Here is a 55,386-nt window from a genome sequence, read left to right on the forward strand (position 1 = left end):
CGGTCTGACGGTCAAGAACTATCGACGAACGGAATCTGCCGCATGAACGACACCGTCTCAACCGCACCGGCTGTCTCGGTCGTCGCGCTCGACAAGACCTTCTCGACCCGCCGCACCGAGGTGGTCGCCCTGACGGGCATCGACCTGACGGTGAAACCCGGTGAGTTCGTCTCGCTCATCGGCCCCTCAGGGTGCGGCAAGAGCACGCTGCTGCGTCTCATCGCCGACCTCGAGACCCCCTCGAGCGGCACGGTCGAAGTGTTCGGCAAACCGGCCCACGACGCCAGGGTCGACCAGAGCTACGGCATCGCCTTTCAGCAGGCGGGGCTGCTGCCGTGGCGCACTGTGGCGGCGAACATCGCGCTGCCGCTCGAACTGCACGGCTCCGATCGAGCGGCGGTGCGGTCTCGCGTCGCCGAACTGATCGAGATGGTCGGCTTGGGCGACTTCGCCGACCGATACCCCGACCAGCTCTCGGGCGGCATGCAGCAGCGCGTCGCGATCGCGCGGGCACTGGCGAAGAAGCCTGCGCTGCTGCTCATGGACGAGCCGTTCGGCGCCCTCGATGAGATGACGCGCGAATACATGCAGACAGAGCTCCTGCGCATATGCGCCGAGACCGGGGCGGCGGTCGTCTTCGTGACCCACTCGATTCCTGAAGCCGTCTACGTGAGCGATCGTGTCGTCGTGATGTCTCCGCGCCCGGGCCGCATCTCAGACATCGTGTCGATGGCGCTCGGCAGCACCGCGAGCCGTGCCGACGACCTACGCGAAGACGGGGCGTTCTTCGAGATGATCACGGCCGTGCGCGAGGCACTTCACGGCGCCCCGGTGGCCGACGTGCGAGGGGTTGAGACTCGATGACGACTGCGGGCGTTCTGGGCCGAGCCGAGGCGAGCAGTCTCACTCGCGTCGTCGCGCCCGTCATGCTCGGCGTCATCGTTCTGGCCGGCTGGCAGGCTCTCGCCGGCAGCGGAGTCGTCGACTCGTATCTCTTGCCGAGCCCCGCAGCCATCGGTGCCGAGATCGTGGCGTTCGCCCCGTCGATGGTGAGCGCGGGCGCGGCTACTGGCCTCAACGCGCTTGTCGGGCTCATCGCCGGAACCCTCATGGCAATCATCGCGGCACTTCTCGCGTCGACGACGCGTGTGGTAGACGGCATGCTCGCGCCCGTCGTTGCCGCCCTCGCCGTCATCCCGATCGTCGCGCTCGCACCCGTGCTCAACACCATGTTCGGTGCTGACTCGCAGACCGGCCGACAACTCATCGCCGCCCTTGCCGCTTTCGTGCCCGTCTTCATCACGACGAGCAGGGGGCTGCGTCAAACCCAGCCCGTGCACCGTGACCTCATGAAGAGCTATGCGGCAACGCCTTGGCAGTCGATGCGCGCGATCACACTGCGGGTCGCGGTGCCGTACACCTTCACCGGAATCCGACTCGCGTCGTCGCTCGCCGTGATCTCTGCCCTGGTCGCCGAGTACTTCGGCGGGCCGCGCGGTGGCCTCGGGGGGCTCATCTCTACGTCGGCGGCGTCGAGCGCCTACCCGCGCGCCTGGGCCTACGTGGTGGCAGCAATCGTGCTGGGGCTGGCGTTCTTCGTCATCACCTCGGCTCTTGAACGATGGGTCTCTCGTCGACGGTGACGAGACCTGACAGCGCCCCCGGTGCGAACCGGGGTCGACTAGCACCACCTCTGCACCGTCGAGAACACCGAAAGGACACAGCACATGATGAACCGCAATCGTCGCCTCGCGACGTTCAGCGCGCTCGGCCTGACCGCCGCGCTCGCTCTCACAGCCTGCGCCGCCGACAGCCCTGAGGCTGTCGAACCGGGCGAAGAGCTGACGCCCATCAAGCTTCAGCTGCAGTGGCTTCCGCAAGGGCAGTTCGCCGGATACTTCGCTGCCATCGATCAGGGCTACTTCGAAGAAGCCGGGCTCGACGTCGAGATCATCCCCTCGGGTGGCGACATCGTGCCGCAAGACGCCCTCGCCAACGGAGACGTCGACTATGCGATCGCCTGGGTGCCCAAGGTGCTCGGCTCGATCGAGGCCGGTGCAGGCGTGACCAACATCGCCCAGATCTTCCAGCGGTCGGGAACCCTGCAGGTCGCCTGGGCAGACTCTGGAATCACCTCGGTCGCCGACTTCGAAGGCAAGAAGATCGGTTCGTGGGGCTTCGGCAATGAGTGGGAGATCTTCGCGGCGATGGCCGCAGAGGGCCTCGACTCGACGACCGTCGAGATCATCACGCAAGACTTCAACATGAACGCCTTCTTGTCTGGCGACATCGATGCTGCGCAGGCGATGACCTACAACGAGTACGCCCAGCTGCTCGAATCGGTCGACCCTGAGACGGGCGAGCTGTATTCGCCCGACGACTTCACGGTCATCTCGTATGAAGATACGGTCGGCGCCATGCTGCAAGACGCCATCTGGGCCGACACTGCTCGTCTCGACAGCGATGAGGCGTACCAAGAGACGACGGTCGCCTTCTTGACCGCCGTCATCAAGGGCTGGATCTTCGCAGCCGAGAACCCTGAAGAAGCCGCGCAGATCACGATCAACGCGGGTTCGGGCTGGGGCCCGAGCCACGAGCTGTGGATGGTCAACGAGACAAACAAGCTCATCTGGCCCGCGCCGAACGGCATCGGCTTCATCGACTCAGCCGCGTTCGACAACACCGTCGCCGCAGCGCTCAGCGCCGTGAACGAGTCGGGAGCGAGCCTCATCACGGCCCCGCCGCCAGCAAGCGCATGGACGAACGAGTACATCGAACGGGCTCTCGCCGCGCTCGAAGCGGAAGGCTTCGACATCACGGGCGACAGCTTCTCGCCGATTCAGGTCGAGCTGCTCGAGGGCGGCAACTGACCCGACGCGGTCTTGTGGCCGGGTCTGCGCACGTGCGCGGGCCCGGCCACGGGCATCCGGGGCGATAATGAATGCGCCACCGTCACCCTTCTTCGATCACAAGGAACCGATAGCCATGGCCGATGACCGGTCACACTCTTCCGCCCCCGCTCACGATCCCGCCGACGGCACGCGCGCCTACGATCTCGATCGCGAGTTCGTCTTCCACTCGTGGAGTGCGCAGGGCGCCCTGAAGCCCTTCGTCATCGCGAGTGCTGCGGGCTGCGAGGTCTACACCTACGACGGCGACACCTACCTCGACTTCTCGAGCCAGCTCGTCAACACCAACATTGGCCACTCGCACCCGAAGGTCGTCGAGGCCATTCAGCGTCAGGCCGCCGAGCTGGCGACAGTGGCGCCGGCTCACGCGAGTCTCGTGCGGGGCGAAGCTGCGAAGCGCATCGTCGCGAAGGCCGGCCCCGGCTACTCGAAGGTGTTCTTCACGAACGGCGGTGCCGACGCGAACGAGAACGCCATCCGCATGGCGCGCCTCGCGACGGGTCGCGACAAGGTGCTGAGCACCTACCGCAGCTACCACGGCAACACCGGCGCCGCGATCGTCTCGACGGGCGACTGGCGACGGATGCCCAACGAGTACTCTCGCGGCCACGTGCACTTCTTCGGCCCCTTCCCCTATCGCTCAGAGTTCTGGAGCGACAGCCCCGAGCAAGAGTCAGAGCGCGCGCTGCACCACCTCGAGCGCACCATCCAGGCGCAGGGGCCGCAGACGATCGCCGCGATTCTGCTCGAGACGGTGCCGGGCACGGCGGGCGTGCTGACGCCGCCTCCTGGCTACCTCGAGGGGGTGCGAGCGCTGTGCGATCGCTACGACATCGTCTGGATCGCCGACGAGGTGATGGCCGGGTTCGGTCGCACGGGGGAGTGGTTCGCGTGGCAGGGGGCCGACATCAACCCGACGGGTGCACGCCCCGACCTCATCACCTTCGCAAAGGGCGTCAACTCGGGCTACGTGCCCGTGGGGGGCATCGTCATGACGCCGCGATTCTCAGAGCACTTCGATGAGCGCGTCTTTCCGGGCGGCCTCACCTACAGCGGGCATCCACTCGCGGCGGCGTCGATCGTCGCCTCGATCGATGCGATGACCGACGAAGGGGTCGTCGAGAACGCCAAGCTCATGGGCGAGCAGCACATCGGGCCCGGGCTGCGAGCTCTCGCCGAGCAGCATCGCATGATCGGCGAGGTGCGCGGCTCTGGCGTGTTCTGGGCCCTCGATCTCGTCACCGATCGAGACACCCGCGAACCCGTCGGCGCCGAGATCATCGGTGCGCTCAAGAGCGAGCTGATGTCGCGCAAGCTGCTGCCCTTCGCCGCCGACAACCGCATTCACGTCGTGCCGCCGTGCATCGTCACCGCCGACGAAGTCGCAGTCGCCATGCAGGCGTATGACGGTGCTTTCACGGCTGTTGCGCAGAAGCATGGCCTGAACTGACGAGTGGCCGCGGGCAGCCTGAACGATCGGGTGAGGGGTGCTCGCGGCCGCACCAGCATCGGTGACACCCCGGTAGACTGGAGCGCTATGCCTGCCACCTCGAGCCCCTACCGCGTCAATGTGCGCGACATCGTGCACCGCCCCGGCGAGATGCGCGAGAAGACGCTCGACGTCGTTGCGCCCGAGCAGCTCGGTGCGGGCGCCGCCGTCGTCGCCGAGGGGGCTGAGCTCGAACTCGACCTGCGGCTCGAGGGCCTTCACGACGGCATTCTCGTCACCGGTCAGGTGCGCACGACCGCCAGTGCCGACTGCGTTCGGTGCCTCGAACCGGTCGAACTGCCCCTCCAAGTCGATTTTCAGGAGCTTTTCGCGTATTCTCCTGAGGTTGCCGATGACTACCAGGTTCACGATAACCACGTGGATTGTGAACCGGTCGTTCGCGACGCGGTAGTGCTCGCACTGCCGTTCCAGCCGGTGTGCCGAGACGATTGCCCGGGGCTCGACCCCGAAACGGGCGAGCGCCTCGCAGACCATCCGGAACGGCGGCCGAGCGAGACCATCGATCCCCGGTGGGCCGCGCTCGAAGGCTTTCAGGCCGAAACAGACTGACCCGCAGCTGCGCGCACGCGCACGGCGGCAGAGACGAAAGAAGAGAGACATCATGGCTGTTCCCAAGCGGAAGAAGTCGCGCGCCAACACCCACGCACGTCGTTCGCAGTGGAAGGCCGAGGTTCCTACCCTGGTCAAGACCGTCGAGAACGGCAAGGTCGTCTACAGCCTCCCGCACCGCGCGAAGGTCGTCGAAGACTCCGCGGGCACGCCCCTGTACATGGAGTACAAGGGCCGCAAGGTCGCCGACGTCTGATTCATCGGCTCGTCAGCCGGTGAATGCGTCGGTAGCACGATCTGAGTCCGGTCGAGAATCGGCCGGCACTGCGCCGCGCCCTGGTTCCACTCTCGAGCAGGCTCTCGGGGTCACCATCGACCCAGAGCTGCTCGATCTGGCGCTCACCCACCGATCGTGGGCGTACGAGAACGGCGGAGTCGCCACCAACGAACGACTCGAATTTCTCGGCGACGCCATTCTCGGGCAGGCCGTCACGGTCATGCTCTACTCCACCTACCCCGACCTCAGCGAAGGCGACCTCGCCAAACGGCGCGCGTCGCTCGTCTCTGCCGTCGCGCTCGCCGAGGTGGCCGTGTCGATCGGCCTCGGCCAGCACCTCAAGCTCGGCAAAGGTGAAGAGCTCACCGGCGGTCGAGCCAAGTCGTCGATCCTCGCCGACACCGTCGAAGCGATCATCGGGGCCGCCTATCTCGATCTTGGCGGCGAAGCGGCGACAGCACTCGTGCTTCGCCTCATCGCACCATTGCTGGCAGAGCCCGACCGGTTCGGTGCCTCGATGGATCCGAAGACGTCGCTGCAAGAGCTCGCCGCCCATCGCAACCTCGGTCTGCCCGTGTACGAGATCACCGACGACGGTCCAGACCACTCCAAGATCTTCACCGCCACCGTCGTGATCGGCGGAGAGCGCGTCGCCTCGGGCGAGGGCACGAGCAAGAAGCAAGCCGAGATGGGTGCTGCGCTCGAGGCCTGGACTCTGCTGCAGTCGCAGCGCTGACCGTGCCAGAGCTGCCCGAAGTCGAGGTGGTGCGTCATGGCCTCGAACCCGCCGTCAGCGGCGCGTCGATCGACGATGTCGACGTGCTCGACCTGCGGTCGCTGCGTCGACACGTCGGGCCCTCTGAAGACTTCATCCAGCGGCTGACCGGGGCGACTCTGGTCGGTGCTGTGCGTCGCGGCAAGTTTCTCTGGCTGCCGATCGTCGCGGCCGACGGGGCGCCCCGCGACGCGCTCGTGGTGCACCTCGGCATGAGCGGCCAAGTGCTGCTGCGCACCGCCGACGCCGAAGCCAGCGCGCTGACGCGCGTTCGGCTCGCGCTCACGCATCCGGTGCACGGCCCGCTGCGGGTCGACTTCGTCGATCAGCGCATCTTCGGTTCGATGGCCATCGACGAGCTGCTGCCGACGCCCGACGGGGCGGCGGCGGGGTACGGGCTGCCGCTGGCGAGCATCCCGAGTCAGGTGGCGCACATCGCGCGCGACCCGCTCGATGCGGCATTCGACGAGCGGCTCTACCGACGCCGCCTCGCGGCGAAGCGCACCACCATCAAGCGGGCGCTGCTCGACCAGACCCTCATCAGCGGCATCGGCAACATCTATGCAGACGAGGCGCTGTGGGCTGCGCGCGTGCACTACGACCAGCCCACCGAGACGCTCTCGGCGCGCAAGAGCGGCGAGCTGCTCGCTGAAGTGCGCGCAGTGCTGCGACGCGCCCTCGACGAGGGCGGCACCTCGTTCGACGCGCAGTATGTCAACGTCAACGGCGCGTCAGGCTACTTCAGCCACTCGTTGCGCGCCTACGGGCAGCAGGGCCGACCGTGCCCACGGTGCGGCCGACTCATCGTGCGCGAGCAGTTCATGAACCGGGGCTCGCACTTCTGCCCGCGCTGCCAGCGCGTCCGCTGAGCATTAGAGGTCTTTGCGCCACGCCCCCTCATAGACGAAGGGAACGAATCCGAGGGCCTCGTTCACATCGAGCATCGGACGGTTCTCTTCTGCGTTGTAGGTGACCACCGAGGGATGCCCGGGGCGAACCCTCTGCAGGTGCAGCAGATTCGCGGCCTTGAGCAGCAGGCCCAGGCGATGCCCGCGGTGCTCGATGAGCACGATCGTGTCTTCTTGATCGACGGGTCGCGTCATGTCGTCGGGCGCGACCAGTTCGGTGAACCCGGCGAGTCTGCCGGTCGGCACGTGCTCGACGGCGGCCACAAAGGCCGTGCGAGGGCCATCGGCTTCTTCTTCTTCGTCGGCGAGCAGCCGCTCGACCGTCCACGGGTCTTCGGGCTCTTCGAGCCCGGCACTCGGCGCGTCGGTGCTCATGCGGGTGAGCAGGTGGGCGATGTCTTCTCGCCAGCGCTCGGGAGTGCGGTCGCCGAACAGGTGCACGCGGTAGTCGGGCCCCGCGATCTCGGCCGCCTCATCGTGCACGAGCTGCAGCGCCGTCTCGTCGAGCGGCAGCATCAGTCGGCTGCCGCGCTCGACCTGCTCCAGCCGGTAGCCCATCGAGAGCAGCAGCCGCGTCTCGGCCGTGTCGGCAGCGACGTCGCCGAACCCGGTCGGTGCGGCAAGGCGATCGCCGCCGACCTTCCAGCACGGTGCGTAGACGATGGCGCGGCGCTTGCCCGCCTCTCGCACGACCGATTCCACATGCTCGGCGATGGCGCGGCCGACACCCTGACCGCGAGCGGAGGGCACGACCTCGGCCAGCAGCCACGCGGTGTCTTCTGCCTCGCCCAGCCGATACTCGGCGACACCCCTGCCCACCACCTGCCCGTCGCGGCGCGCGATGAACAGCCTCTTCGGCTCGAACTCTTGCTTGCGCCAGCCGGGCAGCATCTCTTCGGGCGGGCGCGACTCGTCGTCGGTGCCCGAATCGTGAGCATTGACCGCGGTGCGCACCCCGATGGCCGCGATGAAGTCTGCGGCGTCGGGCGCGTCGACGCTCTCGGGTATCGGCACCTCGCTGATCGCGATCTCACTCATCTCGGCTCCTTCTCGACTGGCCAGCCCGCCAGAATAGCCCCCGCCGCTCCGGTACGGTAGCCCTGACCGTTCTGCGCCCTGCGGCGGTCGCCGTCGACCGTGCCGAGAGGGGGCAGCGCGTGCATCTGAAGTCGCTGACCCTCAAGGGCTTCAAGTCGTTCGCGCAGTCGACCACCTTCCAGTTCGAGCCAGGCGTCACGTGCGTCGTCGGCCCCAACGGTTCGGGCAAGTCGAACGTCGTCGACGCGCTCGCCTGGGTCATGGGCGAGCAGGGGGCGAAGACGCTGCGCGGCGGCAAGATGGAAGACGTCATCTTCGCCGGCACTGCCACGCGCGGTCCGCTCGGTCGGGCCGAGGTGCAGCTGACGATCGACAACGCCGACGGCGCGCTGCCCATCGAATACAGCGAGGTCACGATCTCGCGCACCCTGTTTCGCAACGGCGGCAGCGAGTATGCGATCAACGGCACAGCCTGCCGCCTGCTCGACGTGCAAGAGCTGCTGAGCGACTCGGGGCTGGGCCGCGAAATGCACGTCATCGTCGGGCAGGGCCAGCTCGATGCCGTGCTGCACGCGAGCCCCGAAGATCGTCGCGGATTCATCGAAGAGGCGGCGGGCATCTTGAAGCATCGCCGCCGCAAAGAGAAGACGGTGCGCAAGCTCGAGGCCATGCAGGCGAACCTCACCCGGTTGAGCGACTTGGCTGGCGAGATCAGACGTCAGCTAACTCCGTTGGGGCGGCAGGCTGAAATCGCGCGCGAGGCGCAGACGATCGCCGCGATCGTTCGGGATGCCCGCGCGAGGCTCCTCGCCGACGAGATCTCGACGCTGCGCGCGTCGCTGGCCGATCACGCCCGCACCGAGAGCGAGCGCACGAGTGAGCGCATCGTCGTGCAGAGCCAGCTCGATCAGACTCGATTGCGGGTGCAGCACATCGAGTCTCAGCAGGTCGGTGACGCGGTCGATGACGCGCGTCGCATCGCGTTCGAGCTCGAGCAGGTGCAAGAGCGGGTGCGCAGCCTGGCGAGCCTCACGCAGCAGAAGCTCACGCTGCTGAGTCAGCAGGCAGAGCTGCCGGGAATGTCGTCGACGATCACGCAGGCTCATGTCGACGAGGCGCGGGCCGAGGCCGAGTCGCTGCGCGACGGGGTCGCAGCGGCCGAGGCCGGCGTGGGCGAGGTCGCGGCTCGCACGGCCACGGTGCGCGCCGCGCTCGATGCCCTCGATGAAGAGATCGCGGCGCAGAGCGCGCTCGTGTCGCAGCACGATCTCGAGCTCGCGGCGCTCGCCGGCCGGGTCGACGTCGCTCGCTCGACACTGGCTGCTGCGCGCGGCGAGCTGCTGCGGCAGCAGAACGCCCTCGAAGCCGCCGCTGCCCGTCAAGAGTCGACGAGGGCCGAGCTGGCGGCGCTGCCTGAGGTCGATCTGGGCGACGGCACCGACGAGTCGCGCGCTCTCGATGCCGCCCTGGCCGACGCCGACGAGCGCGTGGGTGAACTCACGACGCGCATCGACACCGAGCGTGACGCCCTGCATTCGCTCGAGCGCGAGCGCGACGCTCTCGCGGCCAGGGTGAGCGCCCTCTCGCAGGCGATCGACACCGGGGCTGGCGCGAGCGGACTGGTCGGCTCGTCGGGCATTCGCGGGCTCGTGAGCGATCACGTGCAGGTGACGGCCGGGTTCGAGGCGGCGATCGCCGCGGCACTCGGAACCCTTGCCGACGCGGCGCTCGCCGACGACCTCGACGCGGGGCTCGCGGCGATCGAGCGGGCGCACGCGGCCGACGCCGGGCGCGTCGACGTGGTGCTCGCATCCGTGTCGGCGCAGACTGCGCCCTTGGCCGCCGTGAGCGGTCTCACGCCGGCGGTGCAGGTCGTGACGGCTCCCGATGGCGTGCTGTCGCTGCTCGCTCGCACCTTCATCGCCGACGATCTCGCTGCAGCGCGAGCGGCATGGCCGGCAGTGCAGAAGCTCGACGTCGCCGACACTGTGAGCGTCGTCACGAAGCAGGGCGATGTGCTCACGCGCTCAGTGCTACGGGGCGGCTCTGGTGCCGGCCGCAGCCGACTCGAGCTCGCCGCAGAGTGCGACGCCGCATCTGAGCGCCTCACTGCTGTCACGACGGGCATCGAGCGTGCTCGCGGCGTGCTCGACGAGTCGCGCTCGGCTCTCGCCGCCGCGAAGCAGCACGCCGCAGACGCTCTCGCCGCGGTGCGCGATCAGGATGCCCAGCGCGCGGCCCGCAGCGAGCAGGTCTCTCGTGCTCGAGCGCAGGCCGAGGCCGCCGACGCAGAGGCAGCACGGCTCGGCCTCGGGGTGGATGCCGCCCGCGAGTCGGTGCACGAGGCCGAGGCCGCAGTCGAGCGCGCGCAGGCCGAGCACGAGGCGTTCGCCGCCCGCCCCCGGCCGATGCTCGATGCGAGTTCGCGCGACGCTCTCGTGGTCGACCTCGAGGCTGCGCGCGCCGCTGAGCTTGAGCGTCGCATCGAGCTCGAGACGGTTCGTGAGCGTGTGCGCGCGGCGCGCGAGGCCGCCGAGCAGCTCGAGAGGCGTCGCCTCGCCGAGAAGACTGCCGCCGATGAGGCGGCGCGCCGCGCGGTGCTGCGTCAGCACCAGGTGCAGCGTGCGACGGCAGTGGCCGCGGCGCTGCCTGCGGTGCAGCAGTCGATCGATCGCTCGGTGGCCGAGGCTCGCGTCGTTCTCGCGCAGCGCGAGGCCGAGCGCTCGGCGCAGAACGATGAGCTGCTCGAGCTGCGGCGCACCGAGTCGTCGTTGCGTGAGCGCCTCGCGTCGATCACCGAGGGGGTTCACGGCCTCGAGCTGCAGATCTATGAGAAGAAGCTGCACCTCACGCAGCTGCTCGAGCGCGCGGGGGAGGAGCTGGGGCTCGTCGAAGAGGTGCTGCTCGCCGAGTACGGCCCGCACGTGCTCGTGCCAGACGACGAGGCCCTCACCGAGGCCGCGCGGGCGGTGGCCGACGCGATCGCCGCCGAGGCGGCCTCACGTGTCGACCCCGATCCCGATGCGCCCGCGTTCGACCCCACCTCAGATGACGAGTCAGAGCGGGTCGCGGCGATCGTCGAGCAGTCGCGTGCAACAACGTCGGCAGAATCGGCCGCCCACGACGCGAATGACGCCGGCGAGTCACACCTGCCGACAGTTGTGCACGCGACGGGCAAGCCCTTCGACCGCGGCGAGCAGCAAGCCCGCCTGGCGCGAGCCGAGCGCAAGCTCAGCCAGCTCGGCCGCGTCAATCCGCTCGCGCTCGAAGAGTTCGCCGCCCTCGAGCAGCGGCATAAGTTCTTGACCGAGCAGCTCACCGACCTCGCGAACACTCGCCGCGACCTGCTGACGATCATCGACGAGGTCGATGCGACGATGCAGACGATCTTCGCGGCGGCCTTCGCCGACACGCAGGCGTCGTTCGATGTGGTGTTCCCCATCCTGTTCCCTGGCGGGTCGGGCAGTCTCACCCTCACCGACCCCGAGAACATGCTCACGACGGGCATCGAGGTGACGGTCAAGCCGGCGGGCAAGAAGATCGAGCGCCTCAGCCTGTTGAGCGGCGGCGAGCGATCGCTCGCGGCGGTCGCCCTGCTCATTGCGATCTTCAAGGCCCGACCGAGCCCGTTCTACATCATGGACGAGGTCGAGGCTGCTCTCGACGACGCGAACCTTGGGCGTTTGCTGACGATCTTCCGTGATCTTCGTCAATCGTCGCAGCTCATCATCATCACCCACCAGAAGCGCACGATGGAGATCGCAGACGCTCTCTACGGCGTCAGCATGCGGCAAGACGGGGTCAGCGCGGTCGTCGGCCAACGCGTGCAGGCCGCCGACGAGGGCACTCTATAACAGACTCGAGACGGTGATGTCTACCCCCTTTCGGGGGTCATGTTCTCGACCTAGCGTGGTGACCTTCACAACGGAAGGAGCACCTCATGAAGCGAGTGCTTGCAGTATTGGGAACGGCGGCCGTGTTCGCCCTGTCAGCGTGCGGAAACCCCACGACAGCAGATGACGACTTCAACGAGCCCGTTCCGGGTGAGCAGCAGCAGTTGCCGGGTGACGACGGAATGAACGACGACCTCGACGACGACCTCGACGACGACCTGGATGACGGTGTCGACGACTGATCGAGTCCGTCTTGTGAGCGCTCTGGCGCTCGCCAGTGCCCTCGCGCTCGGCGTTGCCGGGTGCGGGGGCACCGGCGCTCAGACGGGCCCATACATCGAAGAACCCACTGATCCTCCGCGACCCGACGACGACGGAACGAACGACAACCTCGATGACGACGGCGAGCTCGACGACGACCAGTAGCACCCGCGGGCGAGAGCAAGCGAGAGCCGAGACCCGAAGCCCGAGGCTCGAGAGGGCCTACGACAACCGCACGTCGTCGTCTCGGTGCACGCGAAGCCAGCGGTAGCCATAGCCGGGCAGCGCCAGTTCGACGCGGCCGCGGTCATCGGTCGTGCACTCTCCGTCTGCGAGCAGTTCGCGCAGTCGCGTCTCGCCGCTGGCCCCCGGAACCGTGATCGTCACCACCGCCGGCTCGGCGGCGAAGTTGTGCACCGCGATCATCGCACCCTGGTCGCCCGTCATCGCGTGCGCGAACACGCCGACGCTGTCGTGGTCGAGCACCTCGAACGAACCCCACCCGATCTCTGTCGATGACCGGTATCGCCGAATGAGCAGCTGAAAGAAGCAGAGCAGCGAGTCAGGGTCGGTGAGTTGGGTTGCTGCGTTGACGTGTGCAGGCCCATATCCGTCGCCAGGAACCCGGCGGGCGAGCCCGCGACGGCTCGACGACGAGAACCCGCCGGCCACCCCATCGCTCCATTGCATGGGCGTGCGCACTGATTGGCGGCCCGCAATCGCCAAGTTCTCACCCATGCCGATCTCTTCACCATAGAAGATCACCGGAGTGCCCGGCAGTGAGAACAACAGGCTGTAGACCATGCGCACCCTGCGCGGGTCTCCGTCGAGCATCGGGGGCAGTCGACGCCGAATTCCGCGGTCGAAGAGCCGCATGTCGTCGTCGGGCGCGAAGGCGGCGAACACCTCTGCCCGCTCGGCGTCGGTGAGCTTGTCGAGCGTCAACTCGTCGTGGTTGCGCACGAAGTTGGCCCACTGGGCGTCTTCGGCCACGAGGGGGCGCTCGCTCACCGTCGCGGCGAACGACCGCGCATCGTGGCGAGCCAACGACAAGTAGAGGTGCTGCATGCCCACGAAGTCGAACTGCATGGTGAGGCCCTCGGCATCTCCCTGCCCGAAGTAGGGCACCTGCTCGTCGTACGGCAGGTTGTTCTCACCGAGCATGACCGCGTCGCCCGATCGGCGAGACAGGTATTTGCGCAACGACCTCACGAGGGCGTGGGGGTCGCCATCGGCCTGCTCTTCGAGCATGTACGAGACGGCGTCGATGCGAAACCCGCTCAACCCCAGTTCGAGCCAGAACCCGATGATCTTCGCGATCTCGTCGACGACGCGGGGGTTTCCGAGATTGAGGTCGGGCTGGTGATGGTAGAAGTTGTGCAAGTAGTACTGCTCGGTCTTCTCGTCGAAGTGCCACACTCCGTCTTCTTCGTCGGGAAAGACCGGTTCGGGCTGGTGGGCGGGCACCTCGTCGCGCCACACGTAGAAGTCGCGATACCGAGAGTCGCGGCTCGACCGAGCGTCTCGAAACCAGGGGTGCTGGTCTGAGGTGTGGTTCACGACAAGGTCGGCGATCACCCTGATGCCGCGGTCGCGGGCTGTGCGCACCACTTCGACCAGGTCGCCCAGATGACCCAGTCGAGGGTCGACTCCGTAGAAGTCCATGACGTCATAGCCGTCATCGCGACCCGGGGTGGGGTAGAAGGGCATGAGCCACAAGCACGTGACGCCCAGCTCGGCGAGGTAGTCGATGCGCTGTGCGAGCCCTGCGAAGTCTCCGACTCCGTCGTCGTTCGAATCCATGAACGTCTCGACGTCGAGGCAGTAGATGACCGCTGTCTTCCACCACAGATCTCCGGTGTCGGTGGCCTTCATGCGCTGATCTCGGCAAACGCAGGAATGAGGTGTGTGGCGGCCATCTCCAAGAACGCCTGCTGGTCGTTCGGCACCTGGTGCAGGTACACGCGATCGAACCCGAGTTCGAGCATCCGGCCCACTTCATCGACATGCGCACTCGCGTCAGCCGAGACGAAGACCGAGCCCTGCACCTGCTCGGGGGTCACGTGCTGGGCGGCCGCTTCGAACGCTTCGGGCGAGTCGAGATCCCAGCACACGGGGGGTGCGAAGACGTTGGTCTTCCACTGCTCGTGCGCCTCGCGCACCGCGCGGTCGTGAGTGTCGGCGTAGGCGACGTGATACTGCAGCATGACGGCACCGCCTCCGCCGGCATCGCGGTAGGCGTCGATGACGCGGCGCAGCGCGGCGTCAGACTGGTTGACCGTGATGAGCCCGTCGGCCCACCGTGCGGCCCAGGCGGCGGTCTCGGGCGTGACTGCGGCCGCGATCAGGCGCACGGGGTACTGAGGCAAGGTCCAGAGGCGGGCGCGATCGACGCGCACTCGACCATCGAGGCTCACCTCTCGCCCGGCGAGCAGCTCGCGGATGACGTGCACGCTCTGCTCGAGCCGCTCGTTGCGTTCGTCTTTCGAGGGCCAGCGGTCACCGGTGATGCGTTCGTTGAGGTTCTCGCCGCTGCCGAAAGCAGTCCAGATGCGATCGGGATACATGGCTGCGAGGGTCGCGATGGCTTGAGCGATGATCGCCGGGTGGTATCGCTGCCCTGGGGCGTTGACGGCTCCAAACCGCAGGCTGGTCGCCTGCAGGGCGGCGCCGAGCCACGACCATGCGAAGGCCGACTCGCCCTGGCGGGTGCTCCACGGGGCGAAGTGGTCTGAGCACATGGCTTCGGTGAACCCGACGCGCTCGGCGAGCTGCACCGCGTCAAGCAGGGCGACCGGCCCGAGTTGCTCGTGCGATGCGTGATACCCCAGTGTCGTCATTGCGCCCCCCGTGTCGCTCGACTCTTCTTCACCTCGACACTAGGCAGGCAGGCGCGCGCGTGCGGCGATTCACCCGATCTGCACAGGCTCGCGGGCCGGTTCTGGGCGAGTTGTCAGGCGGTAAGCGTGGGCAGAGCCGGTTCGCCGCGGCTGAGCCGCAGAGCGGTCGCGGGCAGTTCGGCGACGGCGGCGGCGCAGTGCTCGCGCGCGAGCCGCACGCCGTCGGGGCCGAGCCAGCGCTGGTCGGCCTCACCCGCGGTCATGAGGGGCACGGTGAGGCTTCGGGCATCGTGCGTCGCGGCGAGGGCCGACTCGCCGTCGTCATCGACGATGATGCGCTCGGCCACGGCGACGCCGTCGCGCAGCAGCCGCTCGGCTCGCTTCGCTCCGCCGGCCGAGACTTTGCCGGGGGAGGACTTGGCCACGGGCATCCATTCGCCATCGTCGCCGTCGCGGCGGGCGACGAGCTTGTAGACGAAGCCGGCGGCGGGTGATCCTGATCCGGTGACGACCGAGGTGCCCACACCGAAGGCGTCGACGGGCGCCCCCCGCAGTGCCGCGATCGAGGTCTCGTCGAGGTCGTTGGTGACGGTGATGCGCGTCGCCGTGGCGCCGAGCGAGTCGAGCTGGTCGCGAACCTCGCGCACGAGCGAGGGCAGGTCTCCTGAGTCGAGTCGCACCGCGCCGAGCGTCGGCCCGGCGACGCGCACGGCGGTCTCGACAGCCGTGCGCACGTCGTAGGTGTCGACGAGCAGTGTCGTGCCCGCACCGAGCGAGTCGACTTGGGCGCGAAAGGCCTCTTCTTCGCTGTCGTGCAGCAGGGTGAACGAGTGCGCGGCTGTGCCCATCGTCGGCACGCCCCACCGTCGGCCCGCTTCGAGGTTCGAGGTGGCGCTGAATCCGGCGATGTGGGCGGCGCGCGCTGCGGCGACCGCGGCGGCTTCGTTGGTGCGGCGCGACCCCATCTCGGCGAGCGGGCGCCCATCGGCTGCTGCGACCATGCGAGCGGCGGCGGTCGCGACGGCGCTGTCGTAGTTCAGGATGCTGAGCACGACGGTCTCGAGCACGACCGCCTCGGCGAACGTGCCGCGCACGGTCAGCACGGGTGATTCGGGAAAGTACAATTCGCCCTCTCGATACCCTTCGACGCTGCCCGTGAACCGGTAGTCGGCGAGCCACTGCAGCGTCACGTCATCGACGACGTCGTTCTCTGCCAGCCACTCGAGCTCGACGTGCCCAAAGCGAAACGCGGCGATGGCCTCGAGCACTCGACCCGTGCCGGCGACGACGCCGAAGCGGCGCCCGCCGGACAGTCGCCGCCCGAATACTTCGAACACGCACTCGCGGTGAGCGCGCCCCGACCGCAGGGCGGCCTCGACCATGGTGAGCTCGTAGCGGTCGGTGAGCAGCGCGGTCGTCACGCGCTCAGCCTACGCGCGACGAGCTACAGCGCGCCCTCCTCGAGCAGCCGGTCGAGCTTGGCGTAGCCCTCGTTGACGCCCGACTCCATGCCGCTCGCGAGCATCATGTCTCGGCCTTCGAAGCTGTCGACGAGCGAGGTGATGTGCAGGCGCGTGCGGCCGTCGCCGAGGTCTTCGAGCAGCATCGTGTCGAGCGAGACGCCGTCGGGGTACCCCTCGAAGGTGAAGGTCTGCACGAGGCGGTTGTCGCCGATGTCGTGGAACGAGCCGAAGAACGCGTACTCGCTGCCGTCGGTGTCGGTCTGCACGTAGCGGTAGCCGCCGCCGCGCCGCGGCTCCCACAGCTCGAGGCGCGTCGTGAGTCGGTCGGGGCCGATCCAGCGCACGAAGAGCTCGGGGTCGAGGTGCGCCTTCACGAGCTGCGCGGGTGTCGCTGCGAAGTCGCGCGTGAGGGTGATCATCGGCAGCGTGGCGTGCGCTTCGATGGCGGTCTCGTGGTGGGCGATGGTCATGATGCTGCTCCTTCTTCGGTGGTGGTGCTGGTGGTGGATGCTCGACCGCTGTCGTCGAGTGTGGCGAGCACGTCGTCCAAGCGCCGGTAGCGCTCTTCGGCGCGGCGTCGGTAGCGCTCGAGCCAGGCGTCCATGAGGGTGAGCACTTCGGCGTCGAGGTGCACGGGGCGCTCGCGGCCGGAGCGGGTGCGGCGCACGAGCCCCGCGCTTTCGAGCACCTGCACGTGCTTCGACACGGCCTGCAGGCTCACGGGGTAGCGCGCCGCGAGCTCGGTGACGGTCGCGTCGGTCTCGCTCAGGTGCGCGACCATGTCGCGCCTGGTCGGGTCGGCGAGGGCCGAGAAGACGCGCGAGAGGGGATCGACCGCCAGTTGTTCAACCATGTGGTTGAGCGTAGAGCGACCCCGCGCAATAGTCAACCGCTGAGTTGAGCATCCACCCTGGCAGTAGACTCGACCCCCGTGAGCACCGCGCCGATCGGAGTCTTCGACTCAGGAGTCGGCGGCCTCACCGTCACCCGCACGATCATCGACCAGTTGCCGCGCGAACGCATCGTCTACGTCGGCGATACCGCGAACGGGCCGTACGGCCCCCTGCCGATCGCCGACGTGCGCCAGCATGCCCTGCGCATCATGGACGAGCTCGTCGACCAGGGCGTCAAGCTGCTCGTCATCGCGTGCAACACCGCGAGCGCCGCGATGTTTCGCGATGCCCGCGAGCGGTTCGAGCAGGGTCACGGCATCCCCGTCGTCGAGGTCATCCAGCCGGCGGTGCGCACCGCCGTGCGCCGCACGCGCAGCAAGCGCATCGGGGTCATCGGCACCGAGGGCACGGTGCGTTCGGGCGCATACGTCGACGCCTTCATCGCCGACCCCGAGATCGTCGTGACGCAGGCCGCCGCACCGCGCTTCGTCGAGTTCGTCGAAGCCGGCATCACGAGCGGGCCCGAACTGTTCGCCGTCGCCGAGCAGTACCTGGCACCGCTCACTGCGGCGCAGGTCGACACGCTCGTGCTCGGCTGCACGCACTACCCTCTGCTCGCCGGGGCCATCCAGTATGTCGTCGGGCCAGACGTCTCGCTCGTGTCGAGCGCCGACGAGACCGCATACGACGTCTACCGTCAGCTCGTCGCGCACGGCCTTGAGACGACGGCGACGGATGCTCCGCAGCACGTCTTCGAAGCCACCGGCCCCGACACCGATCGCTTCGTGTCGCTCGCAGCCCGCTTTCTCGGCCCTGAGATCGCGCACGTCGAGCCCTTTCCGACCGGCACGATTCCCGCACTTCCGACAGCAACGAGAGGCACGTCATGACCACGATCGCCGAAGCAGCAGGCCTGCGAGCCGACGGCCGCACGCCCACCCAGATGCGCCCCGTCACGATCGAACGCGGCTGGAGCACGCAAGCCGAGGGCAGCGCGCTCATCGCCGTCGGCAACACGAAGGTGCTCTGCACCGCGAGCTTCACGAATGGCGTGCCGCGGTGGCTCGTCGGCAAGGGCCGAGGCTGGGTGACGGCGGAATACGGCATGCTGCCCCGGTCGACCAACGACCGCATGGATCGCGAAGCGGTCAAGGGCAAGGTCGGCGGTCGCACGCACGAGATCTCGCGCCTCATCGGCCGCAGTCTGCGAGCCGTCATCGACACGAAGTCGCTCGGTGAGAACACGATCGTCATCGATTGCGATGTGCTGCAAGCAGACGGCGGCACGCGCACTGCGGCCATCACGGGCGCCTACGTGGCGCTCGCCGACGCCGTCGAGTGGGGGCGAGAGCGCGGGTTCATCGGCAAGAAGGCCGTCGCGCTCACCGATTCGATCGCGGCGGTGAGCGTGGGCATCATCGACGGCGTGCCTTTGCTCGACCTTCCCTATGAAGAAGACAGCCGCGCCGAGACCGACATGAACGTCGTCGTGACGGGCAGCGGAAAGTTCGTCGAGGTGCAGGGCACGGCCGAAGGTGCCCCCTTCGACCGCGACGAGCTCGGCAGCATGCTCGATCTCGCGGTCGCCGCCTGCGGCGAGCTTGCCACTCTGCAGCGAGTGGTGCTCGAGGGGCCGAACGAGTGACGCCCGAGGCGCTGAAGGTCGTCGTCGCCACGCACAACTCCCACAAGGTGGCCGAGCTGCAGCGCATTCTCGAGCTGCAGGTGCCGGGCATCCACTTGCTGGCCTATGGCGGCCCCGCACCGGTCGAAGACGGCGACAGCTTCGAAGCGAACGCCCTCATCAAGGCGCGCGCCGCCGCCACCGAGACGGGAATGCCGGCGATCGCCGACGATTCGGGCATCAGCGTGGATGCTCTGGGCGGGGCACCCGGCATCGACAGCGCGCACTTCTCGGGCGAGCGTGACGACGCGGCGAACCTGCGGCTCGTGCTCGAGCGCCTCGGCGACGAGTCGAACCGCTCGGCGGCCTTCTCGTGTGCTGCCGCGTTCGTCGACCCGCTCGACACCGACGCCGAGGGGCGCGCCTTCGAGCACGTGGCGCTCGGGGTGTGGCCGGGGCGCATCGCTCTCGAACCAGCAGGAGTCGGCGGCTTCGGCTATGACCCGATCTTCGTGCCCGAAGGTCTCGACGTGACGAGCGCCGAGCTCTCTGCCGACGAGAAGAACGCGATCAGTCACCGCGGCCGTGCCTTCGCGGCCCTCGCCGCCGTGCTGCGCGAGCGATCGAGACGAGGCGACTCGTAGGCTGGTCGGCATGAGTCGACCGCCGATCGCCCGCACGGTGCCGCGCACCACGGCCGACGCTGTCGACGACTATCTGAAGACGATCTACCAGTTCACCGAGTGGCAGCCCGAGCCGATCACTCCGAGTCAGCTCGCCGAGCGGTTGGCGCTGGCCCCCTCGAGTGTGACCGAGATGGTCAAGAAGCTCGCCGCAGCCGGCTTCGTCGACCATCGGCCGTACAGCGCCATCCGTCTCACGGCCGAGGGCGAGCGTCGCGCGCTCGCAACGCTGCGGCGTCACCGGCTCATCGAGACCTGGCTCGTCGAGGTGCACGGGTACGGCTGGGACGAAGTGCATGACGAAGCCGAGGTGCTCGAGCACGCGCTGAGCGATCGCCTGCTCGACTCGATCGACGCGCAGCTGGGTCGCCCCACACGAGACCCCCACGGCGACCTCATCCCCGCCGCCGATGGAACCTTCCACCGGCCAGACGCCGTGCGCCTCGACGAAGCACCCGCGGGCACGTCGGGTCGAGTCGTGCGCATCAGCGATCGCGACCCCGATGCCTTGCGTGTGCTCGACCAGTTGGGCATCTCGCTCGACGAGCCCGTGCGGGTGAGCGATGAGCTCATCGAAGCGGCGGGCACCGCCCTCGTGCGGCGCTCGGGCAGCGAGGTCATCATCTCGCCCGCCGTCGCGTCGGCGGTGTGGCTCGAAGTCGATAGCCTTCCAGCATGATTCGTCACACCGTCGCCTTCACACTCGTGCACGCCCCAGACTCTGCAGAAGAACGCGACTTCCTCACTGCCGGGCCCGAACTCTTGCGCGCGATTCCGGGCGTGGGCGACTTCACGGTGTCTCGGCAGGTGAGCCCCAAGAGCAGCTTCAGGTTTCAGTTCGCGATGACGTTCGCGAACGATGAGGCCTACGCGGCCTACAACGAGCACTCCGACCATCGCGAATTCGTCGCGAAGCGATGGAGCACCGAGGTGGCCGAGTTCGAAGAGCTCGACTTCATCGCCTACCCCTGACGGCGAGTGCAGCCGGTACGTGAAGCTGCGCTCGACCGCCCTGGCGATCGTGGGTGGAAATAGCGAACTCTCAATGCAGTTCGCACACAGAAATGTATACACAGAACTGTCTGCTTTGCCCTAGCTTTCAAACATGCCTTTTGTCCGAGTTGTCGAACAGCAATCGTCGATAGTGGTGCAGTGATACATGGACCCGGGACAGCAGTTTGGAGGCTACGCGACTAGCGATTGGGATGAGTTTGGAAGTGATGCAGTTCGGGCACTACCCATGCACTCTGCTCAGTTCCTCGCCGCATTTTGTGCGTTTGCACTTGCCCGCGCTGCTGCTGGAGACTCCGAGCAGGGCACGCTCCTTCTCGATGCAGCTCGGGCGTGGGCAGACTCAACCGACTTGTCGCTTGTTGCTCCTGGTCAGTCGCTGGACTATTCCACATTGGGGGAACCAGAGCTTGAAACCTACGGAGACATTTACCGGTTTCACGCCGAGTGCTCTCTCGCATATGTCCATCAACTGATTCGGGAATTTAGTAACGATGCTGCCTACTGGGCGGTCGACCATCTCTATCAGGCTGCCACCGAGGCTGCGACCGCGCGAGTCGGCTACATCTCAGTCGAAAGCGGCAGTGAGTCTGAAGTCGATCTCCTTCAGGAGATCTACACCATGAGTTTTGTCGTTGGCACTGTGGAGTTTCTGAGGGATGCGATAGATATGGTCCGAGGGCTCGATGCCGAGTCCGCCACGCTTGTAGGCGCTCGTCAATCGCTTACCGATTCGCTCAGCAGATGGATTTCGGGCCTTCCGCCTCGAACTGCGAAACTTAGGTAGATGCGAGCCGTGTTGAGTGCTACACCCGCACCCTTTCTGGTCGGAAGTGATGCGCTGGCTCATCACACGAACTGTACGTGTTCCAGCGCGAAGCGCCAGGGTTTACGGCCGCCGATCACTACGGCTCATTCACGCTGATTCGAGGTGCGACGCAATGAGGGATGACGGCAAACTTGATTCCGGGTTCCGGCCGGGAGAAATCGTCGTCCGGGACGACGCAATTGCGAACACGCAACCTCTTCTAGGTCTATTCGCACCGGATGAGGTGCGGGTAATCAGAGGGAGCCGCTGCCGAACCGTGCAAGACCTCTTCAACGAGTTCTCCGCGGCACTCCAGTTTCCGCTTTACTTCGGTCACAATTGGGACGCTTTCGACGAGTGCATGCGTGACCTGGGCGAGTGGATGATCGGCACGAAGACGCTCACGATTGTGATCGTCGAGTCCACCGAGCTTCTTTCGATCGATAGAGAAAATGGCCCCTTCGATACCTTCGCGCGAATCATTCAGCGAAACGTTCAGGAGTCTGCTGCGGGTCGAGAAGACCATGGAGAGAACTATCAGCAACCCATCCCGCTCGCGGTGGTGCTTGTCGATTCGGCCGACAAGATCGTTTCTGTAGCAGCCAGGTGGCGGCCCGCGATGACCTGATGATCGACTGGGGCTGCGCTCGATAGTGGATCGCCCCGGTCTTAATGGAGACCGGCACGCTCGTGTTGATGGCCGATGGCTCCACTGAGCCGGTCGAGCTGATCGACATTGGCGACAAGGTGTGGGCCGCTGACCCTGAGACCGGCGAGGCGGGCGCGCATGCGGTGACGGCCCTGATTGAGGGTTCGGGTGTAAAAGACCTGGTCACGGTTTCGACTCAGTCGGGGTCGGCGGTGGCGACAGCGGGGCATCCGTTCTGGAGTGTGTCGGAAGCTGCGTGGGTTGACGCTGGCGATCTCGCGGTTGGGGATGCTGTGCTCGAGGCCGACGGTGCCACGAGTGTGATCACTCAGGTAGTCGAGGCGTCGAGGCCGGCCGTGGTGCATAACCTGACGGTTGCGGATCTGCACACGTACTTTGTGCTGGTCGGGGATTCGCCTACGCTGGTTCACAACTGCAGCGCGTCTTCGGTGCGGTTGGGAAACAATCTTGTTCAGTCGGGGGTGACTCGGCCTGCCGAGTCGGCTGCTCACCACATCGTTGCGGGTGGTTCCCGAAAGGCTGAGGAGACTCGTAGACAGTTGAGCAACTTCGGGATCGACATTGACGCCGCCGCCAACGGAGTCTTCCTGCCGAGGAATCTAGGCTCCTCCAACCCCACTGGGGCAGCTGTCCATTCAACGATTCACACCAACGCCTACTACCGTAGTGTGCACACGCTCCTCAGTCGAGCAACCACGAGGGATGAGGCTATAGACGTTCTTGATGCAATTCGTTCTTCCTTGCTGGCTGGCGGATTCCCGTGATGCGGTTCCACGAATCGTGGCCAGACGAAGGCGAAGTGCAATGGCTTGCCTATTTGGATCGCCCTGACGGCGGACTGGCTTCTGAGAAGTTGATGTCCGCGAAGGCTGGCGACGGCAGTACTTGGGGGGACCTGCCACTTGTCGAACTTGTGCGAACTGGCGACCATGGTGAGTCGTTGGCGCCTGTACCGATGCCTTGGCTCGGTTCATACACGGTCGCGTTCCAAGGGGAGGCTATCGAGCGAGCACGCCCGGTCATCTCGCCGCACGCTGACTTGAGGAACTTGCCGACACTCGATGGCACACCGATAGTTGTGGTAGTCCCGCCATGGGTCGACGGCATGCTCGACGAGACGAACTCCGAGGTGGTTCGGTTTCCATCGTCTGGTCGAATTATGCAAATCAGGAGGCTGGCGCTTTCGCCGGAAGCCGAGAAGTTCGGAGTAATTCGCCTGCTCGAGGACTGGAGAGGACCTACCTATTTTCGAGCGGACGTCGTATCCGCGCTTAGGGATGCGAATGTGGAAGTGGGCACACACTTCCGCGCTGTGAATTGACATGTTTTCGTCTTCCTCTTCGACCATCAGGAACAGATTCGTTCGGATCTGATGTCGGTTTTGGAGACTCGACTCGGCAAAGATTCCTCTCTCATCCGGATTCCTGGTCGACGTTCCTCTACGACAAAGCGGGCAATCGGATCTCGAGGACGGTCGGCGGGGTTACAAAGAGCTTCCAGTGTGATGCCGAAGGCGAGTTGAGCTTGACTTGGTTTACCGACGGCTTCCCTCGTGAGATCATGCCGCGTTCTCGGCGGCGGTGTGAAGAGCTTCAAACTGCGCGGGGCTGAGGTCACCGAAAGAGCGCCGCCGCCGCAACGCTCGTGCTCATGGCTGACGCCTCCACTGAGCCGGTCGAGCTGATCGACATTGGCGACGAGGTGTGGGCCGCTGACCCTGAGACCGGTGAGGCGGGCGCGCATGCGGTGACGGCCCTGATTGAGGGTTCGGGTGTGAAAGACCTGGTCACGGTCTCGACTCGGTCGGGGTCGGTGGTGGCGACGGCGGGGCATCCGTTCTGGAGTGTGTCGGAAGCTGCATGGGTTGACGCTGGCGATCTCGCGGTTGGGGATGCTGTGCTCGAGGCCGACGGCACTACGGGTGTGGTGATTGCGGTCTCGGAGGTGCGTCGTCAGGCGACGGTGCACAACCTGACGGTCGCGGATCTGCACACGTATTTCGTGGTGGTGGGGGATGCGCCTACGCTGGTGCACAACACGAGCTGCCCGGTGAACTTGGCTTCCCCGAGCCGCACCCAGCACATTTTGGACGGTGATCCCCGACCAGGAGGTGGCCTCGCAGGCGGTCACCGCGCTGGCACTGGAGCAGGCAAGAGTGAGTTCCCCGCGGCATGGTCAGACGACATGATCATGCACAACATCTCAGACGTTGCCACGGATCCGACGCTGAACTGGGTGCAACAAACCGGGCGGCTCGGGAGCGAGTTCACTCGCAATGGCGACCCAGTTCGTTTCGCAGTAGACGGAATGCGCGGGGGTGTGATGATTCGAGTAGTTATTGAGCCGCGCGGGGTCGGAATTGTGACCGCATTCCCGATCGGATGAGGTTGTATCGGAGCAAGATGACCGTGAGTAGCAGTAGGCGTGATCAGTTCGAGGCCATTTTGGGCGAGATCGATGGTTTTCCAGATGCTGATCGACAAGAGGTGTTGTTGCTTGTTGAGCACAATGAGGACGAACTGGCCCTCGAACTGCTGGCGACACAGGTTTATGAGTTTGAGTTGTCGATGGGTCAGCCCGCTTTCGCGAAACTTGAGAACCTCGCAAAGTCCTTGGCGGTCAGTGATCGCCTTCTCCAACTGATTCGAGAAGAACTCGTGGTCTAGCCTTGCTTGGCGTGCTGAGGCCGCCGACTCACTGGAGGGATGCAGGGCAGTCATGACTCTTCTCAGCGCTAACTTCTTCCTCAGCTCGGTGGAGAGCAAAGCGTTCAGCGACGTTCGAGACTGCCGGATCGCTGGTGAAGTGATTGAGGCTCTATATCCCCGAGAGGATGAGAGTCTTGACGATGCATCGTCGGAGGGAACTGAAGGGGTGGGTCGTTCGGTTCGTTCTTGATGCCGACGGTGAGTGAAACGCCACTGGCACAACGGAGCGCCGCGGTAGCTGATGCGCTGTGACCTATTCGTCGCGCTGAACGTCACGTTCGACGCGCTCGCTCGCCTCAGCGTCGGGCTCGTGCGGCTCGGGGTCGGCGACGATCTCGGGCGAGAGCATCCGTCGCTTCAGCAGCACCGCTTCGAGGGCCATGATGCCCAGCACGAAGCCGGCTCCGATGATCATGAGCACGAGTGCGAGGCCCCAGTCGTCACCGGGCTGCTGCAGCCCGCCCTCGTCGTCGAGCCAGGGCCACAGGGCGCGCAGCGAGCCGAGCATGAGCCCGGTCATGATGACGAGGGTGATGCGGCGTCGGTGCTTGAGCAGCCACTGCAGGCCTGAGACGAACAGCCCGAGGCCGACGATCGCGCCGAGTACGAACACGCCGAGGTAGGCGAAATCGCGGTTGTTGACGGCCGCGAGTGTGGGGGCATACATGCCGACGGTCAGCAGCAGGTACGAGCCTGAGACTCCCGGCAGCACGAGCGCGCACACTGCGAAGGCGGCGGCGATGGCCACGATGATGAGGCTCGGGTCTGCGTCGCCAGCGCGGGGCAAGCCAGTGAGCACGAAGGTGAGCGCGGCGGCGAGCAGGCCGACGACCACTTCGGGGGCGGTCCACCGCCCGCCGACCATGCGTGCGGGAACGATGAGCGAGGCGGCGATGAGGCCTGCGAACACGGCGCGAGTGCCGGTCGGGTAGGCCTCGAGCAGCGGAGCAAGCAAGGCGGCACCGACGACGATGGCGGCGAGCATCCCGATGCCGATCGGAAGCACGACGCTCCACCGCACCGAACGGAAGTGGGCGGATGCTCGCGAGAAGCCGCGACCGCGCACGCCGTCGCCGATCGCGCGCGCGACGCCGCGCGCGAGGTGACCGGCACCGTCGATCAGCGAGTCGTAGACGCCGACGATGAGCGCGATCGTGCCCCCGCTCACGCCGGGAACGATCTCGGCGAAGCCGATGAGTGCACCGCGCACGGCGTCGGCCACGGTGCGAACCACCGGGTGAGCCTGACGAGCTGCAGGGGTGCGAGCAGTCACCGAGTGCTCGGGTCTTTCTCGTGCTTGCCGTCGTGCGGGCCGATGCCGTACGTGCGCTCATGGCGCTCGGCTTCGTGCTTGCCGTCGTGCTCGGGCTCGTCGACCCAGATCTCGACTTCTGGCACCGGTTCGCCGGCCTCAGCGGCTTTGCGCTCTTTGCGCTTCTCCCACTGCTCGTGGCCGAGGTGCCAGGCGATGCCCGTGAGGGCCATGCCGATGACGACCATGAAGACGACCTCGATGTACTCGGTCACGACTTCGGCGACACCCGGAATGTGTGCAGCCCACCAGCCGATGAGCGGCAGACCGACGCCCCACAGCAGGGCGCCGAGCACGTTGAAGAACAAGAACTTCTTGTAGGGCATCTTGCCGACACCCGCGGCGACGGGGGCGATCGTGCGAACGACGCCGATGAAGCGGGCAATCGTGACCGCCCAACCACCGTAGCGCGCGAAGAAGCGCTCGGTGCGGGCGACGCTCTTCTTGCTGAAGAATCCGGCCGATTTTCGCTCGAAGATGGGTGGCCCGGCCTTGTAGCCGATGTAGTAGCCGAGCTGATCGCCGAGCACAGCGGCGATGAAGATGCACAGCACGACGAGCCAGATCGGCTGCGGAATCACTCCGGTGAACGTGAGAATGCCGGTGATGAGCAGCAGCGTGTCACCCGGCAGCAGAAAGCCGATGAGCAGACCGGTCTCGACGAAGACGATGACGCAGACGAGCACGAGCGCCCAATTGCCCGCGCCGACGATGAGGCCTTCGACGTCGAACAGGCCGATGTCCATGGGCAACATGGGCGGCCTCCGCTGGTCGAGGTGCGAGCCGGTTCGCGCGCACAGGGTTGCGCCAAGATTACCTGTCTCGCACGGTGCTCTGCGCCTCGCCTACGCTGAGAGCAATGCTGAGTCTGCTGGCGCTGCTTCCCGTGATTCTCGTGCTCGTGCTCATGACGGTCGCGGGGTGGTCGGCCGCGCGTGCGGGGCTCGTGACCGCGGTCTTCACCGTCGCCCTCGCCATCATCGCGTTCGGCTTCGGTGGCGACGGCCGGTTCAGCGTCGTCGAGGGCATCGCGGGTGTGCTCGCCGAAGCGGGCTTCATCGCGCTGACGGTGGTGGGCATCATCGGCCCGGCGCTGGGCATCCATTATCTGCAGCGCAGCACGGGGGCCGCCGCCCGCTTGCGCCAGGCGCTCGCCCTGCTGCACCCCGACCCGCGGCTCGGCGCGATTCTGGTCGCCTGGTTCTTCGCACTCTTTCTCGAGGGCGCCGCGGGATTCGGCACGCCGGTCGCCCTCGCCGCACCGTTCTTGGTCGCCGCCGGCATGCCGGCGCTCGCCGCCGTCTCGGCTGCACTCGTCGGGCATGCAGCGGGTGTCGCGTTTGGCGCGATCGGCACCCCCGTGCTCGCCCAGAGCAACCTCGTCGATTTCACGCCCGCCGAGCTCGCGCAGGCGACGGTCGTCTTTCCGCTGTCGCTCGGCGTCATCCTGACCGCCGTCATGGTCGTCATCATCGGCAAGGCCTACGGCCACTTCAGAGGGCTGTGGCGGTGGGGACTCTTCGCCGCCGTGTGCTTCTTCGTGCCGTTCGGCCTCATCGCGTGGTTCATCGGCCCCGAGCTGCCGACGCTCGGCGGGGCGCTCATCGGCGTGCTGCTGTTCTCGTTCGTGCTCGTGCGGCATCGTCGGCAGATTCACGCGAAGGGCGGGCCGGGTGGCGATGACACGGTGGTCGTCACGCACCCGCATCCGGATGCTCGCGACGTCGCCGCGGCAGACCTCTCAGTGCTGCGTGCCGCTGCGCCCTACCTCGTGCTCGTGCTCATCGTGCTGCTGACGCGACTCGTGCCGCCGCTGCGCGAAGCCCTGCAGAGCGTCGAGATCGCGTGGCAACTGCCGGCGGGTTTCTCGGGCTCGGTGCAGCCGTTCTATCACCCGACGATGCTGCTCACCGTGTCGTTTCTCGTGGGAGCCCTCATCCAGCGCGCGTCGTGGCGCCGCGTGCGTATCGCCTTCGTCACGGCAACCCTGCAGCTCGGGCCCGTCATCGTGGCGCTCATCGCCATGATCACGATCGCGCGCACGATGTCGTCGTCGGGCATGACCGCCGAGCTTGCGCTCGCCGCCGCCTCGATCGGGCTCGCCTGGCCGCTGCTCACCGTGCTCGTCGGGGCATTCGGCACCTTCATCACGGGCTCCGCCACCGCGTCGAACCTGCTGTTCACCGACCTGCAAGCATCGACGGCACGGGCTCTCGCGCTGCCCGAGTTGCCGCTGCTCGGCGCGCAGACCTTCGGTGCGGCGGTGGGCAACATCATCGCCCCGCACAACATCGTCGCCGCCGTCGCGACCGTGAGTCTCACGGGGCAGGAGGGCCGCGTGCTGCGCAGCACCGTGCCCACCGCCCTCGTCGTCATCGTGCTCGGGGGAGTGCTCGCGCTGCTGCTCGTGCTGTAGGGTTCGCCGACGGGTCCAGACTTGCCGCAAACTGTGCTGAAGTGACGCGAGAACGCCCATGTGCGCCAGATCTGCCCCTGCTTGTGCGGAAGGAGAGACTTGAACTCTCACGCCCGAAGGCACAGGAACCTAAATCCTGCGTGTCTGCCAATTTCACCACTCCCGCTGGTGCTGCCAGTTTAACTGGCGGTGCCGTGCAGTTCGGCGCGCGCAGTCTTAGTCGAGCCCGTTGATGGTGTGCAAGACGTCTGACGGTGACGCCGTGGAGGTGTCGTGCACACCGGCGACCCGACCCTGGCGGAACACGATGATGCGATTCGCGACAGCGAAGGTGTGGTCGAGGTTGTGGCTCACGATGATCTGCGTGATTCCTCGGCTCGCCAAGTCGGTGATGAGGTTCTGCACCTTCTGGGCTTCACGAAGGCCGAGCGCGGCCATCGGCTCATCCATGATCAGAATCGAGCAGCCAAAGTGCACTGCTCGGGCGATCGCAATCGCTTGACGCTGACCGCCGGAGAGGTGACGCACCTCGGCGGCGACAGAAGGGATATCGACCCCGAGGGCGGTCAGTGACTCGAGCGCTTCCTCTCGCATCCGTTTGATGGCCAGCCGTCTGAACGGGCCCCAGCCGGTGGTGAGCTCTCTACCCAAGAAGAGATTCGCGGCAATGTCGCGATGGTCGGCGAGCGAGAGATCTTGATGCACTGTCTCGATGCCTGCATCGCGAGCGTCTGAAGGGCTGCGAAAGACCTGCGCGTGTCCGTTCACCTCGAGAATGCCTGAGTCTGCGGGGTGCACTCCGCTCAGAATCTTCATGAGCGTCGACTTGCCCGCACCGTTGTCACCCATGACTGCCGTCACCGAGCCGGTCGGAAACTGCACGTCGACATTGTTGAGGGCAGCGACTCCGCCGAACACCTTCGTCAGGCCGCGGCCTTCGAGGGCGATCATCTGCTGCGTTGCAGTGGTGCTCATGGGGCTCCTCGGGGTCTAGTCGCAACCGCAATGGTGACGGGTTCGTCTCGCGACGCTTGTCACGGTAGCGATAACTGTGCTTACATTCAAGACATGACGCACGAACGTGCATACACAGATGACCAAGGTGTGAGCCCCGAGCTGCTCGCCGAGGTCGCTCGCATGTACTACGAGCAGTACCTGACGCAGGCCGAGATCGCGCGTCAGATCGGTATCTCGCGCTCGCAGATCTCGCGGTATCTCAAGGCCGCGCACGAAGAGGGCATCGTGCAGATCTCCATCGCCCTCCCCTCGTCGTCCGACCCGCAACTGGAGTCTGAGCTCAAGTCGCGATTCAAGTCGCTTGTCGGCGTGACGGTCGTGCCTTCCAGTGCTGCGTCGACCAGCACGACGATCTTGGGCCGAGTAGCAGCAGCGGGCGCTGAAGAGATCGCCTCGCTCGTGAGGCCAGGAGACACTGTCTCGGTCGGTGCCGGCCGCACGCTGGCTCAACTCATCTCGTCACTGCCTCAACGTCGCCACGACGGTGTCGTCGTGGTTCAGGCGATGGGGAATGTCGGTCATGAGGGTCACGAGATCGACTACAACGCCATCGCCCACGGCGTGGCGTCGGCATTCGGTGGGCGTGCATTCCAGATCAACGCGCCGGCCATTCTCGCCCAGGGCTATCTCGCGGCCGACATGGAGCGACTTCACTCATCGATTGGGGGCGCGGTCGAACGCGCACGCCGCGCCGATGTCTTCATGATCGGTCTGGGAACGGTGGCGACCGACACTCTCTTCCTCTCCACCGGCTTGCTGACGGCGGCCGAGCTGGAAGAAGTGGCCGAACAAGACCCGGCGGGAGACATCTGCGGTCGCTTCTACGACCTCAAAGGAAAAGCGCTGCCTACGCCCTTCGACGATCGCATCGTCGGCATCAGGCTCGAAGACCTGAAGCGCGCCCGAGCAGTGCTCGCGGTGGCGGCCGGTCAGGAGAAGGCACGCGCACTCGCGGGCGCGCTCCGCGGCGGACTCGTGACGCACGCCGTCGTTGACGATCGCCTCGCCCATGAGCTGCTTTCGATCACCCCCCGTCGCCGCGCGACGTGAAAAGACTCTCCACCCGCACCAAACACCTATCTCAAAGAGGAGACCATGCAATGAGAAAACTCGCGTTCACGGCGGTGGGGGTTGCCCTTGCCGTTGTGCTCACAGCCTGCAGTTCGACCGCGCCCGGTTCTGAAGAGCCTGCGCTCGAGCTTGGTGTTATCGACACGTCGGCCAGCATCGTCGGCGATGAGTTGCTCTTGACGAGCGAGCAAGAAGCCGAGGTGGCGGATCGCGCTGACGGACGGCTGATCGGAATCGTGTGCGCCACGATGGCCACCGACTACCATCGCGAACTCTGCGAGTCTGCGAAGGCGCGGGCCGAGGCCCTGGGATTCACCGCCGAGATCTTCGACGCACAAGAAGACCCGAATCGCGAACTGCAGGGAGTCGAGAGCTTCATCAGCAAGGGGGCCATCGCAATTCTGGATGACTCGCTCGGCGGCGATGCCATCACGGCGCAGATCGCCCAAGCAGTCGAGCGCGGGATCACGGTGGTGCAATTGGCCAATCGCACCTTCGCCGACTCGGGTGCCATCACGGTTGCGGTCGACAACATCACTATCGCCGAGGCTGCAGGTGCCGCAGCCGGTGAGTACGCCGCGGCCAACTACCCCGGCGCCGAAGTGTTGACCGCTCTGCTCGACTACCCAGACATCCCGGTGCTTGTCGAGCGCGCCGATGCAATCGAATCAGCGATGCTCGCAGCGCACCCGCAGACGACGATCGTCGGAAGGTTCTTGGGCGGCACGGCTGACAACGGTCAGTCGTCGATGGAGACTGCGTTGCAGGCCTTTCCCGCGATCCAAGCCGTGGTCGGCATCAACGATGCAGGCAACCTCGGTGCCTACCAAGCGCTCATCTCCAGTGGCCGTGACCTCACCGACGTCTTCATCTTCGGAATCGACTGCGACCCCCAGGCTGTCGACCTGATCGACGACGGAACCATCTACAAGGGTTGCGTGAACACCAACCCTGTGGCGACCGGTGAGCTCGGGGTCAACGCCTTCGCCTTGCTGCTACTCGGTGAGACCGTGCCAGCCACCATCGAGGTGCCTGTCTTCATCTACACGGGCGAGTAGGCAGAACCCTTGGCACTTCCCGGCGCCCCACGAGACCGTTGGATCGAGATCGATCTCGATTGGTTCGGCAACGCCCCCTGGGGCGAAGCCATCGACCTCTTCGCAGAACGCTGCTCGCCACTGCTCTCGGGGGCGTCGGGAGACCGAGGGGTCATTCTCAACGCAGGATGGCTGGCTGACATCGTGACGGAGTGGACGGGGAGCGGCGATCAACCGTTGCCCTTCCGCTCGCGTCGCTACGCCCATTGGCACGATCGAACCTACCGAGACTTCGCGGTATTCGTGCGCGAGCTGCGCGCCGCGTTCGTTCGTCGCGGCATCGACGGGGTTCGAGTGGGAATCTTCATCGCCGGGCTCGGTCATGTCTTGTGGCCGCGCGACACAGCCACGCTGTACGACTTGCGCTCGGCGTGGTCAGAGCGACATCCAGAGCTGTATCCGCTCGATGTGTCTCTCTTGCCGGGGCCAGATCTCGACCCGCGAGTTCCGCTCGCGGCAGACGACTACCCGTATGCCAGTCACCCCTCCGGGGTGGCTGCGGGCATGAGCTTCGCCGAGCTGCTCGCCGCCCAATGGGCTTCCTTGGCAGAGTTCTGCGATCTCGATGTCATCCACTTGCGCGACGGGTTCTGGGGCCCCCTGCTCTACAGCAGAAAGGGGCCATACGGCACGCGCGCGCATGCAGACCCTGCAGAGAACGAGTCATGGACGACTGCCGTGATCGACCTCGTGCGGCAAATCAAGCAAGCCCGTCCGAGCGCGATCGTCATGGCGTACTCGAGTGCTGTGAGCCACACGGCCGAACACCGTGTGGGCTGCGTCGATCTGCATGCGGTGGTGGCCGATGGTCACCTCGACGTCTGGATCGACCAAACCTGGGGAGGGGCCTGGCAAGACTGGTGGGATCAGCAATGGAAGGGGTGGAGCTTCCAGCTCGCCAACCTGCTGGGCCATGCCGCCCAGCTGCATGACGCCAACACTGCTCGCGCGGGTCGACCCTGTCGGCACTACACGCTCATCGAGACGTGGGATGGCTGGGAACCGTGGGACACGATTCATCGCACGCCAGGCAAGCTCGAGTGGGCGATCTGGGCGTTTCATCACGCTGCCGTTGCTCGTGGGAATTCGCTCCACGTGCCCGACGGCACCTACATCTCGTGGATGACGAATCCTGTGGGCGAGTTGCTCCCAGATGCCGATGTCACCTTCCTGGCCTCGACGCTGAAAGACGTCGAAGAGAGCGTCGAGCACCTCGAATCAGTCTTGGGCCCGCGAATGATCGTTGATCACGCGGCCGTGCAGCAGGTGCACCGCGAGGCTCCGCAGTCGAACGTCAGCGAATGGATCGAAGACCACGTCGGCATGCTGCTCAAGTGGGGTGCGCCAGTGCTCAGTGCGTCGATGGCAGGCGACGGTGCAGACGAAGCCGAGGTGGTGATCCACCAGATACCCACGAAGCGGTGCCAGGGGGCGGCCACCGAGATCGCGGTCGGTCGATTCGACGCCATGCCCGGCGTGCTTCACGATCTGGCAGTGACGGTTGACCCAGAACTGCGACCGGACGGATACCAGCTCGACTCGAGCACGCCTGCAGAGTCGATCCACTTGCCAGAACATCATGCACTGACCGACACCACCCACCTCGACGTCAGGTACTCCGCTGGCGGAGCTCCACTGCTCGTGGGCGTCAACGGCGTGTGGATGTGGCAGCCGCCCGACCTGCACGATCCGGCGAACGCCCTGTTTCCCCGAAACCAGTACGGCTCGGTCGAGCCGTATCGGGCCGTCGCCACGCTCATCGCCGAGAGGTCGAGTCACCTTCGAGTCTCCGTTCCACCCACGCACGCCCCGGTGACCGTCGGTGCGTGGCGTAGCGGTGGCGCGGTGCACATCTTGGTCGGCAACCTCGACACGGGATGGATTGGCGATTCACGGTGGCCGCGGTCGGTCGAGATCGAGCTGGGTCAAGGGGTTCTTGACAGCAGGACGCCGCCGCGAATCGAGGCGCACTCGAGCGCAGAGTCGCTGTTGCCCGACCTGAGAGTCGAGGGCGAGCGAACAACACTGACCATTCACGTGCCCTCTTCGGGCATGACGCACGTCACCCTCACCCCTCAGGAGACATCATGACCGTTGCCCCCTCTGCCGCACTCGTCCACGGCCGAGTCGATGCTGCCAAGGCCCGACGAGCCCGCATCATCTCGGTGCTCGCCACCCACGGTTCGATCATCGCGTTCGTCATCTGGGTGCTGTTCTTATGCTTCGCCACCACGACGTTCGCCAGCGTCGACAACATCATGATCGTGCTGCGGCAGGCCGCGATCTTCTCGATCGTCGCCATCGGCACGACCATGGTCATGCTTCTCGGTGAACTCGACATCTCATTCGGGTCGGCTCTCGCCATCGGGGGAGTGTCGGGCGCTTCTGTGCTGGTGGCGGGCGGGGGTTTGCCACTCGCCGTCGTGGCGGCGGTCGCCTCGGGGCTTGCGTTCGGCGCCGTCAATGCTGTGCTCATCACCGTGCTGCGAATTCCCTCGGTCGTAGCGACGCTCGCAACACTGGGAGCTGGTGCGGGGGTTGCGTTGCTGTTCACTCGAGGCACGACCATCTACGGCGAGGGCTTGACCGAGGTGTCGTTCATCACGCAAGGGTTCGTCGCTGGTGTGCCCGTGCCCGTCATCATCGCCGTGGTGCTCTACGCGGTCGCGTGGTACGTCTTGAAGTACACACGCTGGGGCGCTCACCTCTATGCAACAGGTGACAGCGCGCAGGCGGCTTTCAGAGCGGGCATCGATGTGACTCGCATGCGCGTCACTGCCTTTCTCGCGGCGGGTGCGCTTGCAGGTTTCGCGGGCCTGCTGCTCGCCTCGCGCGTCGGACGGGCGAGCGCCGATATGGGCTCAGATGCGCTGTTCCCCGTTCTCACGGCAGTCATTCTCGGGGGCGTGAGCATTGATGGAGGCCGGGGCCGCATCATCAACACCTTCATCGCATGCGTGTTCCTCGCCAGCATCACGAACGGGTTGATCCTGCTCGGGGTCGACTCCACGGTGCAGCAGATCGTTCAGGGCGCGGTTCTCGTTCTCGCTGTCTCACTCGATCGGCTTCGCCGATGAGCGGCGAAGATCGCGACTCTGTGCTCTGCCTCGGACCGGTCGGAATCGACATCGTCATGGAGGGGTATGCCCCGACAGATCCAGAACGACTGAGCACCTGGGCCGGGCCGGTCGAGATGCGGATGCTCGCCGCTGGCTCCATCGGCTACGTCGCACTCGCACTTCTGGGGCTGGGGCGTTCAGTCGCCCTGACATCGACGGTCGGAGACGACCACCTCGGTGCTGAGCTGCTGCGGCAGTTGGCAGCCGCAGACGTCGATACAGCAGACATTGAGATTGCAGCCGGCCCGACCTCGGTCGCGGCGTATCTGCGCATGTTCGGCGACGCAAAGCGACCGATGGTCTTTCGCGCTGGTGCCTATGACCCGTGGCCTGCCTCTGACCGCGTGATCAGCGCCATCGACGAACATCGCCCGTCTGCTGTGGTGATCAGTGGTCTGCTGCACTACCCCGAGTACGCGTCGGCGCACCTCGGAGCCGTTGCTGCTCACGCGCGCGCCCGTCGACTGCCCGTCATCGTCGACCCCCAGTTTCCCCCGCTCAGACGTTCGAGACCGTGGGCAGATGACCTCGTCGAACTTCTCCGCAACACCACCGTGCTGTGCTGCGACGAACTAGAAGGCGATCACCTATTCGGCTCGAGCGACGTCGATGAGATCATTGCCGCCGGTCAGCGACACGGCATCTCGACGGTGATCGTCAAGCGCGAGCATCTCGGCTCAGTGGTCGACGATGGTCATTCGCGCCTCTATCAGGCTGCGATCTCGCTCGGTGCCGGTGTCGGATCAACAATCGGCTCTGGCGACGCCTTCCTGGCCGGACTCGTCGACGCCCTGCTCGATGACGAACCGACTACCTCGCTCATCGCTCGCGCAACGGCGACCGCGAGCGTCGCGATCACCGCGCCCGATGGAATTCGCGGCGTCACGGCCGAAGAGGCTCGCCGGTGGCGAGCACTGGTGGTGGCCCCCCATGAGTTGCGCCCGCACGAGCGTGCATCAGAGCACCCCATTCTCGATCGAAACGGAGAAGCACCATGAAGTCGATTGCCGTCGTAGGCGCGGGGCCAGCCGGGGTGACAGCGGCACACCTGCTCGCTCTGGCGGGCCACCACGTCGAAGTCTTCGAGAGCCACGAGCACGCCGGCGGCCGAACTCGCACGGTGCACTTCGGCGAGGGGCACTGGCTTGACACGGGGGCGGGGTGGCTGACCGACTTCTACCCGACCGCGATGTCGATCTTGCGCGACAATGCGCTCGACGACCACCTCACGCCTCTGCGGTTGCGGGGCGGTGGCGATCTGCTTCTCGATGGAAACCGATATCCGTCTCCCAACTCCATCGGTCGGATTCTGGGCTCTCGGCTCATCACCTGGCCCGAGAAGATTCGCTTCTTCGCCTGGATGGCGATGCTCGTGATGCGACAACGACCGAACCTTCGAATCGATCGCCGCTTTGACGCGCAACCCGCTGTTCAGAACCTGTCGTCTATGGGGCGTGGGCCGCTCGAGAGAGTGGTGCGGCCGTCATTCGAAGGGCCGTTCTTCGCTCGCCTCGAGCAGATGAACGCCACGCTCGTGCGCAGTTGGCTGCGCAGCCTGTCGATCGGGTCGTTCTTCCAGGTCGATCGAGGCATGGATCGACCGTGGCGCGATCTCGCCGCAGAACTCACGGTGCATTACGGCGCCACGGTCACCGCCGCGGGGGGTGCCGGTGCGGCCAGGGCTTGGGTCGAGGTGGGTGGAGAGCGCCGTAGCTTCGATGCCGTAGTCCTGGCCGCTCCCGCACCCGTCTGCGCGACGCTGTTGGCTGCCGACGCCCCCCAGCAACTCGCAGAGGTTCCCTACGTGCCCCACGTGCGGGTCTACGCCGCGCGACACTCGACCGTTCCGGTTCCACGTTCCGCGATCCATGTCTTTCCCAATGAGATCGTGGCCACGGTCGAGCGCGGTCAGGGCGGAGACCCGGCATGGGGCCGGGTTCCCACCGGGTGGGAGTGGACCTTGCTGTGCGCTCCGTCAGCGTCGAGTGATCAGCTCATCACCCTCGACGATGAAGAACTGCTCGACACGATGTTCTCTGAGGCATCGGCGCTGAGCGGCGAGCGCCTTGAGTGGCGAGATCACGAGATCGTGCATGTCGTGCGGTGGTCGCATGCGGTGCCGGTCGTCGATCCGAACTACTACGCGCGCATCGACGCGCTTCCTGACCTCGGGCCGATCATCTTCGCTGGTGACTGGACCGATCAGCCGTGCGTCGAAGGTGCCGTGCGATCTGGTGTGCGTGCCGCGCGCCGCATCGACGACAGCATTCCCTCGCGCCCCGAGGTCGATCGACGGTAGCCGCGCATGGGGGCGGGCTCACGTCACGCGCGCCCGACGGCCTGCAGCGCGGCCCACACCTCGGCCCGCGCCGAGAACGCTTCGAGGTCGCGGTCGAGCAACTCGGCAGCGCGCCGCAGGCGCGCACGAACGGTGTGGCGATGGATGCCCAACCGCAGCGCCGTCGCCTCTGCCACTGCATCGCAGCGCAGCCAGGTGCTGAGCGTCTCGACGAGTTCGTCGCCGGTGGCTGCGTCGTGCTCGAGCAGCGGCTGCACGAGCGTTGCCGGGTCGTCGGGGTCGAGTGGCTCGGCAACCAGTGCGGGGGATGGCTCGCTGGCGACGAGTGCCGCCTGCACGGCCGACCTGAGGGCCGCGAGGCGCGCGGCGGTGTCGGCGGCTGACGCGGCGTGAGCATCCCGATCGGCGACTCCTGCGAGGCCGGCGAGTGCGACGACGCTCGTGATGACGGCGCGCTCGGCGTCGTCGTGCAGCGACCCGGGGCCGATGGCGAGCACGCCAGTGAGAGCGGTGGCTGCTCCGACGGTCTGCAGGCTCCAGCCGTCGACCTCGCGGGCCGCGCGTCGCCCTGCGCGCAGCATGCCGAGTGCTTCGTCGAGCACGGTGTGCGGCGGCGGGGTTCCGAGCACGCTGCCGCTCGGGTCGACGATGCCTGCTTCGGCGCCGATGCGGCGAGCGAGCTCGGCGACGACCGCGGCGATGCCGCTGGGGCGCAGGGCGGCGACGGCGATCGCGCGCTGCGTCTCGAGCGTCCAGCGCACGCGCGCGTAGCGTTCTTCGGTCTCGAGGTCGGCGACGGCGCGGGCGACGGCGATGAACGGCGTTCGGTATGGCACTTCGAGCAGGGCGACCCCGTGCGCCGCGCAGGCCGCCTCGAGGGCGTCGGGCGTGCCGTCGCGAATCACTTCGGTGCCGAATCCGATCGCCGGTACCCCTGCCGCGGCCAATCGAGTGACCCACGGCGCGATGTCGTCGTCGCTCGACCACTGGGTGCCTGTGGTGAGCAGCGCGTCGCCGGGTGAGAGAAAGGGGGTGGGGTCGACGAGGTCGCTCGAGTGCACCCAGCCCCACGCTCGTGCGCGGGCGTCGTCGTCTGCCCAGACGAGTCGCAGCTGCAGCTCTCGTCGAGCGAGCACGGCGTCGAGGGTGACAGGCATCGCGGGTTCCTACACTTCGGGAGTCTGCCGGGGGCGCGAATGCCACCCGGCCGGCTCGGGCGCCGACCGCACGAACGCGCCGACGACAAGCCTGTACGCACAGTACGCCACGGGCAACGCCGATGTACAGCGCGTACACCGCGCACGAGCGAGCGCGCCCGTACCCTGACTGCATGACCATGACGACCGACGCGCCCACTTCGGCTCACGCCACCCCGGCCGGCGGGCCGAGCCTGCCGCAAGAGCGCAAGCTCGTGACGAGCATCCCGGGCCCGAAGAGCGAGGCCCTCATCGCCCGCAAGCAGGCCGCTGTCTCGGCCGGTGTCGGCACCATGATGCCGATCTACGCGGCAGCTGCGGGCGGCGGCGTCATCGTCGACGTCGACGGCAACAGCCTCATCGACCTCGGCTCAGGCATCGCCGTCACCAATGTCGGCAACGCAGACCCGCACGTGACCGCCGCCGTCATCGAGCAGGTGCAGCGCTTCACGCACACGTGCTTCACCGTGACACCCTACGACGGCTACGTCGAGGTGGCCGAGGCCCTCAACCGCCTCACCCCGGGCGACCAAGCCAAGCGCACCGCACTCTTCAACTCGGGCGCCGAGGCCGTCGAGAACGCCATCAAGATCGCCCGCTACTTCACCGGCAAGTCGGCCGTCGTCGCGTTCGATCACGGCTACCACGGCCGCACCAACCTCACGATGGCGCTCACCGCCAAGGCCATGCCGTACAAGGCAGGCTTTGGCCCCTTCGCGCCCGACGTCTACCGCGCACCCATGTCATACCCCTACCGTGACGGCCTCAGCGGGGCAGAAGCGGCGGCGCGCGCCATCCACACGATCGAGAAGCAGATCGGCGCCGACCGCCTCGCCGCCATCATCATCGAACCCATTCAGGGCGAGGGTGGCTTCGTCGTGCCGGCGCCGGGCTTCCTCCCCGCGTTGCAGGCGTGGGCCAACGAGAACAACGTGGTCTTCATCGCCGACGAAGTGCAGACCGGATTCGCACGCACGGGCGCGATGTTCGCGAGCGAGCATGAGGGCATCGTTCCCGACCTCATTACGATGGCGAAGGGCATCGCGGGCGGCCTTCCGCTCGCGGCCGTCACCGGCAAGGCCGAGATCATGGATGCCCCCCACGCTGGCGGGCTCGGCGGCACCTACGGCGGCAACCCCATCGCCACCGCTGCGGCGCTCGGCGCACTGCGCGCCTACGACGAGCTGGATCTGCTCGGTCGCGCACGTGAACTCGAGGCGATCATCGTCGACGAGTTGACGACGCTGCAGGCGCGCGACGGCCGCATCGGCGACATTCGCGGGCGCGGCGCCATGATGGCGATCGAGCTCGTCGACGAGAACGGGGCTCCGGATGCTGCGCTCACGAACGCCGTCGCCAAGCACTGCCACGTGAACGGGGTCGTCGTGCTCACCTGCGGCACCGACGGCAACGTGATCAGGCTTCTGCCGCCGCTGTCGATCAGTGACGGGCTGCTGCGCGAGGGCATCCGTGTCATCGGCGAAGCCCTCGAAGCCAACTAAGTCTCACCCGCCACCACCAACTCAAGGACTCACATGATCACCGAAGCCGAACTGCTCGCGAAGGTTCCTCGCGGCCTCTTCATCGACGGCGCCTGGATCGACGCCGAGGGTGGCGCGACCATGACCGTCACCGACCCGTCGAACGGCACCGTTCTCGCCGAGATCGCGAGCGCCTCGGTCGCCGACGGCAAGAAGGCGATGGATGCTGCAGCGAGCGCCCAGGCGAGCTGGGCCGCCACGGCCCCCCGCGCGCGCGGAGAGCTGCTGCGCAAGGCCTGGGAGCTCGTCATCGAGCGCGCCGACGAGTTCGCGCTGCTCATGACGCTCGAGATGGGCAAGCCGCTCGCCGAGTCGCGCGGCGAAGTGACCTACGGCGCCGAGTTCTTGCGCTGGTTCAGCGAAGAGGCTGTGCGCATCACGGGCCGCTTCGGCGAGAACCCCGAGGGCACGGGACACATCGTGGTCTCGCACGCCCCCGTCGGGCCGTCGTTCTTGATCACGCCCTGGAACTTTCCGCTCGCCATGGCCACGCGCAAGATCGCACCCGCGCTCGCCGCGGGCTGCACCTCGATCATCAAGCCGGCCGCGCTCACCCCGCTCACGACGATGTACTTCGTCAAGACGCTCGAAGATGCCGGCTTGCCTGCCGGGGTCGTGAACGTCGTCACGACGGCGAAGTCAGGCGCGCTCTCGGCCGAGATCATCGCCGACCCGCGCTTGCGCAAGCTCAGCTTCACGGGCTCGACCGAGGTGGGCCGCGTGCTCATGAAGCAGGCCGCCGACGGCATTCTGCGCACCTCGATGGAGCTCGGCGGCAACGCACCCTTCGTCGTCTTCGGCGACGCCGACCTCGACAAGGCTGTCGACGGCGTCATGCTCGCGAAGTTCCGCAACATCGGGCAGGCGTGCACCGCGGCGAACCGCATCCTCGTGCAGCGCGATGTCGTGGACGAGTTCAGCCGTCGCGTCACCGAGCGCGTCGCCGCCATGAAGATGGGCCGCGGCACCGACGACGGCGTGCAGATCGGCCCCCTCGTCGACGACAACGCGGTGAAGGGCTCGCACGAGCTGGTGGAAGACGCCGTGTCTCGCGGTGCGACCGTCACGACGGGCGGCGCGATTCCCGACGGGGCCGGGCACTTCTACCCCGCGACAGTTCTCACGGGAGTCGTCGCCGGCACGCGGCTGCTCACCGAAGAGATCTTCGGCCCGGTGCTCGCGATCGTTCCCTTCGACACCGAAGACGAGGCCGTCGAGCTTGCCAACGCGACCGAGTACGGGCTCATCTCCTACGTCTACACACAGGATCTCGCCCGCGGAATGCGCATGATCTCGGCGCTCGAGACGGGCATGATGGGTCTCAACGCGGGCGTCATCTCCAACGCCGCGGCGCCCTTCGGCGGCGTCAAGCAGTCGGGCATCGGCCGCGAGGGCTCGTTCGAGGGCATCGACGAATACCTCACCACGAAGTACACCTTCGTGCCGAAGGCGTAGCCCTTCACTTCAGTTTCCGCTGCCGGGCGCTGTGGTGGCCGCTCGGCAGCGGATCTCTTCGCCGATTTGTGCCAGATCTGGCGCAAAAAGGCGCTCAGGGGCAGATCGGGTGCCGATCTGCGACGAATCTGGATGCTCTCCGCACGCCGAGCGGTGTGCGCTAGCGTGTGACGCAGATTGTTCGTGGGCGAACGACCAGAGCGTGCGAGGAGGCACCGCGTGAGCATCCGGTGGGTCATGGTCTTGACCGAGAACGACGCGATCGTCGACTCGCGCGACCTCGCAGGGCTCGTCGAGCTCGCCGTCACCGCCGAACGCTGCGGCGTCGATGCCGTCATGCTGAGCGACCACATCGCCCTCGGCCCGTCAGCCGGCGCGAACGGCGTCATGGCGAACCTGCGCGACTACGCCGCCCCCGGCAATCAAGACCCGGCGACCGCGTGGCCGAGTTCGATCGTGCTGCTGTCGGCCATTGCGCAGGCGACGACGGCGCTACGGCTCGTGGCCGGGGCGATCATCTTTCCGCTGCGGCACCCGCTGCAGCTCGCGAAAGACCTCGGCACGCTCGACCTGCTGTCGCAGGGCCGGCTCGTCGTGCTGCCGACGGTGAGCTGGCATGAGGACGAGTACGCGGCGCTCGGGGTGCCCTTCTCGCGCCGCGGGGCGATGCTCGACGAGCAGCTCGAGGTGGTGACGCGCGCCTGGCGCGAGTCGCCCGTGCGGCACGAGGGAGAGGTCTACCGGTTCGACGACGTGTGGCTCGAGCCGGGGCCGTTCCGGCCGGGCGGCCCGCCACTCTGGTTCGGCGGACAGGGCATGCACCCTCCGCTCGTGCGCCGCATCGTGCAGTACGGCTCCGGCCTCAACCCGTTCGGCACGCTCACCGCCGATGACCTCGGCACGCTCGAGCGGGCGATGACCGAAGCCGGCAGATCGATGAGTGAGCTCGAACTCGTGGGGGGCATCCGGGGCCGATTCGACGGGCCGGATGCGATCGCCGACATCGACGAAGCGCTCGAAGCGCTGCCCCGGCAGGTCGAGCAGGGTTACACGAGCATCTGCTTCAAGCCTGCGATGTTCTGCCGCACGGCCGACGAGGTGCCCGACCTCATCGCGCACCTCATCGCGCGGGGCGAGGCGCTCACCGCCTGACTCACGCCAGCTGGTGCAGCGCGAACGCGAGCGCGAAACCGAGCGCAGCCCAGAGCCCGGTGAACGAGCGGTCGGCGGCGAAGGCTTCTGGAATCATCGTGTTCGCGACCATCGCCATGATGCCCCCGGCGGCGATGGTGGTGACCACGGCGACGACCTCAGGCCCCGCGCCGACGAGCACGACGAAGCCGAGCATCGCGGCGACTCCCGAGATGAGTGCGATGCCGCCCCAGACGCCGAACACGTATCGCGCGCTGCGCCCTTCGTGCTTCATGCCCGCTGCGCTCGAGAGCCCTTCCGGAATATTCGACACGGCGACCGCCACCAGAATCGGGATGCTCACCGCACCACCCTGCGCGATCGACAACCCCAGCACGAGGCTCTCGGGCACCCCGTCGAGCAGTGCTCCGATCGCGACGGCCAACCCGACTCCGGTGCTCGCGGTCGCGGCCGGTGCCGCGTGCACCCCAGGCTCGCTCTGCAGCGCGATGGAGCGTTTGCGCGCGCGAGCCCCCCGACGCGCGAGCGCGAGGTCGGCGAGCACGTAGGCCACGGCGCCGGCGAGAAACCCGCCGAGGGTCGGCACCAGCCCGCCCACGGCGTGCGCTTCGGCGACCAGCTCGAACGCGAGCGTCGAGATCAGCGCGCCCGCGCCGAACGCCATGACTCCGGCGACGGCCGCGGCCGGCACCCGCACGAACCACCCGATGGCGGCGCCGACGACGAGAAAGCTCGCGGCGGCGAGCCCTACGGCTCCGGCGGCCACGGCGTTGAGCATGCACGCCTCCTCGTCGTGGGGTGCTGCCCTCACGGCAGTTGCCGATCAGCCTAGGGCGCGACGCGTTGTCTGGCGCGAGTGGCGCGACGTCGCGCGCGGCGTGCCACCCTGCTCGGTGCCTCCCCATGTGAGCTGCCACCTCGCAGGTCGATCGGGCAGTTGTTGCGGCCTCCTCCCCAGCACGCTTAAACAACTGCCCGATCGATGGGTTGCAGAGCAGCAGAGCTGGTCGAGGTCGCGGGCTGACACCCTCCACTGCATGACTCGACAACCCGAGCCGCGAAAGGTCGACGACGATGCATGGGTGGTGCGAGCATCCGTCACCGGCGGGTGGATGCCCTACGCGCGCACCCGCCGCGTCGACGTCGAGCATCCGCACCGAGGGGTGGCGACGCACGGGGTTGACCTCGACGACATTGTGCAGCGGGCTCACGCCTTGTCGTTGTTGCTCGGCGATGGCTCCGCGATCAGTCACAGCACGGCTGCCCTTGTGCGCGGATTCCCCTTGCCTCGAGCGCTGCGGCTCGCGCCAGAGTTGCACGCCTCGGTGCCGCGACCGCGGCGCGCTCTGCGCATCGCGGGGGTGCGCGGCCACAGCATTGAGCTCGCCGAGAGCCAGGTGGAGCACCTACTGGTCGTGGCGCCGAGCACGCGAGAGCCGTTGCCCCTGCCGCTCGTCGATGAGCCGCTCACCCTGCTGACGTGCGCGACGCAGCTCGCACTGCCCGATGTGGTGGCGCTCGCCGATGCGATGCTGCAGCGCGTCACGGTCGAGGGGCGGCCCGACCCGATGCTCGCGGCGTTGACGCACGGCGAGCGCAGACCGGGGCATGCACGGCTCGCGCGCGCCGCGCCGCTGCGTCGCGCGGGCGTACGCTCGAGGGCCGAGACGCTGCTGCGGCTCATAATCGCGAGCGCGGGGCTGCCCGAGCCGGTGGTCGCGCATCTGGTGCAGTCGACCGAGCGCTCGCCCGAGAGCTGGGCGGCTGAGGCTGACCTCGCGTGGCCGCAGTTCGGGGTGCTCGTCGAGTACGAGGGCGACGAGCACCGCACCTCGCGCCGACGATTCACGACCGATGTGCGCCGGTTCGAGCGCTACGCCGACGAGGGGTGGCGCACGGTGCGGGCGACTCGAGACGACGTGCTCGGCGACCCCCGCGAGGTGCTGAGTCGCATCGCTCGACGACTGCGCGAGGGAGGGTGGAGGCCTCCGCGACGGTGGAGGCTGCGTGACGTCGCGCCTGCGGTTGCCTGAAGGCTCGCGGCTGACGGGCAATGGCCGAGCTGCCCACCACCCTGCGGTGCGCGGCACGTGCGTCGCTCTCGTGCCATCCGTGCACCCTGTGCACCCGCGCAGCTGCACTCGACCGCGTCGATCGGTCAGTTGTTGCGTCAAGCCCGAGGGGTGTCTGCAACGAGTGACCGATAGACGCCCGCCGTGGCACGTTTGCCGTCGCGAAGCGCGTCAGCCGCACCACTCGGCCACCCGAGCCGTGCGACCAGCACGCCGAGGTGCGCGACTCGAGCATCCACCGCCCCCGGCTTGTGGAGAGCCGCGCACACCGAGCGCGCCCGCTCAGCAGAATGGCGCGCATGCCCTCCGCCGTCAGTGTGATCACCGAGCGCGTGCGCGAGCGGGTGCGCACAGAGCGGCTCGACTTGAGCGCTGACCCGACCGTGGCCGAGCGTCTGGTGCGCGACGAGCTGCGGGCCTACGCCGAGCGGTCGCTCGCCGGCACCTTGCCCCCGCTGCCCGACGAGCAGGCCGCCCTCGGCCACGTGCTGGCCGATCTCACCGGGTATGGGCCGCTCCAGCCCTACTTCGACGACCCCGAGGTGGAGGAGATCTGGATCAACGCCCCCGACGCCGTCTTCATCGCGCGGGCGGGCGTCACCGAACGAGTGGATGCTCACCTCACCGACGACCAGGTGCGCACCCTCGTCGAGCGCATGCTGCAGAGCACGGGCAGGCGCGTCGACCTGAGCAGCCCCTTCGTCGACGCGAGTCTGCCCGACGGGTCGCGGCTGCACGTGGTCATTCCCGATGTGACTCGACGGCACTGGGCCGTCAACGTGCGCAAGTTCTCGCAGCGCATCGGCAGTCTCGAGCGGCTCGTCGAACTGGGCTCGCTGCCGCCACGGGCCGCGGAGTTTCTGCGCATGAGCGTGCTCGCCGGCTGCAACATCTTGGTGAGCGGCGCGACGCACTCGGGCAAGACGACCCTGTTGGGCGCGATGCTCGCGAGCGCGCGACCCGCCGACCGCGTCGTGACGGTCGAAGAGACTTTTGAGCTCAACCTGGGCGCGCGAGATGTGGTCGCGATGCAGTGCCGCACGCCCAACCTCGAGGGCACGGGCGAGATCACCCTGCGGCGCCTCATCAAAGAGGCGCTGCGCATGCGCCCCGACCGGCTCGTGGTCGGCGAAGTGCGCGAGGCCGAGTCGCTCGACCTGCTTATCGCGCTCAACTCGGGGCTGCCGGGCATGTGCTCGATCCACGCGAACAGTGCGCGCGATGCCCTGGTGAAGCTGTCGACTCTGCCCCTGCTGGCGGGCCGCAACATCGACTCGGGCTTCGTCGTGCCGACGGTCGCGAGCGCGATCGACCTCGTCGTGCACTGCGAACTCGTGAAGGGCGGCCGGCGCCGCATCGCAGAGATCGTTGCGCCTACGGGCGCCGTCGTCGAGGCAGTGATCGAGGCAGACACGTTGTTCGGGATGCTCGACGGAGCTCTCGCCCCCACCGGAGTTCTGCCGGCGCGCGCCGAACGGTTCACCGGCGCGGGTTTCGACCCCGCCATGCTGCTGCGCCCCGAGGCTCCCGCGGCAGCCCCGGCGCACGAGGGCTCACGCGCATGACCCTGCTCGCTGCACTGCTGCTCGCCGCGGGTGTGCTGCTCGTCGCGTCTCCGTGGCTGTGGCCGCGTCGAGAGCGGCCCGCAGATACTCGCCGCGACGCGCTGGCCCCGCTCGCCGAGCTGCTCGCCCGTGCGGGAGTCAGCAGTGTGTCACCCGTGGTGCTCGTGGCGATCATCCTGATGGCGGGTCTTGCCGGGGGAGCAGTGTCGCTCATCATCGTGCCCGTCGTCGCGCTCGCTCCGATCGCGGCGGTCGTGGCGGCGGCAGTGCCGGTGCTGGTGCTGCGCAGTCGCGCTGCCACGCGGCGACGAGCCCTGCGCGCCGTCTGGCCCGATGTCGTCGATCATTTGCTCTCGGGGGTGCGCGCGGGGCTGAGCCTGCCGCAGGCGGTGGCGGCGCTCGCCGACGCTGCGCCCGATGCGGTGCGGCCCGCGTTTCGCGAGTTCCGCCGCGACTACCTGCGCTCGGCACAATTCACCGAGTGCCTCGACACACTCAAGTCGACCCTCGCCGACCCGGTCGCCGACCGCATCATCGAGACGGTGCGCATGGCGCGCGAGGTCGGTGGCACCGAGATGCCGAGCGTGCTGCGCTCGCTGTCGCACTACCTGCGCGCCGATGCGGCGGTGCGATCAGAGGTCGACGCGCGGCAGTCGTGGGTGCGCACCGCCGCTCGTCTCGGAGTGGTCGCACCATGGGTGGTGCTGCTCATGCTGAGCACGAGGCCCGAAGCGGCCGCCGCCTACAACACGGCGGGCGGCGCCGTGCTCGTCGCGGGCGGGCTCGCCGCGACCCTCGTGGCCTACCGGCTCATGATCGCGCTCGGGCGACTGCCCGAAGAGGGCCGGTGGTTTCGATGACGCCGTTGTTCGCCGCCGGGGCGCTCGCCGGTCTCACGCTGGGTGTCGGGCTCTGGGTGATCGTCTCGACGATGCCACGGCTCGGTCGCCCGCGCCTGGTGAACCGCCTCGCCCCCTACCTGGTCGACGTCTCGCCCGAGGCTCGCGCGATGACGGCTGGCCGCCGCTCAGATCCGCTGCCGGTGTTCGGAGCCCTCGCTGCACCGGTCGTCGAGTGGGCACAACGCCTGCTCGGCACACTCGTCGGCGGTGAAGACGTCATTCGCGTGAGGCTGCGCCAGTCGGGCTCGGCGCTCACCGTCGCCGGGCACCGCACGCGGCAGCTCTTCGCCGCGCTCATCGGGGCCGCGCTCGGCATCGTGCTCGCGATCGCCGCGGCTCGCAACGATGCGCCGTTCGTGCCGGTGGCGGTCGTCGCGATGGTCGCGGGTGCCGTGGGTGGCATCGCGGCGGCGGATGCCCTGCTCGCCCATGCCGCCCGCCGACGCGCGGCGCGCATCGCCGAGGAGTTTCCGACGGTGGTCGAGTTTCTCGCACTGAGCGTCGCGGCGGGCGAGAGCATATTGGATGCCCTGCGTCGCGTCGCCCGCACCGGCTCAGGCGAACTGGCCAGAGAGATCGAGCACGTCGTGCGCCGAGCCGCGGCCGGTCATCCGTTCGCGGCGGCGCTCGCCGAGTTGCGCGACGGCCTCGAGATCGCGGCGGTCGGCCGCCTGGTCGATCAGATCCTCGCCGCCCTCGACCGCGGAACCCCGCTCGCCGACGTGCTGCGCGCCCACGCCCTCGACGCGCGCGACGAGTCGAAGCGGCGCCTGCTCGAAGCCGCCGGCACCCGAGAGGTCGCGATGCTCGTCCCCCTTGTGTTCCTCATCCTGCCCGTGACGGTGCTCTTCGCCGTGTGGCCGGGGCTCATGGTGCTGCAGCTCGGGTTCTAACTCTCGGCTGCGGTTCAACGCATGATGGTGATGGCCAGAGTCACGATGAAGAAGGCAAGAAAGAAGCCCAACCAGCTGTAGCCGAGCACCAACCCCGCAATCGCGAGCCCTCGACCGTTTTCTCCAGTCCGTCGGATCTGCGCGAGCGCAATGTGTCCGAAGACGATACCCAGCAGGCCACCGAGCAGACAGAAGATGAAAGACAGTAGCGCCAGAGTGTTTGTGCGAGGCTCGATGATTGGCGGCGGAGGCTGCACGCCGCCGCCGCCAGTGGCAGCGACAAGGGTGTGGTTCTGCGCAAAGGCAACTGTGCGGCGGGGCGCGTTTCGTGCACGAAGCTCAGCTGTCCACCGTTCGCGAAGGCGGGCGGGGTCGGTTTCGGGCTGTGCTGTCGCGGCGTGATAAGAGTCGAGCCAGGAGCGGTACTCCTTCTCGCGCAGTGCTCTCGCACGAACAACGAGGATGGCCCCAAGTACGACGAGAACGCCGATGAAGATCAGGCCAGTCGCCGTTCTCGTGTCCACGGGGTTCCTTGCTGGCCGTCGGGTTAGCGCGCTGGTGCGCGAGGCCGCTCACGAGCATCCTTCATCACCGCCAGATTCGCAAGCGAGGTGTGCGAGGCCCGCACACCTCGAGCTCTCCTCCCGTTGCCGTGCTCTTCACCGTCCGGCCCAGCGCTGTGGCGCTGAGTCTGCCGTGCTCGAGGCCGCCGTCGGTCAGGGTGGGGCAGGAGGAATGTTCGTCTCGCCGTGCAACGGGTCGTTGTTCTCGTCGTTGGAAGACGACTGGCCGGCCCCGGCCTCGTCCTCGCGCTCGTCGCTCAACGGCACGAAGTCTCCCGGCGTCTTCGGTTCTGATGCGTCACTCATGCTTCTACTGTGTCGAGCGCGCGACGAGACCGCGAGGGCTTGCAAAGTCGCTCGCGTTGTCGTACAGCGTCGATCAGTGCGGCCCGGGCGGCAGCTTCGCCACACCGTGCCGTGCTGGCTTCTCGGGCTCGGCGGCCGTCGCATCGGTGACCGAGGGGTGGTCGGCGCCCTGGGAGTCGTCACCCGGGTATGACTGGTCGGTCGTGCGCTCGTCGTCGGCCTCGCGTTCGTCGAGCGGCGGCAGATGATCGGTCGGTTGCTTCGGTGTCTTCTGCTCGTTCATCGCCCCATGGTGTCGCGAGCATGCATGCGCCGCCAGGGGGTTGCACCTGGACGACCTTGGCTCTATGCGTGACTTACTGCGCCGACAGTGCCGCGTAGTACTCGCTCATCGCGGGGTAGTAGTCACTCCACTCGACTACGGCGGCGTCGTCTCCGCGCAGCACCGCGGCCAAGCGATCGAGGTAGTACTCCCACCCCGGGCCGACATTCGCCATGTCGTCATCACCCAGCAGTTGCGAGAAGACGAGAGTCGTGATGCCGTCGGCGGCGTCGAGCTCGAGCCGCAAGTGCCAGGTCTGAGCGCCTACCCGTGTGTCTGCGGCAAACCGTCGAGGAGGGTCGCAGTCGATGATCGTGAACTCTTCGCCTTCGACATCGTCGCCTTCAGCGGTCATGTAGAACGTCAGTCGGCCGCTTGCGGGGTCGCCCTCCCACCGCCCGATCCAGCGTTCGAGTCGATCAGATTCGGTGACGGCGGCCCAGACGTCATCGATCGATGCTGCGAACCTGCGAGTAATGCGCACTTCGGGCCCGCGATCACCCTCTGCGACGGTTCCTGTCGGGGTTGGCGTCGTCATGCTGTCTCCTCACGTGGGCTGCTGGTGCGGTGGTCTCGAACGGCGCGTCGAATTTCGAGGTCAAGGGCATCGAGTCGCTCGACCGCGATGGGCGGCTGTGGCGCGGGTGGCGCGCTTGCCGATGTGATCGAGTCGAGCAGCGCTTGCACCGGGGCGAGGCCGTCATGGTCGATCGAGTAGATGCGCGTGCGACCGACGGTCGTGACGCGCACGAGCCCTTCCTCGCGCAGCACCCTCAGATGCCGACTAATTGCGGGGCGAGAGATGGGCTCGGTCGTGGCGAGTGCGCCCGCCGTGCGGGGCGCACTCGCGATGGCGACGAGCAGTCGCCGTCGTGTCTCGTCGGCTAGTGCCGCGAAGGGGTCCACTCGAAAAGCGTAACATCATGGTTACACAAAATCGAAGGGACGACCGACGATGGATGCCCGCTCAGCGCCGAGCGACCGCGAGCGCAGCGCTCACCGCACGTGCGCGGTCGAGCTCGACCGCGACGGGTGCGACGACATCGCGCTGAACGACTTCGTCGATCGAGGCGAGCAGGCGTCGGCGCGTGCGACGCCGGCGCGCGCCAGCTGTCAGGGCGCTCAGCGCGGCCGAGATGAGCCCGAGCAGCACTCCGACGAGCACGGCCGCGATGATCAGCAGCGTGGGAACAGCCCAGCCCTCGAGCGGGCCAGACTCGACTTGCGGAATGAGCAGAGCGGGCATCCCGAACGTCGGGAGCAGTGAGGCGCCGACGAGCCACAGCGCGCCCACCACGCCCGTCAGCAGAGCGAACCACTGCACGATGCCCACCAACGCCCACCACCACGAGCCCTTCGCGGGCAGGGGAGTGCGCGCGATCGCGAGATCGAGGTCGGCGGGCAGCCGGTCGAGCGCGCCGTCAGCGGCGGTGCGCACGGCGGCCTTCCACGGTCCGGTGAGATCAGAGGCCGCGGTGTCGGCGAACGTGCGAACGGCGAGCGACAGGCGAGCCTGAGCACCAGCGCTGAGCAGGGGCATGCTCGTGCGGTGCACGTCGGGGTCAGCCCCCCGACGCCGAGGCCCGAGCCCCAATCGCGTGAGTGGGTCGGCACGCAGCCGGCCGATCCATGAGACGAGCGGCCATCCGGTGACTTGCCCAGCACGCTTGCGGTATGAGCTGGCGACGGCGGCGGCGACGACCTCGACTCCCGCTGCGGTGCCGATCTCGTCTCGCAGACGAGCAGCCGCACGAGCGTCGAGGCGAGCCGCCGCCCCCGGGTCGTCGATGCGCTCGGCAAGGGTCTGCACGTCGGCGGTGAGGCGGGCATCGCGAACGGCCTTCGACGCGGCGAGGTCGCCGATCGCAGCTCGCAGGGCGTCGACGCCGTCGAGCGTGCGCGCACTCACCGGCAGAACGCGGGCACGGGGCAGGCCGTCGCGCGACACGATCGCCTGCAACGATGCGACGACGGATGCCCGGTCTGCAGTCGCGAGCAGATCCACCTGGTTGAGCACGACGAGCGTGACCGCCGCGTGCCGAGCGTGCGGCGCGATGAACTGGGCGTGCAGCACGTCGTCGGCATACTTCTGCGGGTCGACGACCCAGAGCAGGGCATCCACCTGGCCGGCCAAGCGTTCGGCGATCGCCCGATTGCCTGCCTCGATCGAGTCGACGTCAGGAAGGTCGACGAGCACGAGCTTGCCCGCGCGCGGGTCGATCGGCTCAGTGCGCTCGACGCGTTCGCGAATCTGCAGCCAGTCGAGCAGTTCGGCGGCCCCGGCCGAGTCCCACGTGACGGCGAGTGCCTGCGAGGTGGTCGGCCTGCGCACGTGCGCCTTCGCCACCTCGTCGCCGACGAGCGCGTTGACGAGGCTCGACTTGCCCGAGCCGGTCGCGCCAAAGACGCCGACGACGATGTGCTCGGGCGACCGAGACCGACGGGCGTCGGCCTGCTGCAGCAGCGACTGCGCCTCGTCGGCGATCGAGGTCGGCATGCGCGCAGCACCCGATTCGGTCACGGTGCGCAGAGCGGCCAGCCGCTCGTCGAGTGTGGGCTTGGTCGCGCTCACAGGATGCTCACCGCACTCACTCGGCGGCCCCCGCTCGCGCCACATCGTCGAGCAGCGCCTGCGACTCGCGCCTGAGCGCCTCAGGTGATGACCCGAAGCGCAGCGGTTCGAGGGCGGTGCTCAGTCGGTCGGCCTCAGCGTCGAAGAGCGCCTCGACCCGTCGTTGCAGATCACTGCGGGCTTCTGCGGCGAGCCGGCGCACGGCGTCTTCGCCGAAGATCGTCTCGAGCAGCTTCTGGCCGACCACGGCCGAGCCGCCCGCGATCGCGAGCTCTCCGCCCGTGAGCCCGCCGGTCGAGGCGAAGACCACGATCATGAGCGCGACGGTGACGACGTTGAGCCCGAGCGAGAGTACGCGCGCTCGAATGCGCTTGTTGCCAGCGTTGTCGTGAATGAGCTGCATGAGCGCGCCCTGCCACTCGTGAATCATGGCCGAGGCCTTGTCGCGCAGCTCGGGGCTCTCGGCGGCGAGGTGCGGGTTCAGCTCGGCGACCATCCGCCCCGGCCCGCTGCGTTCGAGGTCGGCCCAGGCGGCGGCCGCTGCACGCCCGGCCTGATCGATGATGACCGCCTGCAGGCCCGTCTCGATCTGGGTCTCGACCTCGATCACGGGGCTCGGCTTGCCGGTGACCCACGCCGTCACGCTGTCGCGCGTGCGCGAGAACCACGACTCGAATTTTCGAAAGAAGTCGGATGTTCCCACGAAGTCTTGCCACCGCGCGAGCACCTCTCCGCGCAGCAACGCACCGTCGCTCGTCGCGGCGTCGACCGCGTCGATCGCGGCTTGGTAGTGCGCGTCGGCGGCGAGTTCGGCACCGTCGAGCCAGTCGAGCTGCTGTCGGCGAGCATCCGCGATGCGGGCCACGCGTGCGTCGAGGTCGGTGATGGCACCGCTCAGGGTGCGCGCGGCGATGCGGGCGCGGGCGGCGCGATCGCCGGCGATGCCCTCGAGCCAGTCTCGCGGGCCGTCGACGGCGTGTGCTGGCAGCATGCCGAGTTCGTCGAGCGGCTGCTCGTCGATGGTGAAGACCGGTGCGTCGGCCAGGCCGCGGTCGGCGAGCATCGTGCGCAGGTCGGGCAGCACGTCGTCGAGCGCGTCGGGCGGCACCCGGTTGAGCACGACCCCGACCGTGATCGACCGCGCCGCGGCGCCTTCGAGCAGCCGCCACGGCACAGCGTCGGCATACCGGTTGGCGGTCGTGACGAAGAGCCACAGGTCGGCAGCGGCGAGCAGTTGGGCGGCGAGGGCGCGGTTCTCGTCGGCGACCGAGTCGATGTCGGGAGCGTCGATGATCGCGAGCGAGCGCGGAACTTTCTCGTGCTCGAGCAGCATGAGCTCGCTGATGCGCGCGGCTTCTGGAGTGTCGCCCGAAGCGCTCGCGGGCGTGCCGGGCGCGCTCACCCGGCCGCGCACGCGGGCGAGCCCGGGCAAGATGCGGTCGCTCGCGAACCAGCCGGCATCCACGGGGGAGTGCACGAGAATCGGCTGACGCGTCGTCGGGCGAATCACGCCGACGCGGGTCGTCGCGACCCCGAGCAGCGCGTTGACGATGGTCGACTTGCCTGACCCCGTCGAGCCGCCCACCACGGCCAGCAGGGGCGCGTCGAGGTCGGCGAGCCTCGGGCGGATGTAGTCGTCGATCTGCCGCACAGCCGCGGCAGCGGCCTCGCGCTGCTCGACGATGCCGTCGAGGTGCAGGGTGAGGCCGACGTCGGCGAGTGAGGCGCGCAAGCGCTCGAGCGACACGGTCGCGGGTGCTCGAGTGTCGGTCACGACTCAAGCATGCCTCGCGCGCGCACGCTTGGCGACCTCGGTGGCCGGGTGCGGTGTGTCGCTTCGCCCCGGTGAACCGGCGCACGTGCGGCGTGTCGCCCCGCGCGCACCGGCGTGTCGCGCAGTTCTCCGGGGTGAACGGACACGGCCTGAGCGCGCACGCTGTGGAGAGCCCGCGACGCACGGCGCCCACCCGCGCCAGAATCGCGCGCATGCGCAGATTCCTCCACTTCGCGACCACGGCAGACGACGACCGCGGCGACGTGCCCGGCTGGGTGCTCATCACCCTCATGACGGCTGGCCTGGTCATCCTGATCTGGGCGCTCGCGGGCCCCGCACTGCAGGGCGTCTTCCAGCAGGCGATCGATCGCGTCACCGGTTTCTGATGAGCGTCGGGTTCTAGGCGGCAGGCTTCGATGCGTCACCGGATGCTCGCCCGCCGCACCCCGCACCCCACCGTCGCGCGGCTCACCGACGACCGCGGCTCGGCTCCGGTCGAGTTCGTGCTCGTCGGAGTGCTGCTCACGCTCGTGACGCTGAGCGTGCTGCAGGTGGCGTTCGCCCTGCACATTCGCACGACCCTCATCGATGCGGCAGCCGAGGGTGCGCGGTTCGCGGCGCTCGCCGACAGCTCCGTGCCCGCCGGCATCGAGCGCAGCCGCGAACTCATCACCGCGGCGCTGGGCGAGAGCTATGCGCAGAGCATCTCGGCGGGCATGGGGTCGTTCGGCGGGCATCCGGTCGTCATCGTCACCGTGCGCTCACCGCTGCCGCTCATCGGCATGATCGGCATCGACAACACCCTGGAGGTGAGCGGCCGTGCCGCCCTTGAGCCTCTTCGGTGACGCAGCCCCCTCCGCTGAATCAGCGCGCATCGATGGATGCTCTGACCGGGGCTCGGCCTCGCTCGAGTTCATCACGGCAGGCATGCTCATGCTCATCCCGCTCGTGTACTTGATCTTGACGCTCGGCACGATCCAGTCGGCGGCACTCGCGACCGAGGGGGCGGCGCGGCAGGCAGCGCGCGTGTTCGTGCAAGCGCCCAGCCATGCGGCCGGAAGCGCGGCCGCTCAGCGCGCCCTCGACCTCGCGCTCGCCGACCACGGGCTCGACCCGAGCAGCGTCGCCCTCAGCATCAGCTGCGCCCCCAACCCCGGGCAGTGCCACACGCGTCGCGGCTGGGTCACCGTCGATGTGGCGGTGCGGGTGCCGCTGCCGCTCGTGCCGCCGATCTTCGATCTGCGGGTGCCGCTCGCGGTGCCCGTCGAGGCGAGCGCCACGCAGCAAGTGTCGCGTTTCTGGGGCGCCCGATGACGACTGCGAACAGGATGCTCCGCCTCGACCCGCACGACGACCGCGGTTCGATCCTTCCCCTCATCGCGGGCTTCGGGGCGCTCGCGCTCGCGGTCGTGCTGCTTGTGAGCGCCGCGACCTCGCTGTACCTCGAGCGCACGAGGCTCTTCACCCTGGCTGACGGCGCCGCGCTCGCCGGTGCCGAGTCCTTCGACCTGGCGTCGGTGAGACTCACGCCCGAGGGAGTGCTGCGCCCGCGCCTCACCGATGCCGAGGTGGCGGCGGCTGCTGCCGACTACCTCGTGCAGGCGCCGGTGACCCGGCTCGAGGGCCTGCAGCTCGTCGCGGCGACGACGCCCGACGGCCTGAGCGCGCGCGTGACCCTCGCCGCTGTGTGGGCGCCGCCCGTGCTGAGCGTGTTCGTGCCGCAGGGCATCCCGTTGCAGGTGACGGCGACGAGCCGCAGCGTCTTCGACTGAGCCCGCAACACGGCAGAATTGCCGCATGCCCTCACTGCGCGACGACCGCGTCACCCTCATCAGTGTCGACATCGAGGCGGCGGGGCCGAGCCCGAGCAGTTACGCGATGCTGTCGATCGGGGCGTGCCTCGTCGATGAGCCCTCGAGCGA

Annotated in this window: 59 protein-coding genes and 1 tRNA gene (2 of these 60 running past the window's edge); 41 read left to right on the forward strand and 19 right to left on the reverse strand. The window is 67.5% G+C overall.

What is annotated here, in order from left to right; all coding sequences use genetic code 11:
- The 9 genes from KIT89_RS00860 to mutM form a co-directional block, all read left to right on the forward strand.
- Positions 1-46 carry the 3' end of an ABC transporter permease gene (locus KIT89_RS00860; protein WP_297602574.1) on the forward strand. The gene continues 875 nt to the left of window position 1, outside the view, so 46 of the gene's 921 nt are visible here — the last part of the coding sequence; its start codon lies beyond the left edge, outside the window; its stop codon occupies positions 44-46.
- Positions 43-864 carry an ABC transporter ATP-binding protein gene (locus KIT89_RS00865; protein WP_297602576.1) on the forward strand — a complete coding sequence of 274 codons (822 nt, stop codon included), beginning with the start codon at positions 43-45 and terminating at the stop codon, positions 862-864. The genes KIT89_RS00860 and KIT89_RS00865 overlap by 4 nt, the downstream gene beginning before the upstream one ends.
- On the forward strand, positions 861-1,643 hold the full coding sequence (locus tag KIT89_RS00870) for an ABC transporter permease (RefSeq protein WP_297602577.1): 783 nt from the start codon (positions 861-863) through the stop codon (positions 1,641-1,643). Before KIT89_RS00865 ends, KIT89_RS00870 begins: the two co-directional genes overlap by 4 nt.
- Positions 1,644-1,730: 87 nt before the next feature.
- Entirely contained in the window at positions 1,731-2,870 is a 1,140-nt protein-coding gene (locus KIT89_RS00875; protein WP_297603867.1) for an ABC transporter substrate-binding protein, read from the forward strand.
- 115 nt (positions 2,871-2,985) lie between these two features.
- Positions 2,986-4,359 carry an aspartate aminotransferase family protein gene (locus KIT89_RS00880; RefSeq protein ID WP_297602579.1) on the forward strand — a complete coding sequence of 458 codons (1,374 nt, stop codon included), beginning with the start codon at positions 2,986-2,988 and terminating at the stop codon, positions 4,357-4,359.
- 87 nt (positions 4,360-4,446) lie between these two features.
- Positions 4,447-4,968 (forward strand): DUF177 domain-containing protein, encoded by a 522-nt coding sequence (locus KIT89_RS00885; protein ID WP_297602580.1) that lies wholly within the window; start codon positions 4,447-4,449, stop codon positions 4,966-4,968.
- A 52-nt stretch (positions 4,969-5,020) separates the two neighbouring features.
- Positions 5,021-5,224, forward strand: coding sequence for a 50S ribosomal protein L32 (gene rpmF, locus KIT89_RS00890; RefSeq protein ID WP_297602581.1), 204 nt, complete (start codon positions 5,021-5,023; stop codon positions 5,222-5,224).
- 115 nt (positions 5,225-5,339) lie between these two features.
- Complete coding sequence (rnc, locus tag KIT89_RS00895; protein WP_297603868.1) at positions 5,340-5,981, forward strand: ribonuclease III; 642 nt, start codon at positions 5,340-5,342, stop codon at positions 5,979-5,981.
- A 2-nt stretch (positions 5,982-5,983) separates the two neighbouring features.
- A complete protein-coding gene (gene mutM, locus KIT89_RS00900; protein ID WP_297602582.1) occupies positions 5,984-6,889 on the forward strand; it encodes a bifunctional DNA-formamidopyrimidine glycosylase/DNA-(apurinic or apyrimidinic site) lyase in 906 nt (301 codons plus the stop codon).
- A gap of 3 nt (positions 6,890-6,892) precedes the next feature.
- Here mutM and KIT89_RS00905 read toward each other — a convergent pair whose 3' ends face one another.
- Positions 6,893-7,966, reverse strand: coding sequence for a GNAT family N-acetyltransferase (locus KIT89_RS00905; RefSeq protein ID WP_297602583.1), 1,074 nt, complete (start codon positions 7,964-7,966; stop codon positions 6,893-6,895).
- A gap of 119 nt (positions 7,967-8,085) precedes the next feature.
- On the opposite strand from KIT89_RS00905, the gene KIT89_RS00910 reads away from it, so the two are divergent.
- From KIT89_RS00910 to KIT89_RS00920, 3 genes are all read left to right on the forward strand, one after another.
- A complete protein-coding gene (locus KIT89_RS00910; RefSeq protein WP_297602584.1) occupies positions 8,086-11,820 on the forward strand; it encodes an AAA family ATPase in 3,735 nt (1,244 codons plus the stop codon).
- Between the two features lie 86 nt (positions 11,821-11,906).
- Entirely contained in the window at positions 11,907-12,101 is a 195-nt protein-coding gene (locus tag KIT89_RS00915; protein WP_297602585.1) for a hypothetical protein, read from the forward strand.
- 13 nt (positions 12,102-12,114) lie between these two features.
- On the forward strand, positions 12,115-12,285 hold the full coding sequence (locus KIT89_RS00920; protein ID WP_297602586.1) for a hypothetical protein: 171 nt from the start codon (positions 12,115-12,117) through the stop codon (positions 12,283-12,285).
- A 57-nt stretch (positions 12,286-12,342) separates the two neighbouring features.
- Here KIT89_RS00920 and KIT89_RS00925 read toward each other — a convergent pair whose 3' ends face one another.
- From KIT89_RS00925 to KIT89_RS00945, 5 genes are all read right to left on the reverse strand, one after another.
- On the reverse strand, positions 12,343-13,995 hold the full coding sequence (locus KIT89_RS00925) for an alpha-amylase family protein (protein WP_297602587.1): 1,653 nt from the start codon (positions 13,993-13,995) through the stop codon (positions 12,343-12,345).
- Positions 13,992-14,960: a TIGR03885 family FMN-dependent LLM class oxidoreductase gene (locus KIT89_RS00930; RefSeq protein WP_297602588.1), complete on the reverse strand. Its 969-nt coding sequence runs from the start codon at positions 14,958-14,960 to the stop codon at positions 13,992-13,994. Before KIT89_RS00930 ends, KIT89_RS00925 begins: the two co-directional genes overlap by 4 nt.
- A 113-nt stretch (positions 14,961-15,073) precedes the next feature.
- Positions 15,074-16,381 carry a nicotinate phosphoribosyltransferase gene (locus tag KIT89_RS00935; protein ID WP_297602589.1) on the reverse strand — a complete coding sequence of 436 codons (1,308 nt, stop codon included), beginning with the start codon at positions 16,379-16,381 and terminating at the stop codon, positions 15,074-15,076.
- A 23-nt stretch (positions 16,382-16,404) separates the two neighbouring features.
- Positions 16,405-16,893: an SRPBCC family protein gene (locus KIT89_RS00940; protein WP_297602591.1), complete on the reverse strand. Its 489-nt coding sequence runs from the start codon at positions 16,891-16,893 to the stop codon at positions 16,405-16,407.
- On the reverse strand, positions 16,890-17,276 hold the full coding sequence (locus KIT89_RS00945; protein WP_297602592.1) for a helix-turn-helix transcriptional regulator: 387 nt from the start codon (positions 17,274-17,276) through the stop codon (positions 16,890-16,892). Before KIT89_RS00945 ends, KIT89_RS00940 begins: the two co-directional genes overlap by 4 nt.
- Positions 17,277-17,354: 78 nt before the next feature.
- Here KIT89_RS00945 and murI point away from each other — a divergent pair, with 78 nt between their 5' ends.
- The 10 genes from murI to KIT89_RS00995 all read left to right on the forward strand — a co-directional run bounded on the left by murI (position 17,355) and on the right by KIT89_RS00995 (position 24,778).
- Positions 17,355-18,206, forward strand: a complete 852-nt coding sequence (gene murI, locus KIT89_RS00950; RefSeq protein WP_297602593.1) for a glutamate racemase — start codon at positions 17,355-17,357, stop codon at positions 18,204-18,206.
- Entirely contained in the window at positions 18,203-18,961 is a 759-nt protein-coding gene (gene rph / locus KIT89_RS00955; RefSeq protein WP_297602595.1) for a ribonuclease PH, read from the forward strand. The genes murI and rph overlap by 4 nt, the downstream gene beginning before the upstream one ends.
- Positions 18,958-19,584: an RdgB/HAM1 family non-canonical purine NTP pyrophosphatase gene (gene rdgB / locus KIT89_RS00960; RefSeq protein WP_297602596.1), complete on the forward strand. Its 627-nt coding sequence runs from the start codon at positions 18,958-18,960 to the stop codon at positions 19,582-19,584. Before rph ends, rdgB begins: the two co-directional genes overlap by 4 nt.
- A gap of 10 nt (positions 19,585-19,594) precedes the next feature.
- The gene (locus tag KIT89_RS00965) at positions 19,595-20,302 is read left to right on the forward strand and encodes a metal-dependent transcriptional regulator (RefSeq protein ID WP_297602598.1); all 708 of its coding nucleotides are present in this window, start codon (positions 19,595-19,597) and stop codon (positions 20,300-20,302) included.
- Entirely contained in the window at positions 20,299-20,595 is a 297-nt protein-coding gene (locus KIT89_RS00970) for a Dabb family protein (RefSeq protein WP_297602599.1), read from the forward strand. The genes KIT89_RS00965 and KIT89_RS00970 overlap by 4 nt, the downstream gene beginning before the upstream one ends.
- Before the next feature lie 268 nt (positions 20,596-20,863).
- Complete coding sequence (locus tag KIT89_RS00975; protein WP_297602600.1) at positions 20,864-21,421, forward strand: hypothetical protein; 558 nt, start codon at positions 20,864-20,866, stop codon at positions 21,419-21,421.
- A gap of 154 nt (positions 21,422-21,575) precedes the next feature.
- A complete protein-coding gene (locus KIT89_RS00980; protein ID WP_297602601.1) occupies positions 21,576-22,070 on the forward strand; it encodes a barstar family protein in 495 nt (164 codons plus the stop codon).
- Positions 22,071-22,138: 68 nt separating this feature from the next.
- Positions 22,139-22,876 carry a polymorphic toxin-type HINT domain-containing protein gene (locus KIT89_RS00985; RefSeq protein ID WP_297602602.1) on the forward strand — a complete coding sequence of 246 codons (738 nt, stop codon included), beginning with the start codon at positions 22,139-22,141 and terminating at the stop codon, positions 22,874-22,876.
- Positions 22,877-23,762: 886 nt separating this feature from the next.
- On the forward strand, positions 23,763-24,497 hold the full coding sequence (locus KIT89_RS00990; RefSeq protein WP_297602603.1) for a polymorphic toxin-type HINT domain-containing protein: 735 nt from the start codon (positions 23,763-23,765) through the stop codon (positions 24,495-24,497).
- A gap of 17 nt (positions 24,498-24,514) precedes the next feature.
- The gene (locus KIT89_RS00995) at positions 24,515-24,778 is read left to right on the forward strand and encodes a hypothetical protein (RefSeq protein WP_297602605.1); all 264 of its coding nucleotides are present in this window, start codon (positions 24,515-24,517) and stop codon (positions 24,776-24,778) included.
- A gap of 295 nt (positions 24,779-25,073) precedes the next feature.
- Here the strand turns inward: KIT89_RS00995 and KIT89_RS01000 are convergent, their stop codons facing one another.
- The gene (locus tag KIT89_RS01000) at positions 25,074-26,054 is read right to left on the reverse strand and encodes a DUF368 domain-containing protein (protein WP_297602606.1); all 981 of its coding nucleotides are present in this window, start codon (positions 26,052-26,054) and stop codon (positions 25,074-25,076) included.
- A 35-nt stretch (positions 26,055-26,089) separates the two neighbouring features.
- On the reverse strand, positions 26,090-26,887 hold the full coding sequence (locus KIT89_RS01005) for a DedA family protein (protein WP_297602607.1): 798 nt from the start codon (positions 26,885-26,887) through the stop codon (positions 26,090-26,092).
- Positions 26,888-26,991: 104 nt separating this feature from the next.
- Here KIT89_RS01005 and KIT89_RS01010 point away from each other — a divergent pair, with 104 nt between their 5' ends.
- The gene (locus KIT89_RS01010; protein ID WP_297602608.1) at positions 26,992-28,548 is read left to right on the forward strand and encodes an L-lactate permease; all 1,557 of its coding nucleotides are present in this window, start codon (positions 26,992-26,994) and stop codon (positions 28,546-28,548) included.
- Between the two features lie 84 nt (positions 28,549-28,632).
- Here KIT89_RS01010 and KIT89_RS01015 read toward each other — a convergent pair.
- Positions 28,633-28,714, reverse strand: a tRNA-Leu gene (locus KIT89_RS01015).
- 50 nt (positions 28,715-28,764) lie between these two features.
- On the reverse strand, positions 28,765-29,523 hold the full coding sequence (locus KIT89_RS01020; RefSeq protein ID WP_297602609.1) for an ATP-binding cassette domain-containing protein: 759 nt from the start codon (positions 29,521-29,523) through the stop codon (positions 28,765-28,767).
- Positions 29,524-29,616: 93 nt separating this feature from the next.
- On the opposite strand from KIT89_RS01020, the gene KIT89_RS01025 reads away from it, so the two are divergent.
- Genes KIT89_RS01025 through KIT89_RS01050 form a run of 6 tightly spaced genes read left to right on the forward strand, consistent with a single transcriptional unit; the run spans position 29,617 to position 37,151 of the window.
- Positions 29,617-30,615, forward strand: coding sequence for a sugar-binding transcriptional regulator (locus tag KIT89_RS01025; protein ID WP_297602610.1), 999 nt, complete (start codon positions 29,617-29,619; stop codon positions 30,613-30,615).
- A gap of 50 nt (positions 30,616-30,665) precedes the next feature.
- A complete protein-coding gene (locus KIT89_RS01030) occupies positions 30,666-31,694 on the forward strand; it encodes a sugar ABC transporter substrate-binding protein (RefSeq protein WP_297602611.1) in 1,029 nt (342 codons plus the stop codon).
- Between the two features lie 9 nt (positions 31,695-31,703).
- Positions 31,704-33,824 (forward strand): hypothetical protein, encoded by a 2,121-nt coding sequence (locus KIT89_RS01035; protein ID WP_297602612.1) that lies wholly within the window; start codon positions 31,704-31,706, stop codon positions 33,822-33,824.
- Positions 33,821-34,810: an ABC transporter permease gene (locus KIT89_RS01040; protein WP_297602613.1), complete on the forward strand. Its 990-nt coding sequence runs from the start codon at positions 33,821-33,823 to the stop codon at positions 34,808-34,810. Before KIT89_RS01035 ends, KIT89_RS01040 begins: the two co-directional genes overlap by 4 nt.
- Positions 34,807-35,850, forward strand: coding sequence for a carbohydrate kinase family protein (locus KIT89_RS01045; RefSeq protein ID WP_297602614.1), 1,044 nt, complete (start codon positions 34,807-34,809; stop codon positions 35,848-35,850). The genes KIT89_RS01040 and KIT89_RS01045 overlap by 4 nt, the downstream gene beginning before the upstream one ends.
- Positions 35,847-37,151 carry an FAD-dependent oxidoreductase gene (locus KIT89_RS01050; protein WP_297602615.1) on the forward strand — a complete coding sequence of 435 codons (1,305 nt, stop codon included), beginning with the start codon at positions 35,847-35,849 and terminating at the stop codon, positions 37,149-37,151. Before KIT89_RS01045 ends, KIT89_RS01050 begins: the two co-directional genes overlap by 4 nt.
- A gap of 23 nt (positions 37,152-37,174) precedes the next feature.
- Here KIT89_RS01050 and KIT89_RS01055 read toward each other — a convergent pair whose 3' ends face one another.
- On the reverse strand, positions 37,175-38,308 hold the full coding sequence (locus KIT89_RS01055) for a PucR family transcriptional regulator (protein WP_297602616.1): 1,134 nt from the start codon (positions 38,306-38,308) through the stop codon (positions 37,175-37,177).
- 173 nt (positions 38,309-38,481) lie between these two features.
- On the opposite strand from KIT89_RS01055, the gene gabT reads away from it, so the two are divergent.
- From gabT to KIT89_RS01070, 3 genes are all read left to right on the forward strand, one after another.
- A complete protein-coding gene (gabT, locus tag KIT89_RS01060; RefSeq protein WP_297602617.1) occupies positions 38,482-39,849 on the forward strand; it encodes a 4-aminobutyrate--2-oxoglutarate transaminase in 1,368 nt (455 codons plus the stop codon).
- 33 nt (positions 39,850-39,882) lie between these two features.
- A complete protein-coding gene (locus tag KIT89_RS01065) occupies positions 39,883-41,343 on the forward strand; it encodes an NAD-dependent succinate-semialdehyde dehydrogenase (RefSeq protein ID WP_297602618.1) in 1,461 nt (486 codons plus the stop codon).
- A gap of 219 nt (positions 41,344-41,562) precedes the next feature.
- The gene (locus KIT89_RS01070) at positions 41,563-42,495 is read left to right on the forward strand and encodes a TIGR03619 family F420-dependent LLM class oxidoreductase (protein ID WP_297602619.1); all 933 of its coding nucleotides are present in this window, start codon (positions 41,563-41,565) and stop codon (positions 42,493-42,495) included.
- A 1-nt stretch (position 42,496) separates the two neighbouring features.
- On the opposite strand, the gene KIT89_RS01075 is transcribed toward KIT89_RS01070, so the two are convergent.
- The gene (locus KIT89_RS01075) at positions 42,497-43,273 is read right to left on the reverse strand and encodes a ZIP family zinc transporter (protein ID WP_297602620.1); all 777 of its coding nucleotides are present in this window, start codon (positions 43,271-43,273) and stop codon (positions 42,497-42,499) included.
- A gap of 259 nt (positions 43,274-43,532) precedes the next feature.
- Between KIT89_RS01075 and KIT89_RS01080 the strand changes: the two genes are divergently transcribed.
- The 4 genes from KIT89_RS01080 (at position 43,533) to KIT89_RS01095 (ending at position 47,927) form a co-directional block, all read left to right on the forward strand.
- Positions 43,533-44,528 (forward strand): hypothetical protein, encoded by a 996-nt coding sequence (locus KIT89_RS01080; RefSeq protein WP_297602621.1) that lies wholly within the window; start codon positions 43,533-43,535, stop codon positions 44,526-44,528.
- A gap of 338 nt (positions 44,529-44,866) precedes the next feature.
- Positions 44,867-46,132: a CpaF family protein gene (locus tag KIT89_RS01085; protein WP_297602622.1), complete on the forward strand. Its 1,266-nt coding sequence runs from the start codon at positions 44,867-44,869 to the stop codon at positions 46,130-46,132.
- Positions 46,129-46,992: a type II secretion system F family protein gene (locus KIT89_RS01090; protein ID WP_297602623.1), complete on the forward strand. Its 864-nt coding sequence runs from the start codon at positions 46,129-46,131 to the stop codon at positions 46,990-46,992. Before KIT89_RS01085 ends, KIT89_RS01090 begins: the two co-directional genes overlap by 4 nt.
- A complete protein-coding gene (locus tag KIT89_RS01095; RefSeq protein WP_297603869.1) occupies positions 46,989-47,927 on the forward strand; it encodes a type II secretion system F family protein in 939 nt (312 codons plus the stop codon). Before KIT89_RS01090 ends, KIT89_RS01095 begins: the two co-directional genes overlap by 4 nt.
- Before the next feature lie 14 nt (positions 47,928-47,941).
- Here the strand turns inward: KIT89_RS01095 and KIT89_RS01100 are convergent, their stop codons facing one another.
- The 7 genes from KIT89_RS01100 to KIT89_RS01130 all read right to left on the reverse strand — a co-directional run bounded on the left by KIT89_RS01100 (position 47,942) and on the right by KIT89_RS01130 (position 53,464).
- Complete coding sequence (locus KIT89_RS01100; RefSeq protein WP_297602624.1) at positions 47,942-48,451, reverse strand: DUF4190 domain-containing protein; 510 nt, start codon at positions 48,449-48,451, stop codon at positions 47,942-47,944.
- 192 nt (positions 48,452-48,643) lie between these two features.
- On the reverse strand, positions 48,644-48,796 hold the full coding sequence (locus tag KIT89_RS01105; RefSeq protein ID WP_297602625.1) for a hypothetical protein: 153 nt from the start codon (positions 48,794-48,796) through the stop codon (positions 48,644-48,646).
- 73 nt (positions 48,797-48,869) lie between these two features.
- The gene (locus KIT89_RS01110; protein ID WP_297602626.1) at positions 48,870-49,079 is read right to left on the reverse strand and encodes a hypothetical protein; all 210 of its coding nucleotides are present in this window, start codon (positions 49,077-49,079) and stop codon (positions 48,870-48,872) included.
- Positions 49,080-49,152: 73 nt separating this feature from the next.
- Positions 49,153-49,656 (reverse strand): SRPBCC family protein, encoded by a 504-nt coding sequence (locus KIT89_RS01115; RefSeq protein WP_297602627.1) that lies wholly within the window; start codon positions 49,654-49,656, stop codon positions 49,153-49,155.
- Entirely contained in the window at positions 49,653-50,024 is a 372-nt protein-coding gene (locus KIT89_RS01120) for a helix-turn-helix transcriptional regulator (RefSeq protein ID WP_297602628.1), read from the reverse strand. Before KIT89_RS01120 ends, KIT89_RS01115 begins: the two co-directional genes overlap by 4 nt.
- A gap of 61 nt (positions 50,025-50,085) precedes the next feature.
- Complete coding sequence (locus KIT89_RS01125; protein WP_297602629.1) at positions 50,086-51,690, reverse strand: GTPase; 1,605 nt, start codon at positions 51,688-51,690, stop codon at positions 50,086-50,088.
- Between the two features lie 16 nt (positions 51,691-51,706).
- A complete protein-coding gene (locus tag KIT89_RS01130) occupies positions 51,707-53,464 on the reverse strand; it encodes a dynamin family protein (protein ID WP_297602630.1) in 1,758 nt (585 codons plus the stop codon).
- Positions 53,465-53,676: 212 nt separating this feature from the next.
- On the opposite strand from KIT89_RS01130, the gene KIT89_RS01135 reads away from it, so the two are divergent.
- The 5 genes in view from KIT89_RS01135 to KIT89_RS01155 are tightly spaced (at most 42 nt apart) and all read left to right on the forward strand, a layout consistent with a single transcriptional unit that may run on beyond the window.
- A complete protein-coding gene (locus KIT89_RS01135) occupies positions 53,677-53,850 on the forward strand; it encodes a hypothetical protein (RefSeq protein WP_297602631.1) in 174 nt (57 codons plus the stop codon).
- 42 nt (positions 53,851-53,892) lie between these two features.
- The gene (locus tag KIT89_RS01140) at positions 53,893-54,309 is read left to right on the forward strand and encodes a TadE/TadG family type IV pilus assembly protein (protein WP_297602632.1); all 417 of its coding nucleotides are present in this window, start codon (positions 53,893-53,895) and stop codon (positions 54,307-54,309) included.
- Positions 54,284-54,778, forward strand: a complete 495-nt coding sequence (locus tag KIT89_RS01145; protein ID WP_297602633.1) for a hypothetical protein — start codon at positions 54,284-54,286, stop codon at positions 54,776-54,778. The genes KIT89_RS01140 and KIT89_RS01145 overlap by 26 nt, the downstream gene beginning before the upstream one ends.
- A complete protein-coding gene (locus KIT89_RS01150) occupies positions 54,775-55,236 on the forward strand; it encodes a pilus assembly protein TadG-related protein (protein WP_297602634.1) in 462 nt (153 codons plus the stop codon). Before KIT89_RS01145 ends, KIT89_RS01150 begins: the two co-directional genes overlap by 4 nt.
- A gap of 25 nt (positions 55,237-55,261) precedes the next feature.
- Positions 55,262-55,386, forward strand: partial view of a 3'-5' exonuclease gene (locus KIT89_RS01155; protein WP_297602635.1) — the 5' portion only. The gene runs 454 nt beyond the window's last position; the window shows 125 of its 579 coding nt (coding positions 1-125); the start codon lies at positions 55,262-55,264; the stop codon falls past the right edge of the window.

Source organism: Microcella sp. (genome assembly GCF_025808395.1).
GTDB lineage: Bacteria > Actinomycetota > Actinomycetes > Actinomycetales > Microbacteriaceae > Microcella.

What these genes read in the sequence shown, in the direction of transcription:
- KIT89_RS01140 (WP_297602632.1), top strand. Translation starts at nt 53,893, where the DNA reads ATGCTCGCCCGCCGCACCCCGCACCCCACCGTCGCGCGGCTCACCGAC.
- gabT (WP_297602617.1), top strand. Translation starts at nt 38,482, where the DNA reads ATGACCATGACGACCGACGCGCCCACTTCGGCTCACGCCACCCCGGCC.
- KIT89_RS01005 (WP_297602607.1), bottom strand. Translation starts at nt 26,887, where the DNA reads ATGTTGCCCATGGACATCGGCCTGTTCGACGTCGAAGGCCTCATCGTC.
- KIT89_RS00865 (WP_297602576.1), top strand. Translation starts at nt 43, where the DNA reads ATGAACGACACCGTCTCAACCGCACCGGCTGTCTCGGTCGTCGCGCTC.
- KIT89_RS00970 (WP_297602599.1), top strand. Translation starts at nt 20,299, where the DNA reads ATGATTCGTCACACCGTCGCCTTCACACTCGTGCACGCCCCAGACTCT.
- KIT89_RS00905 (WP_297602583.1), bottom strand. Translation starts at nt 7,966, where the DNA reads ATGAGTGAGATCGCGATCAGCGAGGTGCCGATACCCGAGAGCGTCGAC.
- KIT89_RS01075 (WP_297602620.1), bottom strand. Translation starts at nt 43,273, where the DNA reads ATGCTCAACGCCGTGGCCGCCGGAGCCGTAGGGCTCGCCGCCGCGAGC.
- KIT89_RS00995 (WP_297602605.1), top strand. Translation starts at nt 24,515, where the DNA reads ATGACCGTGAGTAGCAGTAGGCGTGATCAGTTCGAGGCCATTTTGGGC.
- KIT89_RS01025 (WP_297602610.1), top strand. Translation starts at nt 29,617, where the DNA reads ATGACGCACGAACGTGCATACACAGATGACCAAGGTGTGAGCCCCGAG.
- rph (WP_297602595.1), top strand. Translation starts at nt 18,203, where the DNA reads ATGACCACGATCGCCGAAGCAGCAGGCCTGCGAGCCGACGGCCGCACG.
- KIT89_RS00945 (WP_297602592.1), bottom strand. Translation starts at nt 17,276, where the DNA reads ATGGTTGAACAACTGGCGGTCGATCCCCTCTCGCGCGTCTTCTCGGCC.
- KIT89_RS01020 (WP_297602609.1), bottom strand. Translation starts at nt 29,523, where the DNA reads ATGAGCACCACTGCAACGCAGCAGATGATCGCCCTCGAAGGCCGCGGC.
- KIT89_RS01135 (WP_297602631.1), top strand. Translation starts at nt 53,677, where the DNA reads ATGCGCAGATTCCTCCACTTCGCGACCACGGCAGACGACGACCGCGGC.
- KIT89_RS00880 (WP_297602579.1), top strand. Translation starts at nt 2,986, where the DNA reads ATGGCCGATGACCGGTCACACTCTTCCGCCCCCGCTCACGATCCCGCC.
- KIT89_RS01065 (WP_297602618.1), top strand. Translation starts at nt 39,883, where the DNA reads ATGATCACCGAAGCCGAACTGCTCGCGAAGGTTCCTCGCGGCCTCTTC.
- KIT89_RS00965 (WP_297602598.1), top strand. Translation starts at nt 19,595, where the DNA reads ATGAGTCGACCGCCGATCGCCCGCACGGTGCCGCGCACCACGGCCGAC.
- KIT89_RS01040 (WP_297602613.1), top strand. Translation starts at nt 33,821, where the DNA reads ATGACCGTTGCCCCCTCTGCCGCACTCGTCCACGGCCGAGTCGATGCT.
- KIT89_RS01095 (WP_297603869.1), top strand. Translation starts at nt 46,989, where the DNA reads ATGACGCCGTTGTTCGCCGCCGGGGCGCTCGCCGGTCTCACGCTGGGT.
- KIT89_RS01090 (WP_297602623.1), top strand. Translation starts at nt 46,129, where the DNA reads ATGACCCTGCTCGCTGCACTGCTGCTCGCCGCGGGTGTGCTGCTCGTC.
- KIT89_RS01050 (WP_297602615.1), top strand. Translation starts at nt 35,847, where the DNA reads ATGAAGTCGATTGCCGTCGTAGGCGCGGGGCCAGCCGGGGTGACAGCG.
- KIT89_RS00975 (WP_297602600.1), top strand. Translation starts at nt 20,864, where the DNA reads ATGCACTCTGCTCAGTTCCTCGCCGCATTTTGTGCGTTTGCACTTGCC.
- KIT89_RS01085 (WP_297602622.1), top strand. Translation starts at nt 44,867, where the DNA reads ATGCCCTCCGCCGTCAGTGTGATCACCGAGCGCGTGCGCGAGCGGGTG.
- KIT89_RS01110 (WP_297602626.1), bottom strand. Translation starts at nt 49,079, where the DNA reads ATGAACGAGCAGAAGACACCGAAGCAACCGACCGATCATCTGCCGCCG.
- KIT89_RS01045 (WP_297602614.1), top strand. Translation starts at nt 34,807, where the DNA reads ATGAGCGGCGAAGATCGCGACTCTGTGCTCTGCCTCGGACCGGTCGGA.
- KIT89_RS00915 (WP_297602585.1), top strand. Translation starts at nt 11,907, where the DNA reads ATGAAGCGAGTGCTTGCAGTATTGGGAACGGCGGCCGTGTTCGCCCTG.
- KIT89_RS00870 (WP_297602577.1), top strand. Translation starts at nt 861, where the DNA reads ATGACGACTGCGGGCGTTCTGGGCCGAGCCGAGGCGAGCAGTCTCACT.
- KIT89_RS01080 (WP_297602621.1), top strand. Translation starts at nt 43,533, where the DNA reads ATGACTCGACAACCCGAGCCGCGAAAGGTCGACGACGATGCATGGGTG.
- KIT89_RS01055 (WP_297602616.1), bottom strand. Translation starts at nt 38,308, where the DNA reads ATGCCTGTCACCCTCGACGCCGTGCTCGCTCGACGAGAGCTGCAGCTG.
- KIT89_RS00940 (WP_297602591.1), bottom strand. Translation starts at nt 16,893, where the DNA reads ATGACCATCGCCCACCACGAGACCGCCATCGAAGCGCACGCCACGCTG.
- KIT89_RS00875 (WP_297603867.1), top strand. Translation starts at nt 1,731, where the DNA reads ATGAACCGCAATCGTCGCCTCGCGACGTTCAGCGCGCTCGGCCTGACC.
- KIT89_RS01150 (WP_297602634.1), top strand. Translation starts at nt 54,775, where the DNA reads ATGACGACTGCGAACAGGATGCTCCGCCTCGACCCGCACGACGACCGC.
- KIT89_RS01030 (WP_297602611.1), top strand. Translation starts at nt 30,666, where the DNA reads ATGAGAAAACTCGCGTTCACGGCGGTGGGGGTTGCCCTTGCCGTTGTG.
- KIT89_RS00985 (WP_297602602.1), top strand. Translation starts at nt 22,139, where the DNA reads ATGGCCGATGGCTCCACTGAGCCGGTCGAGCTGATCGACATTGGCGAC.
- KIT89_RS00990 (WP_297602603.1), top strand. Translation starts at nt 23,763, where the DNA reads ATGGCTGACGCCTCCACTGAGCCGGTCGAGCTGATCGACATTGGCGAC.
- KIT89_RS00930 (WP_297602588.1), bottom strand. Translation starts at nt 14,960, where the DNA reads ATGACGACACTGGGGTATCACGCATCGCACGAGCAACTCGGGCCGGTC.
- KIT89_RS00980 (WP_297602601.1), top strand. Translation starts at nt 21,576, where the DNA reads ATGAGGGATGACGGCAAACTTGATTCCGGGTTCCGGCCGGGAGAAATC.
- KIT89_RS00925 (WP_297602587.1), bottom strand. Translation starts at nt 13,995, where the DNA reads ATGAAGGCCACCGACACCGGAGATCTGTGGTGGAAGACAGCGGTCATC.
- KIT89_RS01115 (WP_297602627.1), bottom strand. Translation starts at nt 49,656, where the DNA reads ATGACGACGCCAACCCCGACAGGAACCGTCGCAGAGGGTGATCGCGGG.
- KIT89_RS01010 (WP_297602608.1), top strand. Translation starts at nt 26,992, where the DNA reads ATGCTGAGTCTGCTGGCGCTGCTTCCCGTGATTCTCGTGCTCGTGCTC.
- KIT89_RS01105 (WP_297602625.1), bottom strand. Translation starts at nt 48,796, where the DNA reads ATGAGTGACGCATCAGAACCGAAGACGCCGGGAGACTTCGTGCCGTTG.
- KIT89_RS00885 (WP_297602580.1), top strand. Translation starts at nt 4,447, where the DNA reads ATGCCTGCCACCTCGAGCCCCTACCGCGTCAATGTGCGCGACATCGTG.
- rpmF (WP_297602581.1), top strand. Translation starts at nt 5,021, where the DNA reads ATGGCTGTTCCCAAGCGGAAGAAGTCGCGCGCCAACACCCACGCACGT.